Origin of the sequence: Natronosalvus caseinilyticus (assembly GCF_017357105.1) — an archaeon.
GTDB lineage: Archaea > Halobacteriota > Halobacteria > Halobacteriales > Natrialbaceae > Natronosalvus > Natronosalvus caseinilyticus.
In genome coordinates this window covers 2,038,236-2,093,725 of record NZ_CP071596.1, presented here as the reverse complement: position 1 = coordinate 2,093,725, position 55,490 = coordinate 2,038,236, and the positions used below count along the sequence as shown (strand labels likewise).

General features: G+C 61.8%; 58 protein-coding genes, 1 tRNA gene and 1 pseudogene (1 of these 60 only partly in view). 35 read left to right on the top strand and 25 right to left on the bottom strand.

Translation table 11 applies throughout. From position 1 onward, the window contains the following. From J1N60_RS10200 to yqeC, 11 genes are all read left to right on the top strand, one after another. A protein-coding gene (locus J1N60_RS10200) for an AMP-binding protein (RefSeq protein ID WP_312907135.1) crosses the window boundary here: on the top strand, positions 1 to 1,517 show its 3' portion. The gene continues 187 nt to the left of window position 1, outside the view; 1,517 of the gene's 1,704 nt are visible here — the last part of the coding sequence; its start codon lies off the left edge, out of view; the stop codon is at positions 1,515 to 1,517. Positions 1,518 to 1,593: 76 nt separating this feature from the next. Beyond that, positions 1,594 to 2,316 carry a helix-turn-helix domain-containing protein gene (locus tag J1N60_RS10195; RefSeq protein WP_312907133.1) on the top strand — a complete coding sequence of 241 codons (723 nt, stop codon included), beginning with the start codon at positions 1,594 to 1,596 and terminating at the stop codon, positions 2,314 to 2,316. A 72-nt stretch (positions 2,317 to 2,388) separates the two neighbouring features. After that, positions 2,389 to 3,558 carry a thiolase domain-containing protein gene (locus J1N60_RS10190; RefSeq protein WP_312907132.1) on the top strand — a complete coding sequence of 390 codons (1,170 nt, stop codon included), beginning with the start codon at positions 2,389 to 2,391 and terminating at the stop codon, positions 3,556 to 3,558. Next, on the top strand, positions 3,555 to 3,932 hold the full coding sequence (locus tag J1N60_RS10185) for a Zn-ribbon domain-containing OB-fold protein (protein WP_312907130.1): 378 nt from the start codon (positions 3,555 to 3,557) through the stop codon (positions 3,930 to 3,932). Before J1N60_RS10190 ends, J1N60_RS10185 begins: the two co-directional genes overlap by 4 nt. 338 nt (positions 3,933 to 4,270) lie before the next feature. Continuing rightward, positions 4,271 to 5,722, top strand: a complete 1,452-nt coding sequence (locus tag J1N60_RS10180; protein WP_312907128.1) for an ABC transporter substrate-binding protein — start codon at positions 4,271 to 4,273, stop codon at positions 5,720 to 5,722. A gap of 5 nt (positions 5,723 to 5,727) precedes the next feature. Beyond that, entirely contained in the window at positions 5,728 to 6,654 is a 927-nt protein-coding gene (locus tag J1N60_RS10175) for an ABC transporter ATP-binding protein (RefSeq protein ID WP_312907126.1), read from the top strand. Continuing rightward, positions 6,651 to 7,349, top strand: coding sequence for an ABC transporter ATP-binding protein (locus J1N60_RS10170; RefSeq protein WP_312907124.1), 699 nt, complete (start codon positions 6,651 to 6,653; stop codon positions 7,347 to 7,349). Before J1N60_RS10175 ends, J1N60_RS10170 begins: the two co-directional genes overlap by 4 nt. Next, entirely contained in the window at positions 7,346 to 8,542 is a 1,197-nt protein-coding gene (locus J1N60_RS10165; RefSeq protein ID WP_312907123.1) for a branched-chain amino acid ABC transporter permease, read from the top strand. Before J1N60_RS10170 ends, J1N60_RS10165 begins: the two co-directional genes overlap by 4 nt. Positions 8,543 to 8,672: 130 nt before the next feature. Beyond that, positions 8,673 to 9,902, top strand: coding sequence for a branched-chain amino acid ABC transporter permease (locus J1N60_RS10160; RefSeq protein ID WP_425499350.1), 1,230 nt, complete (start codon positions 8,673 to 8,675; stop codon positions 9,900 to 9,902). Positions 9,903 to 10,008: 106 nt separating this feature from the next. Continuing rightward, a complete protein-coding gene (locus J1N60_RS10155) occupies positions 10,009 to 11,031 on the top strand; it encodes a 3-oxoacyl-ACP synthase (RefSeq protein ID WP_312907119.1) in 1,023 nt (340 codons plus the stop codon). A gap of 66 nt (positions 11,032 to 11,097) precedes the next feature. Then, positions 11,098 to 11,880, top strand: a complete 783-nt coding sequence (gene yqeC / locus J1N60_RS10150) for a selenium cofactor biosynthesis protein YqeC (RefSeq protein ID WP_312907117.1) — start codon at positions 11,098 to 11,100, stop codon at positions 11,878 to 11,880. A 34-nt stretch (positions 11,881 to 11,914) separates the two neighbouring features. Here yqeC and J1N60_RS10145 read toward each other — a convergent pair whose 3' ends face one another. Further along, positions 11,915 to 12,265 (bottom strand): CBS domain-containing protein, encoded by a 351-nt coding sequence (locus J1N60_RS10145; protein ID WP_312907115.1) that lies wholly within the window; start codon positions 12,263 to 12,265, stop codon positions 11,915 to 11,917. A 108-nt stretch (positions 12,266 to 12,373) separates the two neighbouring features. After that, a complete protein-coding gene (locus J1N60_RS10140; RefSeq protein WP_312907113.1) occupies positions 12,374 to 12,940 on the bottom strand; it encodes a hypothetical protein in 567 nt (188 codons plus the stop codon). A gap of 157 nt (positions 12,941 to 13,097) precedes the next feature. Between J1N60_RS10140 and fdhF the strand changes: the two genes are divergently transcribed. Beyond that, positions 13,098 to 15,176, top strand: coding sequence for a formate dehydrogenase subunit alpha (fdhF, locus tag J1N60_RS10135; RefSeq protein WP_312907112.1), 2,079 nt, complete (start codon positions 13,098 to 13,100; stop codon positions 15,174 to 15,176). Between the two features lie 36 nt (positions 15,177 to 15,212). Here the strand turns inward: fdhF and udk are convergent, their stop codons facing one another. Next, a complete protein-coding gene (gene udk, locus J1N60_RS10130) occupies positions 15,213 to 15,872 on the bottom strand; it encodes a uridine kinase (RefSeq protein ID WP_312907110.1) in 660 nt (219 codons plus the stop codon). Between the two features lie 131 nt (positions 15,873 to 16,003). On the opposite strand from udk, the gene J1N60_RS10125 reads away from it, so the two are divergent. Both J1N60_RS10125 and J1N60_RS10120 read left to right on the top strand, forming a co-directional pair. Then, on the top strand, positions 16,004 to 16,768 hold the full coding sequence (locus J1N60_RS10125) for an aldo/keto reductase (RefSeq protein ID WP_312907108.1): 765 nt from the start codon (positions 16,004 to 16,006) through the stop codon (positions 16,766 to 16,768). A gap of 148 nt (positions 16,769 to 16,916) precedes the next feature. After that, complete coding sequence (locus J1N60_RS10120) at positions 16,917 to 17,333, top strand: universal stress protein (RefSeq protein ID WP_312907106.1); 417 nt, start codon at positions 16,917 to 16,919, stop codon at positions 17,331 to 17,333. Positions 17,334 to 17,384: 51 nt separating this feature from the next. On the opposite strand, the gene J1N60_RS10115 is transcribed toward J1N60_RS10120, so the two are convergent. Beyond that, positions 17,385 to 17,810: a JAB/MPN domain protein-containing protein gene (locus tag J1N60_RS10115; protein ID WP_312907104.1), complete on the bottom strand. Its 426-nt coding sequence runs from the start codon at positions 17,808 to 17,810 to the stop codon at positions 17,385 to 17,387. Between the two features lie 82 nt (positions 17,811 to 17,892). Next, the gene (locus J1N60_RS10110; RefSeq protein WP_312907098.1) at positions 17,893 to 18,576 is read right to left on the bottom strand and encodes a hypothetical protein; all 684 of its coding nucleotides are present in this window, start codon (positions 18,574 to 18,576) and stop codon (positions 17,893 to 17,895) included. A 122-nt stretch (positions 18,577 to 18,698) separates the two neighbouring features. Here J1N60_RS10110 and J1N60_RS10105 point away from each other — a divergent pair, with 122 nt between their 5' ends. After that, on the top strand, positions 18,699 to 19,430 hold the full coding sequence (locus J1N60_RS10105; protein WP_312907097.1) for a VOC family protein: 732 nt from the start codon (positions 18,699 to 18,701) through the stop codon (positions 19,428 to 19,430). A gap of 13 nt (positions 19,431 to 19,443) precedes the next feature. Here J1N60_RS10105 and J1N60_RS10100 read toward each other — a convergent pair whose 3' ends face one another. Then, complete coding sequence (locus J1N60_RS10100) at positions 19,444 to 19,734, bottom strand: DUF5779 family protein (RefSeq protein ID WP_312907095.1); 291 nt, start codon at positions 19,732 to 19,734, stop codon at positions 19,444 to 19,446. A 159-nt stretch (positions 19,735 to 19,893) separates the two neighbouring features. Between J1N60_RS10100 and J1N60_RS10095 the strand changes: the two genes are divergently transcribed. From J1N60_RS10095 to J1N60_RS10065, 7 genes are all read left to right on the top strand, one after another. Further along, positions 19,894 to 19,964: transfer RNA gene (locus J1N60_RS10095), tRNA-Pro, on the top strand. A 78-nt stretch (positions 19,965 to 20,042) separates the two neighbouring features. Next, on the top strand, positions 20,043 to 20,270 hold the full coding sequence (locus tag J1N60_RS10090) for a DUF7563 family protein (RefSeq protein WP_312907093.1): 228 nt from the start codon (positions 20,043 to 20,045) through the stop codon (positions 20,268 to 20,270). Beyond that, complete coding sequence (locus J1N60_RS10085; protein ID WP_312907091.1) at positions 20,267 to 20,632, top strand: hypothetical protein; 366 nt, start codon at positions 20,267 to 20,269, stop codon at positions 20,630 to 20,632. The genes J1N60_RS10090 and J1N60_RS10085 overlap by 4 nt, the downstream gene beginning before the upstream one ends. Beyond that, positions 20,622 to 20,822: an RNA polymerase sigma factor sigma-70 region 4 domain-containing protein gene (locus tag J1N60_RS10080; RefSeq protein WP_312907090.1), complete on the top strand. Its 201-nt coding sequence runs from the start codon at positions 20,622 to 20,624 to the stop codon at positions 20,820 to 20,822. The genes J1N60_RS10085 and J1N60_RS10080 overlap by 11 nt, the downstream gene beginning before the upstream one ends. Positions 20,823 to 21,370: 548 nt before the next feature. Then, complete coding sequence (locus J1N60_RS10075; protein ID WP_312907088.1) at positions 21,371 to 22,999, top strand: DUF7845 domain-containing protein; 1,629 nt, start codon at positions 21,371 to 21,373, stop codon at positions 22,997 to 22,999. A gap of 341 nt (positions 23,000 to 23,340) precedes the next feature. Beyond that, the gene (locus tag J1N60_RS10070) at positions 23,341 to 24,018 is read left to right on the top strand and encodes a hypothetical protein (RefSeq protein WP_312907086.1); all 678 of its coding nucleotides are present in this window, start codon (positions 23,341 to 23,343) and stop codon (positions 24,016 to 24,018) included. 375 nt (positions 24,019 to 24,393) lie between these two features. Then, complete coding sequence (locus J1N60_RS10065; protein ID WP_312907084.1) at positions 24,394 to 25,140, top strand: hypothetical protein; 747 nt, start codon at positions 24,394 to 24,396, stop codon at positions 25,138 to 25,140. Between the two features lie 38 nt (positions 25,141 to 25,178). Here J1N60_RS10065 and J1N60_RS10060 read toward each other — a convergent pair whose 3' ends face one another. From J1N60_RS10060 to J1N60_RS10025, 8 genes are all read right to left on the bottom strand, one after another. Next, entirely contained in the window at positions 25,179 to 25,562 is a 384-nt protein-coding gene (locus J1N60_RS10060; RefSeq protein WP_312907082.1) for a PD-(D/E)XK family putative nuclease, read from the bottom strand. Positions 25,563 to 25,719: 157 nt separating this feature from the next. Continuing rightward, complete coding sequence (locus tag J1N60_RS10055; protein WP_312907080.1) at positions 25,720 to 26,901, bottom strand: hypothetical protein; 1,182 nt, start codon at positions 26,899 to 26,901, stop codon at positions 25,720 to 25,722. After that, positions 26,894 to 27,688, bottom strand: coding sequence for a hypothetical protein (locus J1N60_RS10050; RefSeq protein WP_312907078.1), 795 nt, complete (start codon positions 27,686 to 27,688; stop codon positions 26,894 to 26,896). Before J1N60_RS10050 ends, J1N60_RS10055 begins: the two co-directional genes overlap by 8 nt. Beyond that, the gene (locus J1N60_RS10045) at positions 27,685 to 28,242 is read right to left on the bottom strand and encodes a DUF8063 family protein (RefSeq protein ID WP_312907076.1); all 558 of its coding nucleotides are present in this window, start codon (positions 28,240 to 28,242) and stop codon (positions 27,685 to 27,687) included. The genes J1N60_RS10050 and J1N60_RS10045 overlap by 4 nt, the downstream gene beginning before the upstream one ends. A gap of 2 nt (positions 28,243 to 28,244) precedes the next feature. Further along, positions 28,245 to 31,145, bottom strand: coding sequence for an Env/VP5 family phage fusion protein (locus tag J1N60_RS10040; protein WP_312907074.1), 2,901 nt, complete (start codon positions 31,143 to 31,145; stop codon positions 28,245 to 28,247). Next, complete coding sequence (locus tag J1N60_RS10035) at positions 31,145 to 31,678, bottom strand: hypothetical protein (RefSeq protein WP_312907072.1); 534 nt, start codon at positions 31,676 to 31,678, stop codon at positions 31,145 to 31,147. Before J1N60_RS10035 ends, J1N60_RS10040 begins: the two co-directional genes overlap by 1 nt. Next, a complete protein-coding gene (locus J1N60_RS10030) occupies positions 31,679 to 31,804 on the bottom strand; it encodes a hypothetical protein (RefSeq protein ID WP_312907070.1) in 126 nt (41 codons plus the stop codon). 16 nt (positions 31,805 to 31,820) lie between these two features. Then, a complete protein-coding gene (locus tag J1N60_RS10025; protein WP_312907068.1) occupies positions 31,821 to 32,255 on the bottom strand; it encodes a DUF8023 family protein in 435 nt (144 codons plus the stop codon). A 113-nt stretch (positions 32,256 to 32,368) separates the two neighbouring features. On the opposite strand from J1N60_RS10025, the gene J1N60_RS10020 reads away from it, so the two are divergent. Then, entirely contained in the window at positions 32,369 to 32,578 is a 210-nt protein-coding gene (locus J1N60_RS10020; RefSeq protein WP_312907066.1) for a DUF8053 family protein, read from the top strand. 82 nt (positions 32,579 to 32,660) lie between these two features. Here J1N60_RS10020 and J1N60_RS10015 read toward each other — a convergent pair whose 3' ends face one another. The 3 genes from J1N60_RS10015 to J1N60_RS10005 all read right to left on the bottom strand — a co-directional run bounded on the left by J1N60_RS10015 (position 32,661) and on the right by J1N60_RS10005 (position 35,221). Further along, positions 32,661 to 33,527 (bottom strand): hypothetical protein, encoded by an 867-nt coding sequence (locus J1N60_RS10015; protein WP_312907064.1) that lies wholly within the window; start codon positions 33,525 to 33,527, stop codon positions 32,661 to 32,663. Positions 33,528 to 33,635: 108 nt separating this feature from the next. Further along, positions 33,636 to 34,223: a tyrosine-type recombinase/integrase gene (locus J1N60_RS10010; RefSeq protein WP_312907062.1), complete on the bottom strand. Its 588-nt coding sequence runs from the start codon at positions 34,221 to 34,223 to the stop codon at positions 33,636 to 33,638. A gap of 524 nt (positions 34,224 to 34,747) precedes the next feature. After that, positions 34,748 to 35,221 (bottom strand): type IV pilin domain-containing protein, encoded by a 474-nt coding sequence (locus tag J1N60_RS10005; RefSeq protein ID WP_312907060.1) that lies wholly within the window; start codon positions 35,219 to 35,221, stop codon positions 34,748 to 34,750. A gap of 346 nt (positions 35,222 to 35,567) precedes the next feature. On the opposite strand from J1N60_RS10005, the gene J1N60_RS10000 reads away from it, so the two are divergent. Further along, a complete protein-coding gene (locus tag J1N60_RS10000) occupies positions 35,568 to 36,350 on the top strand; it encodes a hypothetical protein (protein ID WP_312907058.1) in 783 nt (260 codons plus the stop codon). A gap of 20 nt (positions 36,351 to 36,370) precedes the next feature. Here J1N60_RS10000 and J1N60_RS09995 read toward each other — a convergent pair whose 3' ends face one another. Both J1N60_RS09995 and J1N60_RS09990 read right to left on the bottom strand, forming a co-directional pair. Continuing rightward, positions 36,371 to 36,745, bottom strand: a complete 375-nt coding sequence (locus J1N60_RS09995; RefSeq protein ID WP_312907056.1) for a hypothetical protein — start codon at positions 36,743 to 36,745, stop codon at positions 36,371 to 36,373. Positions 36,746 to 36,895: 150 nt separating this feature from the next. After that, a complete protein-coding gene (locus J1N60_RS09990; protein WP_312912575.1) occupies positions 36,896 to 37,144 on the bottom strand; it encodes a winged-helix domain-containing protein in 249 nt (82 codons plus the stop codon). A 610-nt stretch (positions 37,145 to 37,754) separates the two neighbouring features. Here J1N60_RS09990 and J1N60_RS09985 point away from each other — a divergent pair. The 6 genes and pseudogenes from J1N60_RS09985 to J1N60_RS09960 all read left to right on the top strand — a co-directional run bounded on the left by J1N60_RS09985 (position 37,755) and on the right by J1N60_RS09960 (position 41,216). After that, the gene (locus tag J1N60_RS09985) at positions 37,755 to 37,958 is read left to right on the top strand and encodes a hypothetical protein (RefSeq protein WP_253434278.1); all 204 of its coding nucleotides are present in this window, start codon (positions 37,755 to 37,757) and stop codon (positions 37,956 to 37,958) included. Then, positions 37,951 to 38,202: a DUF7389 domain-containing protein gene (locus J1N60_RS09980; RefSeq protein WP_312907054.1), complete on the top strand. Its 252-nt coding sequence runs from the start codon at positions 37,951 to 37,953 to the stop codon at positions 38,200 to 38,202. The genes J1N60_RS09985 and J1N60_RS09980 overlap by 8 nt, the downstream gene beginning before the upstream one ends. Beyond that, positions 38,199 to 38,438, top strand: a complete 240-nt coding sequence (locus tag J1N60_RS09975; RefSeq protein WP_312907052.1) for a hypothetical protein — start codon at positions 38,199 to 38,201, stop codon at positions 38,436 to 38,438. The genes J1N60_RS09980 and J1N60_RS09975 overlap by 4 nt, the downstream gene beginning before the upstream one ends. Then, complete coding sequence (locus J1N60_RS09970) at positions 38,435 to 39,517, top strand: tyrosine-type recombinase/integrase (RefSeq protein WP_312907051.1); 1,083 nt, start codon at positions 38,435 to 38,437, stop codon at positions 39,515 to 39,517. Before J1N60_RS09975 ends, J1N60_RS09970 begins: the two co-directional genes overlap by 4 nt. Before the next feature lie 622 nt (positions 39,518 to 40,139). After that, positions 40,140 to 40,205 (top strand): annotated as a pseudogene (locus J1N60_RS20640) (hypothetical protein); the annotation flags it as partial. A gap of 228 nt (positions 40,206 to 40,433) precedes the next feature. Next, positions 40,434 to 41,216: a CAP domain-containing protein gene (locus tag J1N60_RS09960; RefSeq protein ID WP_312912574.1), complete on the top strand. Its 783-nt coding sequence runs from the start codon at positions 40,434 to 40,436 to the stop codon at positions 41,214 to 41,216. Positions 41,217 to 41,435: 219 nt separating this feature from the next. On the opposite strand, the gene J1N60_RS09955 is transcribed toward J1N60_RS09960, so the two are convergent. Continuing rightward, positions 41,436 to 42,584 carry a S8 family peptidase gene (locus J1N60_RS09955; RefSeq protein WP_312907049.1) on the bottom strand — a complete coding sequence of 383 codons (1,149 nt, stop codon included), beginning with the start codon at positions 42,582 to 42,584 and terminating at the stop codon, positions 41,436 to 41,438. 686 nt (positions 42,585 to 43,270) lie between these two features. Beyond that, positions 43,271 to 45,013, bottom strand: a complete 1,743-nt coding sequence (gene ilvD, locus J1N60_RS09950; RefSeq protein WP_312907048.1) for a dihydroxy-acid dehydratase — start codon at positions 45,011 to 45,013, stop codon at positions 43,271 to 43,273. A gap of 204 nt (positions 45,014 to 45,217) precedes the next feature. On the opposite strand from ilvD, the gene J1N60_RS09945 reads away from it, so the two are divergent. Next, positions 45,218 to 45,496, top strand: a complete 279-nt coding sequence (locus tag J1N60_RS09945; protein ID WP_312907047.1) for a HalOD1 output domain-containing protein — start codon at positions 45,218 to 45,220, stop codon at positions 45,494 to 45,496. A 108-nt stretch (positions 45,497 to 45,604) separates the two neighbouring features. On the opposite strand, the gene rqcH is transcribed toward J1N60_RS09945, so the two are convergent. The 3 genes from rqcH to J1N60_RS09930 form a co-directional block, all read right to left on the bottom strand. After that, complete coding sequence (gene rqcH, locus J1N60_RS09940) at positions 45,605 to 47,812, bottom strand: ribosome rescue protein RqcH (RefSeq protein WP_312907045.1); 2,208 nt, start codon at positions 47,810 to 47,812, stop codon at positions 45,605 to 45,607. A gap of 100 nt (positions 47,813 to 47,912) precedes the next feature. Next, entirely contained in the window at positions 47,913 to 48,521 is a 609-nt protein-coding gene (locus J1N60_RS09935; RefSeq protein ID WP_312912573.1) for a DUF5806 family protein, read from the bottom strand. 381 nt (positions 48,522 to 48,902) lie between these two features. After that, positions 48,903 to 50,870: a beta-propeller domain-containing protein gene (locus J1N60_RS09930; RefSeq protein ID WP_312907043.1), complete on the bottom strand. Its 1,968-nt coding sequence runs from the start codon at positions 50,868 to 50,870 to the stop codon at positions 48,903 to 48,905. A gap of 178 nt (positions 50,871 to 51,048) precedes the next feature. Between J1N60_RS09930 and J1N60_RS09925 the strand changes: the two genes are divergently transcribed. The 4 genes from J1N60_RS09925 to J1N60_RS09910 all read left to right on the top strand — a co-directional run bounded on the left by J1N60_RS09925 (position 51,049) and on the right by J1N60_RS09910 (position 54,083). Further along, positions 51,049 to 52,185 carry a thiolase family protein gene (locus J1N60_RS09925; protein ID WP_312907041.1) on the top strand — a complete coding sequence of 379 codons (1,137 nt, stop codon included), beginning with the start codon at positions 51,049 to 51,051 and terminating at the stop codon, positions 52,183 to 52,185. 296 nt (positions 52,186 to 52,481) lie between these two features. Continuing rightward, positions 52,482 to 52,817: a DUF7344 domain-containing protein gene (locus tag J1N60_RS09920; RefSeq protein WP_312907039.1), complete on the top strand. Its 336-nt coding sequence runs from the start codon at positions 52,482 to 52,484 to the stop codon at positions 52,815 to 52,817. 82 nt (positions 52,818 to 52,899) lie between these two features. Further along, entirely contained in the window at positions 52,900 to 53,691 is a 792-nt protein-coding gene (locus J1N60_RS09915) for a TrmB family transcriptional regulator (protein WP_312907037.1), read from the top strand. A gap of 65 nt (positions 53,692 to 53,756) precedes the next feature. Continuing rightward, positions 53,757 to 54,083 carry a HalOD1 output domain-containing protein gene (locus J1N60_RS09910; protein ID WP_312907035.1) on the top strand — a complete coding sequence of 109 codons (327 nt, stop codon included), beginning with the start codon at positions 53,757 to 53,759 and terminating at the stop codon, positions 54,081 to 54,083. A gap of 75 nt (positions 54,084 to 54,158) precedes the next feature. Here the strand turns inward: J1N60_RS09910 and J1N60_RS09905 are convergent, their stop codons facing one another. Continuing rightward, the gene (locus J1N60_RS09905) at positions 54,159 to 54,980 is read right to left on the bottom strand and encodes a TrmB family transcriptional regulator (protein ID WP_312907033.1); all 822 of its coding nucleotides are present in this window, start codon (positions 54,978 to 54,980) and stop codon (positions 54,159 to 54,161) included. Between the last annotated feature and the right edge of the window lie 510 nt (positions 54,981 to 55,490).

The following is a 55,490-nucleotide window of genomic DNA, read 5'->3' as shown; positions in this document are numbered from 1 at the left end:
GGGTCGCCCTCGTCTCGCGAAACCGCCTCGAGGTCTTCGACCTGTTCTTCGGGACCGGCAAGACTGGCGGCGTGCTCGCACCGCTGTCGTACCGACTTGCACCGCCAGAACTGGCCGAACTGCTGGAACTCGTCGACCCGAACCTGCTCGTCATCGAATCGCCGTTCGTCGAGCGCCTCGAGCACGCGATGGCTCGCTCGAGCGTCGATCCATCGGTCCTCGAGTTCGAGACCGACGAACCCGCAGGCGGGTGGGACGTCTATCGAGACCGGCTTCCGGCGGACGACGGCCCCGTCGAGAGCCGCGAACGAGCCCTCTCGGATCCGCACCTGCTGCTCCACACCGGCGGCTCGACGGGAACGCCGAAGGAGACGACGGTCACCCACGGCTCGCTGTACTGGAACTCGACGAACACGATCACCGCGTGGGGACTCCGGCCCGACGACGTGACGCCGATGGTGTTCCCCAACTTCCACACAGGCGGCTGGAACGTCATCACCCTGCCGTTGATCCACATGGGCGGTACCCTGGTCATCGACCGCGAGGTCGATCCCCGGCGCGTCCTCGAGCAGGTCGAAACCCACGAGGCGACGATTCTCGTGGCCGTCCCCGCGGTGTTGCGGTCCATGGCGACCCACGACGACTGGGAGCGGACTGACCTCTCGAGTCTCCGGTTCGTCAAGAGCGGCGGCGGCCCCTGCCGGGATTCGATCGTCAGGGCCTGGCGAGACCGCGGCGTCGACATGTCTCAGGGGTACGGCCTCACCGAGATCGGTCCGAACAACTTCGCGATGCCCGACGAGTACGACCCTGGAAAGGTCGCGAGCGTAGGGAAACCGGTTCTCCACGCCGACGCCCGGATCGTCGACGAAAACGGACGCGAGGTCGAGACCGGAGAGATCGGCGAACTCGAGTTGCGCGGCCCCCACGGCTCTGCGGGCTACTGGCGCAATTCCGAGGCCTCGAGGGAAACGTTCGGGGACGAGGACGACACGAGTAAGTGGGTGTCGACCGGCGACCTCGCCCGCGTGGACGACGACGGCTTCTATCACATCGAGGGGCGCAAGAAGAACATGTTCGTCAGCGGCGGCGAGAACGTCTACCCGCCCGAGGTCGAGGACGTGATTACGGACCACGACGCGGTGGCTGAAGCGATCGTCGTCGGCGTCCCCGACGACCAGTGGGGAACGGTCGGGAAGGCCGTCGTCGAACTGACCGACGAGGCCCGAACGAACACGGCGACCCCCGAGGACTCCCTGGCACTGGAGGACCTCGAGGTGTTCCTCTCGGGGAAACTCGCGCGGTTCAAGATTCCCAAGTACCTCGCGTTCGTCGACGAGATGCCGATGAGCGGCCCGTCGAAGATCGATCGGACGGCGCTCGAGGATCGGTTCGGGGGTGAGGAGGGCGACGGGGGCCGAAGTAAAGGCGACGCGGACGACGAAAGCGAGAGGAGTCCAAACGATGGCGACGGGAAGCGAAACGGGACCGATGACGGAGCGGAGGTCGAACCGTGATTCGCGCTTTGTTCACCCGCTCTCCGTCCCGAAATCGACGGGTAAGGTTATGCCGCTCAACTAACAATACATGTCAATGATCGACCTCACCCTGGACATGGAGCAGTACGACTGCCCGTTCATCGACACGACCGACGATCACGACGTGTCGTTCACCGCCGTTCAGTGGGAGTTCGACGGCCAGCGACGCGAACTCGAGACGCGGATGATGGTCGAGGGTGAGGACCGGTCGGCGCTCGAGTCCGGCCTCTCGACGCTGCAGGCTCACGACAACATGTACGAGTGCACACTCTTCAAGAAACACGAGGGGACGGCGCTCCTGCGAACCGTCATCGACGAGACGAACGCGATGCGGGTCATCCGGGACAACGGCGGCTACATCACCGGTCCGTTCCACATCGAGGACGGTAGCGAGCGCTGGGAGGTCGGCTTCGACGAGAACCGGACGGCCGACGACGCCCTCGCCGACCTCGAGCGCAACAACGAGTTCGACGTCCTCGCCGAAGACGCCCTCGACCTGCCCGACCTCTTCGACGTGCTCGACAACGCCGACGCAGCGAGTAACCTGATCGAGGGCTGTCGGTCGCTCTCGGACGTCGAACGCCAGACGCTCACGGTCGCGGCGGAGAAGGGCTACTTCGACCAGCCCCGGGGAGCGACCCTGCAGATGCTCGCCAACGAGTTCGACGTCTCCGACACGGCCGTCTCGAAGAACGTCCGCCGCGCGGAGCGAAAGATCCTCCGACGGGTCGTCGACGCCCTTGAGGACCTCGATAACAGTGTTTCAGACCTCGAGTAACGGCACTCGCGGATCCAGCGATTAGACGGGAATTTCACATCGTTTTTGAGCACGGACCACTTTCGTTCGAGTATGCACCAGGCACGTATCGTCGGCGTTGGCATGACCAACTTCGGCGTTCACGACCAGCCGTTACCGGAACTCTTCTCGAGCGCGGCGTTCGACGCGATGGACGACGCGGGCGTCGATGCCCCCGCCATCGAGTCGTTCTACCTCGGCAACGCCATGGGCGGGCAGACCGAGCAGGATACCCACCTCGCGCCGACGCTGGCGAGTCACATCGGCCTGGCGGGCATCCCCTGCCAGCGCTACGAGGACGCCTGTGCGACCTCCTCGAACGCGTTCAAGCACGCCGTTCGCGCGGTCGAGGCCGGCCAGCACGACGTCGTCCTCGTCGGCGGGGTCGAACGCTGTACGCCGACGACGGGCCTCGATACGCCCGAGATGACCTCCGTCTTCGCTTCGGCCTCTCACCGCCAGTACGAACAGCCGACCGGGCTCTCCTTCCCCGGCGTCTTCGGCCTGCTGACGACCCGTCACATGCACGAGTACGGCACCACCGAGGAGGACCTCGCCGCCGTCGCGGTCAAGAACCACCGCCACGGAACCTACAACCCGCGCGCGCAATTCGGCTCCGAGACGACGGTCGAGGAGGTCCTCGAGAGTCCGATCGTCGCCTCGCCGTTCCACCTGTTCGACTGCTGTCCGTTCTCCGACGGCGCGGCGGCCGTCGTCGTCGCCAGCGAGGAGGCCGCGGCCGACCTCTCGGGCGAGTCCGTCTCCGTCTCCGGCGTCGGTCACGCCACGGACACGATTCCGCTCGCGGACAAGGCCGACTTCACGGCGACGCAGTCGGCTCGAGACGCCGCGAGCCAGGCCTACGAACAGGCCGGCGTCGGCCCCGACGACATCGACGTGGTCGAACTCCACGACTGCTTTACCGGCGCTGAGGTGCTGGCCATCGAAGCGCTCGGCTTCTTCGAGGACGGCGAGGGCGGCCCGGCCGCCGCGAACGGGGAAACCGCGCTCGACGGTCACATCCCAGTCAACCCGAGCGGCGGCCTCAAAGCGAAGGGGCACCCCATCGGCGCCACCGGGGTCGCACAACTGGTCGAACTCACCGAACATCTCCGCGGAGAGGCCGGCGAGCGCCAGGTCGAGGGCGCCCGTCGCGGGCTCGCACACAACCTGGGTGGCGACGCCGGAACCACCATCGTCTCCATTCTGGAGGTGGACGCATGAGCGACACACTCCCCGACCCCCTGACCCACGCCGAGTGGACCGCGGCGCTCCGCGACCGTCGGCTCCTGGGCCAGCGCTGTGGCGCCTGTGGCAACGAGACGGCGGCGCCGAAGGCCGCCTGCAACGAGTGTGGCTCCCGCGAGATCGAGACGGTCGAACTGCCGACGGAGGGGACCGTGTACACCGTTACGACCATCGCCGTCGCCCCGGCGGCTTTCGAGGGCGGCTATCGCGTCGCGGTGATCGATCTCGGCACGGAAGGGAACGCTCGCGTGACCGCCCGTCTCGAGGCCGACTGTGACGCCGAAATCAGCGACACCGTCGCGTTCTCGGACGTACTCGAGGTCGACGAGCCGGTGCCGGTTTTCGGCTGAACTGACTCCGAGGGCCTGCCTCGAGTTCCGAACGCGCTCGAGTCGCCAGGGATTGGGACCGAGGCCTGGAGACCGAATTGGCGAGACGCGCCGCCGCTCGAGGCGACCAACCGTTCGGCACTTTCGACTTTGCGGACCACTCCGAGGCCGTCAACCTCGAAACGCTGTATGACGTGGCGATGCTGGCCACGGGTAAACAGTCGATACCACTATATCTTTTATATTGTTTTAGTACACATTCTATAGCGAATACACACGTTCGAGACGACCCTCGACGCCTCGAGGTTCGTATACCAACCGTCCCTGCTTAGGAGGGGGAATCCATCTAGTGAGCTAGTATGGCACGAGGTACCAACCGGCGGGACGTGCTCCGGCGAACGGGTGCGCTCGCCGCGCTCGGATCGGCCGGACTGGCAGGGTGTATCGCGGACGAGAACGGAAACGGCAACGGCGGGAACGGTGGCAACGGCGGTAATGGTGGAAACGGCGGGAACGGTGGCAACGGTAACGGAAACGGCGACGGCGACGGCAGCCAGCAGGTCTCCGACGAGACGATCCGCATCGGCGCCCTCCAGCCCGTCTCCGGCGACCTCGAGTACTACGGCCAGATCAGCCTCATGGGCTTTTACTCGGGCATCGCCTACAAGTACGACGTCGACCCCGTCACCGAGATGACGACGGGAACTCACACCCTCGACCCCGACGACGGGCCAACCTTCGAGTTCATCGTCGAGGACACCGGGTTCGTCCCGGACACGGCCCAGGAGGCCGCCGAAAGCCTCGTGCTGGACGAGGAGGTCGACCTCCTCTTTGGCGCCTCGAGTTCCGACTCTGCGCGCCGCATCTCGGCGAACATCCTCGACGAGGCCGGGATTCCGTACATCGCGGGACCGTCCGCTGACGCCGACATCACCGCCTCGAGCGAGCACTGCCACGAGTTGCTCTTCCGGGCGAGCGAACACACGGGGATGGACGCCCGCGCGGGCGGTCGATACGTCGCCCAGCAGGGGGACGTCTCGACGGTCGCCATCTTCGCCGCGGAGGGTGCCTTCGGCGAAGGCGTCGCGAACAACTACACCGAAGTGCTCGAGAACGAGGGCGTCGAGGTACTCGAACCGCGGTTCGTCGAACCGGGCTACAGCGAGTTCGAGGGGCTGTTCGACGAGGCCCTCGACCAGGGCGCTGACGGCGTCGTCGGCGGGTTCACTTTCATCACGCTGCCGGAGTTTCTCCCAACGGCGATGGCGTACGACGAGATCCAGGCCTTCGGCGGGTTCGCGGAACTCGTGACGACCCAGATCACGGGTCAAACCGTCGAGGCGACCCTCGGCGAGGACTTCACGGCCGAGGACATCCAGGAGTCCGGACTCGGCCCCTTCACGACCCGCTACCACTGGAACCAGTACGACAACGAGATCAACGACGCCTTCATCGATATGCACACCGAGGCCTACGGCCTGATGCCCGACCTCTTCAGCGCGGGGACGTTCGTCGGTGGCTCGGCGCTCGTCCAGGCCATCGACGAGACCGGCTCGGTCGACGGCGGCGACATCGCCGACGCGATGCGCGGCATGACGGTGACTGACACGCCGAAGGGCGAGGGCGCGTACACCTTCCAGGAGCACAACAACCAGGCGGCCTCGGCGATGACCGTCGCCTGGCCCGTCCCCACGACCGACGACGTCGCCGAGTACTGGGACGCCGCCGTGATGCCGGGCGAACCGGTCGAGACCATCCCGGCCGACGAGGTCATGATCCCGGCTGACGAGGCTAGCTGTTCGCTGAACTGATCGTCATGGTGCTCCGGACGACCAATTTGACGAAGGAGTTCGGCGGCATCACCGCCGTCGACGGCGTCGACTTCAGCCTCAAGGCCGGCGAACTCTGCTCGGTGATCGGGCCGAACGGGGCCGGAAAGACGACGTTTTTCAACCTGTTGACGGGCGTCCTCGAGCCGACGCAGGGGACGGTCGAGTTCACGCCGAGCGGTAGCGACGGCGCTCGTCGCGCCGCCGACGCTGAATCGACTGCAACCGACACCGGGTCGACGGCAACAACCAGTGACGAGTCCAGACAGTGGGTCGACATCACCGACGCCCCGCCCCACGAGACGGCGCTACTCGGCCTGCACCGGTCCTACCAAATCACGAACGTCTTTCCGACCGTCTCGGTCCTCGAGAACGTCCGCGTGGCCGTCCAGGCCCACCGCGGCAACGACTCCTGGCAGTTCTGGCGCAACGTCGGCGCGTTCGACGACCACTACGCCGAGGCCGAGGCCGTCCTCGAGCGAGTTGGCCTCGCTGCGGAAGCCGACCGGACCGCCCAGAACCTGAGCCACGGCGAGAAGCGCAACCTCGAGATCGCCATTGCACTGGCCGGCGATCCGGACGTCCTGTTGCTCGACGAACCGACCGCGGGCGTCTCGAGCGAGGACGTCGACCAGGTGACGGCGATCATCGAGGACGTCGCCGTCGATCACGCGGTCATGCTTATCGAACACAACATGGATGTCGTCATGGGGATCAGCGACCGCATCGCGGTGCTAAATCGCGGCGAATTGATCGCCGACGGCGAACCCAAGACGGTTCGCGAGAGTGAGGCCGTTCAGCGCGCGTATCTGGGTGGTTACGAGGGCGACGATGACGGCAGCGAGGGGGGCAGCGACGGCGGAGCGTCCCAAACTGACGACGGCAGCGATTCGCCTGCGGGGGTGGTGTCGTGAGCCTGCTCGAACTCGAGGGCGTCCACACGTACTACGGCGAGAGCCACATCCTCCAGGGCGTAGACCTCCACGTCGAGGAAGGAGAAGTCGTGGCCCTAATCGGGCGCAACGGCGTCGGCAAGACGACGACCCTGCGGACGATCCTCCAGTTGACGCCGCCGCAAGAGGGAACGGTTCGCTACGCGGGCGAGGACGTCACCGACCTCCCGACGCACGAGGTCGCCTCTCGCGGCATCGGCTGGGTGCCCGAGGAGCGACGGATGTTCGGCTACCTCAGCGTAGAGGAGAACCTGCGGGTCGCGGTCGGCCCAGAGGGCGATTTCGAAGCACTCCGCGCGGAGATGTTCGACCTGTTCCCGGACCTCGAGCGCTTCCGCGAGAAGGAAGCCCGGAACCTGAGCGGCGGCCAACAGCAGATGCTGGCTATCGCCAGGGGCATCGTCGGTGGGAACGACCTCCTCCTGGTCGACGAGCCGAGCGAGGGACTGGCCCCGCTGATCGTCGAGCAGGTCGTCGAGGCCCTGCGCGACGTCTCCGCGGACACTACGATGGTGCTGGTCGAGCAGAACTTCCCGCTGGCGATGGACCTCGCCGACCGGTTCTACCTGCTCGATCACGGTACGGTCGTCGAGTCGGGGTCGACCGAGAACGCCACCGCCGACGACGAACAGATACGGAGGTATCTCTCGGCATGATCGATTCGTTCGGCACGATCAGTTCGTTCTCGTCTCTCCCTCTCGCGAACGCACTGTTCGTCTCGCTCCTGGCGATGCTCGAGGCCGGAACCGGCCCCGTCATTGTCGGACTGTTCGAGGCCACAGCTGGAATCGGCGTCGTCGGACTGCTCGAGTCCTCGTTCGGGTTCGAGTGGGTCGGAGCGTTCGCCGCTGTCGCATCTGTCGCCCCGCTCGAGGGGCTCGACACCGTCGCCCGCATCCTCATCGAGGGCCTCGGTAAGGCGTCCATCTACTTCATCATCGCCATCGGCCTCACCCTCGTCTTCGGGCTGATGGGCGTGCTCAACTTCGCTCACGGCGCGTTCGCGATGGTCGGCTCCTACGTCGGCGGCGTTCTGATGGTCCTGCTCGTCGCCTCGAGCGCCGGCGCGGCCGCCCGAATCGTCTTCTTCGTCGTCGTCGTGGCTATCGTCTTCGCGTTGTTGACAGCCGTCGGCGCCACCCTCGAGGTTGGCCTCGTTCGCCCGATTTACGACCGCACGCCGATGTACCAGATCCTGCTGACCTTCGGCGTCGGACTCATCCTCGAAGAGGTCGCCAGAATCGTCGCCACCGCTCGCGGTATCCAGCCCGAGCCGAAGTGGTCCGGAGCGCAGGCGACGATTCCGTCGGCCCTCGACGCGCCGTCGGAGATCCTGCTGACGCTCTTTGGCGCCCGTATCCGCGGATTCTACCTGTTCGCCATCGTCGCCGGCGCGATCCTGGCCGTCGTCGTCTGGGCGTTCCTGACCAGGACGCTGTACGGTCTCTACATCCGGGCCGGCAGCGAGGACTCGGAGATGGTCGAGGCCCTCGGGATCGACGTCCGTCGGGCGTTCACCATCGTCTTCGGCCTCGGGACCGGCCTGGCAGCCGTCGGCGGCGTCTTCCTCATGTGGGACCCGACCGCCGGCCCGAGCGTACTGCTCAACCTCGAGGTCCTGCTGTACGCGTTCGTGGTCGTCGTCATCGGCGGACTTGGCTCGTTCAAGGGGACGGTCGTCGCCGCCCTTGTCGTCGGGCTGGCGGACTCACTGACGACGTGGCTGTTCACCTCCGGGACCGTACCCTTCCCGGGCCTCTCCGAAGTCACGTTGTTCACGTTACTCGTGATCGCTCTCGTAATCCGCCCGCAGGGACTGTACGGCGTCGAGGAGGTGGGCGGCCATTAGCTCCTCGTCCGACCTCGAGACCGAGGCCACCGAAGAACGCGACGAGGGGTTAAACCGAGAGCGCGATACGCCGCCTCGAGGTGACAGTCGCGCCGGTAGCGACTGGCCCCGCCAGTACCTCCGCGATCACCTGGTCCACGTCGCGGTTATCGCGTTCTTCGCGGTGTACCCCATCGTCTACGGTCCGCTAACCGCGTTTCCGGCGCTGGACGTCGGCGTCGGTATCGTCGACCCAGGCGCGTTCTTCGACGCGTTCCTCCCGGCGGCGACGTTCCTGATCGCGATGCTCTTCCTCGGGCTGTTCGCGATGAGCTTCGACTTCGTCAGCGGTTACACGGGCTACCTCTCGTTCGGTCACGCCGCGTTCTACGGCATCGGAGCGTACTTCATCGTCCTCGTGGCCAACGGGAAAGTGCCGGGGCTCCCCGACAGCACGCCGTTCATGGTGACGATGCTGCTGGGGGCGCTGCTCGCCGTCGTTTTCGCGCTGGCGATCGGCGCGGTCTCGTTCCGGCTGTCGGGGGTGTACTTCGCCATGCTCACCCTCGGGTTCGCCCAGGTGCTCTACCAGCTCGTGCGCAACTGGGACTACGTCGGCTCGAACCCCCAGCAGGGACCGAACCTCGCCGGACCGACTCCCGAGGTGGGCGTCCCCTACGTCGACTCCCTCTCGGTCGCACTCGGCCGGCTCGCCGGCGATAGCTTCGAGAACGTCCTCGGAACCGGCATCGATGTCTCGGCGACGATGACTTCCTACTACGCCATCGGGATCATCGTCGTCCTCTCGTACTTCGCGATGCAGCGGATCATCCACTCCCCGTTCGGTCGCGTGATGATCGCCATCCGGGAGAACGAGGAACGCGCCCGCGCCGTCGGCTACAACGTCTTCTGGTACAAGATGGCTGCCTTCGCCATGAGCGCCTTCTTCGCCGCTATCGCCGGCGCGCTGTTCGCGGCCTACCGGAGCAGCGCCTCCCCCGACACGACGTTCTACTTCCTCGTCACGGCCGACGCGCTCATCGTGACGATCATCGGCGGCATCGGGACGCTCGCCGGGCCGCTCTTCGGCGCGTTCACCTTCGAGTGGCTCGAGGACGTGCTCTCCTCCCAACAGGGCGGACTCGCACCGTACCTCCGGGGTGGGCTCCCCGAGAGCGTCCTGAACGCGGACGTCGCCGGCGTGACGTTCCTCGACGTGATCAACACGGTGATCGACGGACGCGCGCCGCTGTACCTGGGAATCGTCTTCGTGCTGTTCGTGCTGTTCGTCCCCAACGGCCTGCTCGGGTCGATCCGCGACCGACTCGGCGGGACCGTCGCAAGCCGACTGCCGGCCCACCTCGAACGCTACCGACGATGACTTCACGTTTCACCACTCTACGACCACGACCACAGTATCGCGACTGCCCGATCGGCCACCGGCACCGAACTCGAGTCGACCCTTCCCCCACGCGAGGTGACCTGCGATGACGACCGTCGGCCTGACCGGCTACGGCCGCTATCTCCCCGACGAGGTCGTCACCGGTGAGGAGATCGCCGCCGAAAGCGGGATCCCCGAGTCGGTCGTCGTCGAGAAGATGGGCATCCGCGAGAAGCGCGTCTGTCCACCCGACGACGACCACGTCACCGACATGTGCGTGGCCGCCGCCGAGGACGCCCTCGAGATGGCCGACTGCGATCCCGAGGACGTCGACCTCGTGGTCTACCACGGGAGCGAGTTCAAGGATCACGTCGTCTGGTCGGCCGCGGCCAACGTGGCCGAACGGCTTGGCGCGGAGAACGCCTTCGCCACCGAGAGCTACACCCTCTGTGCCGGGGCGCCGATCGCGATCCGACAGGTGCGAGCTCAGCTGCAGGTCGACCACCTCGAGACCGCCCTGCTCGTCGCCGGCAGTCGCGAGGAGGACCTGGTCGACTACGAGAACGAGCAGTCCTCGTTCATGTTCAACTTCGGCTCCGGGGCCAGCGCGATGGTCCTGGAGGCCAATCCCGGCTCCCGGGCACGGGCGCTGGTCCACGAGAGCGCGGCCCTCACAGACGGTTCGTTCTCGAAGGACGTTATAATGCCCGCTGGCGGCTCGATCGACCCCGCCAGCGAGGAGAGCGCCGCCGCGGGGCGACACACCCTCGACGTGCCCGACCCCGACGGGATGAAAGAACGGCTCGCGCCCGTCTCGCTCCCGAACTACCTCGAGGTAGCGGACACCGCCCTCGAGCGCTCCGGGTTCGCTCGCGACGATCTGGAATTCGTCGCCGTCACCCACATGAAGCGGTCGTTTCACGATCTGCTGTTCGAGGAACTGGGGCTCGATCCGGCGACCGACGGCGTCTACCTCGACGCCTACGGCCACGTCCAGAGCGTCGACCAGATCCTCGCCCTCGAGGACGGCCGACGGGACGGATTACTCGAGGAAGGCGACCTGGTCTGCTTCCTCGCCGCCGGCACGGGCTACACCTGGGCGGCGACGGCGTTGACCTGGATCGGGTGACCGGGACACGGCTCGGGTGATCGGCATTCGCCTAGGTTTTTGCCCGCTTCTACCCATCCTCGAGTCATGACCGACTCGCTCGTCCAGGCGCTCGAGGCCGATACAGGCGTGACGGCCGTCGTCGGCGCCGGCGGAAAGAAGTCGACGCTCTATGCGCTCGCCGACCGCCTCGAGCGCGCCGTGGTGACGGCGACCGTTCGGATTCCGATCTTCGACGAGCACGTGGCTGACGTGGTGCTCACTCCCGATCCGGTAGCGGTACTCGGGGCAAGACTCGAGAACGACGACGGTTTCGAGAGCGACCCGCCCGCCTGGCCCCTCGGACTGGTCCCCGAGCGAGACAGGAGCGACCGCTATCGAGGATACGAACCGGATCAGATCGACGCGATGGCCGACAGTGACGTCGTCGACCACGTGCTCGTCAAAGCCGACGGCGCCCGAACGCGGCTGTTGAAGGCCCCGAACGAACGCGAACCCCAGATCCCGTCCGCCGCAGACACCGTTCTCGCCATCGCCAGCTGTCACGCCGTCGGGCAGCCCCTCGACGCCGAGACCGTCCACCGGCCCGAGCGTGTGGCCGAACTCACTGGCCGTAGCGCTGGCGAGGCGATCACGCCGACGGACGTCGCGATCGTCCTCACCCATCCCGACAGCGGGTTGAAACGGGTTCCCGAGGACGCGTCCTTCGTTCCGGTCGTAAACATGGTCGACGACGACGGCGACCTCGAGACCGCTCGAGCCATCGGGGAGGCAATTCTCGAGAATGACGGGGCGAGCGAGGGCCGGGTCTCCAGGGTCGTTCTCACGAGTATGATCCGCGAGGAGCCGCTGGTAACCGTCCTCGAGTGAGTTCTGGCTCCGGTTTAGGGAATCCAGCCCAGTTTCAACGCGGAGACTCGGAGAGGTGAGCGGTCACGTCGGTCGAGGAGACCATCCCGACGTAGTCGCCGTCGACGACCGGGAGGTGCTTGATCCCGTACGTCGTCATCATCGCGGCGACTTCCTCCATGTAGAGATCCGGGGTAGCCGTCTCGACGTCGGACGTCATCACGTCGGTCACCTGCAATTCCGAAACGTTCCGCCCCTGCGCGACTGCCTCGAGCACGTCCGTGCTGCTAATGATCGCTCGCGGCGTGGTCAGAACGACGAGGGCGCTGATATCCTCGTCGCGCATCCGTTGGGCGGCGTCCATCACTGTCGCGTCCTTCGAAATCGTTTCCAGCGGACTAGACATGACGTCTCCGACTGTCGTTCTATCGTTCGGCATACCTGTACGACGGGCACGAAACGTATGGTGTTTTCCCTCGAGGCCTCGAGGGCCAGCTCGGAAGCGGTGCACTCGTTACGCCAGTCCGTCGCTTCCGAGTCGCCACAGCGCCCGGTACAGCAACACCAGCCCGAGATCGTGTTCGTGAGCGAGCGCTCGGCAGGACTCGAGGTAGCATTGGTAGTCCTCGGCGTCGATCGGATCGGGAGGCGGAACCTCGAGCGAGCCGCGTTCGGCCACTGCGTTCCACAACTGCTGGTCGACGACGAGGTAGCGTCCGGGATCGACGTAGTGCAGAAATGCCGAGGCGATGGGCACGTCGACGCCCTCGAGCGCAGTCAACGCCTCGAGCGCCGCTATCGTGTCGGCTCCTCTCGTGGCATCGACGGCCGTCTCGACCGCCGCCTCGAGGTCGTCCCATTCGTTCTCTCGAAACGCCGACTCCGCCGGGTGTGGCTCGCTCGAGAGCGTTCGTCGGGCGTACCAGCGAACGATCCACTCGACGTCCTTCCAGAGGAACGAACCGTCCGCGAACGCCGTGGGTAGCGTCTCGAGGCGCTCGTCTTCGACGGTCGCGAACGGCTCGTACCTTTCGTAGGCGACGGCCGCTCGCTCGAGTTCCCCAGTTGCAGGTCCGTCCATCGAGTCGACCGACGACCCGAACCGACAAAAACCGTTGCCGGAGCGAGCGAACGGTATTGGCGATTTTCGGCGATTCATCCCGTCGATCCATCCCGCCCGGTGACTGTCCGCTCGAGACTCCCAAAGACTGATACGTGCAATGGTAGCAATCAACAATATGGGTTCCGAGAACGAGGGTATCGAGACGATCTGTCCATACTGCGGCGTCGGCTGTGGACTCACCTTACAGGAAGGTGAGGAACCCGGTGAGGTGTCCCTGAAGCCGTGGTTCGACGCACCCGTGAACGAGGGCGCGCTGTGCATCAAGGGCGGGGCCTCGCCACAGGTGGTCAATCACGAGGATCGGTTGAAGACGCCGCTGATTCGTGAAGACGGCGAGTTTCGCGAAGCGACCTGGGAGGAGGCCCTGGACCTGGTCGTCTCGGAACTCGAGCGAATCCGCGACGAACACGACCCCGATGCGGTGGGCTTCTTCGGCTCCTCGAAGGTGATGAACGAGGAGAACTACCTGCTCCAGAAGCTCGCCCGGCGCTACGGGACGAACAACGTCGACAACTGCACTCGGATGTGTCACGCCTCGACCGTCTACACGCTCCGCCAGAGTCTGGGCGCCGGCGCGATGACCAACAGTATGGCCGATCTCGAGACCCACGGCGACGTCTACTGGGTTCAGGGGGCGAATCCCGCCGAACAACACGTTATCGCTCACAGCAACTACTTCCGGCGGGCCGTCCGCGAGGGGGCGACGCTGATCCAGGTCGACCCCCACGCGAACAAGACGAGCCGAGACGCCGACATCCACCTCCAGCTCGAGCCCGGAACCGACATCCCGCTGCTGAACGTCGTCCTGAAGACGATTCTCGAGGAGGGGCTGTACGACGAGGACTTCGTCGAGGAACGAACGCGAGGGTTCGATCACCTCGAGGCGACCCTCGCGGACTTCGACGCGGCGGCGGCCGCCGACACCTGCGGCGTTCCGCTCGAGGACATCCAGGAGGCCGCCAGAATCTACGCCGAGGCCGATAGCGCCGCTATCTTCACCGGCATGGGCATGAGCCAGCACGCCTGCGGCGTCGACAACGTGCAAAACGAGGTCAACCTCGCTTTGGTGACCGGCAACGTCGGGCGGCCCGGCACGGGCGTCAACCCGCTTCGCGGCCAGAACAACGTCCAGGGCACCTGCGACGTGGGCGCGATGCCGAACGTCCTGCCAGGGTACCAGAACGTCGACGACGACGAAGCCCGGGAGGCGATCGAATCGGTCTGGGGCTTCGAGATTCCGCCCGAACCGGGGCTGACGAACGTCGAAGTCTCGAACGCCATCGGCGACTCGGTCCACGGGCTGTACGTCATGGGCGAGAACCCGGTGATGAGCGAACCCGACGCCCTCGAGGTCGAAAAACGCATCGCCGACCTCGAGTTCCTCGTCGTCCAGGACATCTTCATGACCGACACGGCGGAGTTCGCGGACGTGATACTGCCCGCCACGTCGTGGGCCGAACGCGGCGGTACGGTCACCAACACCGACCGACGCGTCCAGCGAATGCGCAAAGTGACCGACGTCCCCGGAAACACCCGCCACGACCTGGACATCCTCTGTGACGTCGGCACCCGGCTCTTCGGCTCGGGGTTCGACTTCGACGGCCCCGAAGCCGTCTTCGAGGAACTACGGGCGGTGTGTCCGATCTACCACGGCATGACCTACGACCGCATCGGCCGCGAGGGCATCCAGTGGCCCTGTTACGAACCGGGCGACGAGGGCGACCAGTACCTCTACGCCGATTCGTTCGATACCGAGGACGGCCTCGGCGTCGTCCGCGGCGTTCGCCACCAGGCACCGGACGAGGTTCCGGACGACGAGTTCCCGCTGGTACTCACGACCGCGCGCCTCGAGGAACACTACAACACAGGGACGATGAGTACCCGCTCCCCGACGCTCCGCCGGAAGACCCCCGAGAACTTCGTCGACGTTCACCCCACCGACGCCGCGAAACGGGGAATCGAGGATGGGGAGTACGTCGTGCTCCGGTCCCGTCGCGGCGAGATCGTCCTCGAGGCGAACGTCACCGAGGACATCAAGGAAGGCGTCGTGTGGACCACCCCGCACTTTTCGGACGCCCGAGCGAACACGCTGACGAACGACGTGCTGGACCCGCTGGCGAAGATTCCGGAGTACAAGGCAGCCGCAGCGGAGGTCGAGCCGGTCGGCGAGGGCGGAGCGCCGGCCGACGACTGATCGAAATCGAGTCGCCAGAGAAAGCAAACGGCGACCTCAGTCGTGATCCAACGTCTCGAGTGGTTCTCGCGGCTCGAACTCTTCTGAGAGTTCCGACTCGATCTTCTCGGTGAGCAGGTCGATCGCCATCCGGTTGACTCCCTCGGGGATGATGACGTCCGCGTGCTTCTTCGTCGGCGCGACGAATCGCTCGTGCATCGGCTTGACCGTCTCGAGGTACTGGTCGATGACCCCCTCCAGGTCACGGCCGCGTTCGATCACGTCCCGCTGGATCCGCCGAAGGATGCGGACGTCGGCGTCAGTCATGACGTAGACGCAGAGGTCGAGCATCTCGAGGATCACGTCGTCGTACAGCGCGAGGATCCCCTCGACGACGATGACGTCCGTGGGCTCGACGGTGACCGTCTCGTCCATTCGGTTGTGACGCTCGAAATCGTACTGGGGCATCTCGACCGGTTGCCCCATCGAGAGCGTATCGAGGTGCTCACGCAAGAGTTCCCACTCGAAGGCCGAGGGGTGGTCGTAGTTGACCTCGGTCCGTTCCTCGAACTCGAGATGCGAGAGGTCCTCGTAGTAGTTGTCGACGGGGATTCGAGTGACGGCTTCGCCGACCGCCTCGGCGACGTCGCGGGCGACGGACGTCTTTCCGGCGCCCGTTCCTCCGGCGATCCCGATGACGAAGGAGGGGATACTCATTACTCGAGGATCGAAACGCACGGTTAAGAAGACGGTGGTCTCAAGCGGCTCGGGACGGGGCGTGACACGGGCAGCGCGAGCCACGACTGGCCAACCGGGACACCGAAATACCGCCAGCCGATAGTCGACGCATGGACCTGCCACCGATCGGTCTCGGCACGATGGGCATCGAGGACCCGGACGTGATCGCGACCGCCCTCGAGGTCGGCTACCGTCACCTCGACACCGCCCAGATCTACGGCAACGAGGCCGTCGTCGGCGAAGGGATCGACCGGAGCGACGTCCCGCGAGACGAGCTCACCGTCGCCACCAAGGTCTGGGCCGACAGCCTCGCCCCCGACGACGTGATCGACAGCACTGACGCAAGCCGGGAGCGCCTCGGGGTGGAGACGATCGATCTCCTGTACGTCCACCGACCGATCGAGACCTACGACCCCGAGGCGACGCTCCCCGCGTTCGACAGCCTCCGAGAGCGCGGCTGGATCGAACACGTTGGCCTGAGCAACTTCACACCTGAGGAACTCGAGACCGCGCGTTCGATCCTCGAGGCGCCGATCGCCGCCCACCAGGTCGAGTTCCACCCGCTCTTTCGGTCTCCGGGCCTGCTCGAGCACGCTCGTCGCTACGAGTACCCCGTCATCGCCTACTCGCCGCTCTCGGGCGGCCGTGCGGGCGACCTCGAACCCGTCGCAGATGTCGCGAAGAAACACGAAACCACGCCGGAGGCGGTGTCGCTCGCGTGGGTCCTCGCTCACGACGGCGTCCACGCGATTCCGAAAGCCAGCAGCCGTGACCACCTCGAAGCCAACCTCGAAGTAGCCAGCATCGAGCTCGACACGGAAGACGTCGACGCGATCGACGCGGTCGAGCAGCGGGAAGAGCTATTTCCGGAGTAATCGGCAATCGACCCCTCGTTTTTCGAGACTCGAGTTCGGCGGCGACCCGGTCGACAGCCCTCGCCGGCGATACGTGCTGTCGACACTCTCCATGTTGCACGTTGACACGAATCACTCGGAATTTCCGTCTCCACCGCGTAGCCGAAGCATGCGATATCTCGCAGCGACCGACGGCCGGACCGCCAACGAAACACTGCTAGAGTACCTCGAGCCGCGACTGACACACGAGGACACCGTCCACGTCGTCCACTCGTTGAAGGGCCAGGAGGCGGACACTGGCGTAGGCGAAGACGAGAGCGACGTCGTCCTCGAGAGCCGGGAAACGCTGTCGGCGATGGCGGATCGACTGTCAGGTCGCGCCACCGTCGAGACGCACCAGCTCGTTCGCGGTAACGACCCGCACGAGGACCTCCTGCAGTTCGCCGTGGAGCACGACGTCGACGAGCTCCTCGTCGGAATCCGACAGCGATCGACCGGCGAGCGAGTGCTCTTCGGGAGCACCGCCCAGAAGGTGCTACTGAACGCCGATCGACCCGTGGTCGCCATCCCCCTCCCGGACGAGTGACGACAACGCGCTTGACGCGAGAGCGATCGACCTGTCGACTCGACCCCTCCGCTACTCGAGCGACTCCACCGGCGGCTCCGCGTCGACGATCTCGAGCGGCAGTCGCTTGCCAGCCCGGTCGAAGGCGGCGAACGACTCGGGCGTCGGCTCCCACGGCGGAACGGCCACGAAGACGACCTCCGCGAGATCGTCTCGTCGCGTGACCAGCAGTTCGCCGGTCGGGTGGGAGACGAATCGGCCCTGGGTCTCGCTGGCCGGCGTCGACAGGGTGACGCCGAAGACGGCGTTGACCGCGTTGCCGGGATCGGGCAGGAAGAAGTCGGTGAACACCGGCGCCTCCGCGGGGAGCAGACCGGCATCGGCACCCTCGAGTGTCGACGACTCCGAGACGGAGAGGCCCGTCGTCAGTCGCGACGGCTCGGCGTCGGCTGCCAGCTCTAGCAAGACGTCGACCAGCCCGCGGGTGATGTAGACCACTGTTACGACCAGAGTTCGGCCCGGAGACTACATAGACCTGTTCCCGACTTGGGTTGGCTCGCGGCCGTCGTTTGGATCAGGGTCAAAACGGCAGGAACTGCCGAACCGCCCCGGCGTACACTCTGGGCGTCCGCCGCCGCGACGTATCGAGAGTCTCCGACAGAATCCGAGCCGCGTCGTCGTGGATGCCCTCGCCGTGGCCGACCAGAATCCGGTCGGGTCGGTAGCCGCTGAGCGTCCCACGCGGGGGCGACAGACGACGCATCGGATGGACGCCGAGCGGTTCGTCGCCCGCCCGGAAGTACGCCACCGTCCCGAGCGATTCGGGGACGATCAGGGTTCCACGGGCTGGATCGTACAGCCCGACCTCCTGCCAGAAGCGCCCGTCCTTCAGCACGAACGACTCGAGGCCTGTGTCCGCGAGTTCATCGCCGAACCTGACGACCGGCGCGCCGACCTCCTCGCTCACGCCGTCGAACCACTCGGGCAGGTAGACCGCGGCCTCGTGGCGTTTGGCGATCGCTCCCGCGTCGCGCTTGTGTCGGTCGAGCATGACGACGACGCCGGCCACCTCGCCGAGCGACTCGAGCAGTTCGTCGACCCCATCGGCGTCGACGGGGTCGAACACCCAGACCTCGCCGTCGATTTCGAGGGCGTGGCTGGCCCGTTCCATCGCCTCCTCCGGATGGGCAATCCAGCCGGCGCCGCCGTCGAATCGGTCGATCTCCTGGAGGGCAGTCTCACTCTCGTCGACACGAAAGCTCATGCGTAGCCCTTCGAACGCGACGACTATAAACGTCATACAGGCTCGCCAATACGTCGTCGTCGGATCGATCCGATACCCGTGACAGCGATGGGACTTTGAAGCCCTCCAACGTACTCGGATACATGCTGACCAGGCTGGCCTGGCTGGGGCTGGAGGTCGAATTTCTCGAGCCTGCACGTCGATTCTACGAGGAGGCCCTCGAACTGTCGGTTGCGGATCGGTCCGCCGCTCGGCGCGTGGACGAGGTGAGGGGCGCCAACGGCGACGGCAGCGGACGGACGATCGCGTTCGACGCCGGCGGCACGGACCTGATCCTCAGGCGCCCGACGGGACTCCCGCGCGGCGGGCTCCACACCCATTACGCCTGCTCGATCCCGGCCGCCGAGTACGACGACTGGTGGGACGTACTCGAGGACGAACACGACCTCCAGGAGCACACCTTCGGGGACGCTCGATCGCTCTACCTCTACGATCCCGACGGCAACTGCGTGGAACTGGGCCAGGGCGACGTTCCAGGACCGGGCATCGACGGCGTCTTCGAAGTCGTCCTCGAGGTCGCGTCGCTCGAGAACGCCGAGGACCGCTACGGGCGACTGGGGTTCGAGACCGTCGACCGCGGCTCGGATCGCCGACGCGTTCGGATGAACGGCCCCGTCGCGCTCGAACTCTGGGAACCGCAGCTAGGACTGGCCGACGCCAGAGGTGGCGTCCACGTCGACCTGGGATTCGAGACGGACGACCTTGACGCCGTCGAAGCCGCGCTCGAGGAGTGGGTTTGCTCGCTCGAGCGATTCGACTCGCGACTCGTTGGGCGCGACCCCGACGGCCACCACCTGACCGTGTTCGAGGACTGAAAAGCGAAACTCGTTAGAGGCGACTCGTGTCCACGTCGACGCCCGGGGGCGCGACGATCAAGAAGCCCCGGAAGTGGACTAACGTGCCGCCCGCTTCCTTGATGTCTCGAGCGAAGCCCGCCGCCAGTTCGTTGACGTCGCCGTTGACGTTCAGTACCAGGACGTTGCCCGCGTTGACGGCCTCGAGCCACTTTTCGGGGTCTTTCGAGCCGTCGAGGACGTCCAGCAGGATGCTCCCCTCGAGCTCGAGTTCGTCGTCGATGTGTTCCTCGACGGTTCGCAGGTCGAGGTCGAAATCGCTCATGTGCGGAGGTTGAACCGGGACGAGAAAAACGTTCCCCCCGTCGGTAACGTTCCTGGTGGGTGTCAGGTGGGACGACGGGTTGGCGAGGGCGAGCGAAGGAGTCACACCCTGCCCCCGAAGCGATACCCTTAAACGACACACGCGCATCGTTCGAGATGCGGGACCGTGGGGTAGTGGTATCCTCTGCGGATGGGGTCCGTAGGACCCGAGTTCGACTCTCGGCGGTCCCACTCGAAATTTACTGTCTTTCCGTCTGCAACTATATCGGGTAGTTCAGACTGTCGAAAACGACGTTTCGAGGTGCCCGCATGTCTGCTGAATTATTCACACACTCAGCGGACAGCACGTGCAACCACTGCGGCGCCCACGTTAGCGAGCAGTTCCGGCGCGTCTACGGTGACGACCAGGACCGAGCCCATCGCTGCGGCGAGTGCGATTCGTTCCGTCGCCTGAGCCGCGGGACTGGTGCTGGCGTCGACGTCTCGATACCAGATCCCGAGATCGCGCCCGGTCGTCACGGAGGTGAGTCCGCGTGAGCACTCGAAAGGGCCTCGAACGTTTCGGCGTCGTCGCACCGACAATCGTCCGCGAACCCGCTCGAGACGCGCAGAAGATACCGATTTGTGCGGAGTGCGGCCACCCGGTTGCGAATTCGAAGGGCTCGCAGAGCATCGAGCGACCGACACTCGTCGACGACGACCTGGACGGCGTCGATCGACTGATCACGTTCGGGTGGTCGTGCGAACGCCACGCCTACGACGTCGTGATGCCGGCCCACGCCCATGGCCCATCGGCGCCCGGCATGATCGACGGCTGGATCGGCCTCGAGGTCGAGTTCGTCGACGGTCACGTTCGCCACGTTCCGACGCCGGAGCGGGAGGTGACCGATGTCGAGTGAGCAAGCCCGCCTGGTCGACTTCGGCCCGGATCTCTCGCCGTTAACGGAGGCCGAACGCGAGGCCTACGTCGCCTGTCGCGAAAACGGGGTCGGCGTTCGCGAGTTCGCTCGACGAACCGACCGGCGTCCGGGGACGATCGGGAACCTGCTCGCTCGAGCAGAGGATCGCCTCGAGGAGGGATTGGCGTGAGCGAAACCGATCACTGCTCGAGCAGCATTGGCCGTAGCCCCTGGTCAAAATGCGGTTACTTAGTAACGAGTTCCAGCTCGGACGATCCACACGAACATCCGGACCGCCTACCGATCGGTCGAATCGTCTCATCGGGGCAGATTTCCGCACTGTATACGAGTCCACACTGGGGACATTGTGCAACCACTCTCTCGGTATCAACTGGTTCAGTCACTACGGCTTATCGGAGGAATTGGTCTACAAATAAGCCTCTGACAAACTCATCAAAATGGGCCCTCTTTACGGGATTTGATCGATCGGAGGGCAAGCGATGAAGCCCGATCGCGACGCGCTTCGGTGCGTCGTCCCTGACTGTGGGCGGGAAGCGGCCGCCGCTACGCCAGATGGGCCGATGTGTTCCGAGCACGCAGCTGAACTCGCGGAGGGTCTTCGATGAGCCGACTCGTCGAGAACAACGAGTGCGAGCGCTGTGAAGAATCCATCACCGGCCTCCGTCGACTCTGTCCCGAGTGTACTCGAGAGGTGCGCCGCGCTCGAGGAGGGCCGCTGTGAGCTCACAGCCGGCCACCACGCCCCACGAGAGCCACGGCCGGTGGAAGTGGGACGACTGGGGCCGCGGACCCTACGACGCGCTCTCGAGCGTCATGCTCGGTCCACCCTTCGAGGGACACCTGAAACTGGACGTCGACGTCGACGGCGAACCCTGGCACCTGGAGGTCACCTACTCGAAGTCAGGCTTCAAACCGCGGCCTCGAGACAATATCAACGCCTCGAGGCTCTACGAGTGGGATATCAAAGGCCGTGGACCCGGTGAAGCGAAAGCGTCGTTCAATATCTCGCCCCGGTTCCCGAACATGCGCCACTGGGAAACCGGTGATCCGGTCGGCCTCCCCTGGGAGAACCAGTTCGGCGAGGTCGACGGCGTCGACGTCGAGTACGAACCCTCGAACGTCGAACCCGAGCGAGCCCTCGAGTTGCTACCGGAGTTCTACGCGGCGATCTTCGAGGAAGCCGGCGAGTCGGTGTATCCCGAGTACTTCCGGAAGCCGCCACATCCCGAGTACAGTCGCGAGTGGGCGCACGAACGCTACGTTCGGATGCGCCGCGAATGGGCCGAAAAACTGGCCTCGGCAGGCGTCTTGCAGAAGATAACCCATCACCTAACCGATATGGAGGGCGTGATCGCCGAGTTGAAGATCAACAACAAAGAGGTCGTCAATCATCAGAATCGGCTGGTTCTCGACCCCGCAGCGGTGAGCGAACTACTCCCCGGCCACACCTACGGACGGAAGTTTGAGATCTACCAGCTGAAAGATCCGGACGCGGTATCGAAGGACCACCCGTCCTACCACCCGAAGGTCGAGGTCTTGGTGAACAAGAAGATGAATGACCGCGAGGCATGGGCGTGGGCCGATCGGCGAGAGGTCGTCGAGGAGATCGACGAGACGTTGATGAACTTCATCAACTGGGACAACATCCCGCTCGCCCCCGACGCGAGCGCTGTGTACGTCGAAGACGATCACTTCGAGGCCGTCGCTCGAGACGATCCGGTCGAACTCTACCCGGACCCGACACCGCGCCTCGAGGCGAAGAGCGAGCACCTGTTACTGACGACGCTTCGTGATCTCGGGAAGACGCCGCGAGACGTCGCCGAGAAGGTCTCGACCGATGGCGGCGTGACCGTCGACGACCTGGCCGACGAGCTGGGGAAACATCCGTCGACGATCTACCGGGCGATCGAGGAACTCGGTGAACTGCTCGACCTCGAGAACGGCCAGGTCTCTTACCGAGCCCGGAAGTATCGCGAGGAGATTCGGGCGCTCGTCGAGAGCGCCGAATACGGCATCGAGAGCTACGCCGACCGCATCCAGCACATCATGGGCCTCGCGGATCACGTCGCCGAGTGCTCGCCGTTCCAGAAGTGGCTGGCCGAGCACGGCGCCGAACTCGAGTTCGACCAGGAAGGCGAACCGAAGAGACTCCGGATCGACACGATCCTGTCGACGCTGAAAGCCTCGAGCTTCGAGAGCGCCCAAGAGGTTGCCCGCGAGGCGATCGAGAAGTGGCGTCACTCAGGGAACGATCCGGCCCTCTTCTCGAGGGTGCCAATGCTGTGGCGGACACCTGGAGGGGACACGGAATCACGACCGGTTGGACGACTCGCGCCCGACTGGTAGAACGGCCCTCGTGAGTGGCTACACTCTTCCGCACCTTCTTTTCAGCAATTAATATTGTACTCAAGCCGCGAGTGTGCAATCTCGGTTGTTTTCCGGTCCTCGAGGGAACGGGCTCCACCGCGATCGGGCCGGGGCCTCGGCGGGGTCGATTCGCGCTGCGCGCGAACGCCCCCTTGAGGCGTGTCCCCAAGGGGACAAAGCCAAAAAATTACAACGCCTCCCCTTTGCCTCCGTACACAAATCTCCAGTTGAAGCACCCGAAACAAAGGTGTGTTTCGGTTAAAGTGGCTACAATAACAGACTTCGATAAATATAGATAAACCGACTTAATTGATGTCAATATGGTTGATCCATTATTCGGTCCTCATCATCTTGATGAGCCAAAAAGCGAATACGTTGCATGGATAGATTTGATGGGAACTGGTGCGATAATGGAATGGTCCGCGCCTACGGCGTCTACAAACATTGGTAAACTCCAAATCATCATGGCAGAGTGTTCCGAGTTACATGATGTCGAATTATACCCGATGATGGACGGATGCTACGCTCTGTCTAATAGTGAAGATGAGATTTTACAGTATGTGTCTAAAGTGTTCTACAGAACTTCTACGATAATGATAAAGAGACATGTTGGAGAATTAGATGCTCCTACGTATTTCTCTCCAGTAATCCGTGGAGGGATTGCAAAAGGGGATGTGTTCCATGGATATGATATTGATGGTACAGATTTAGACGAACATCCAATCCAAGATTCGATTATAATTGGTCAGGCGGTTGCGCGCGCTCATTCATGTGAAGGAGATGCAGCACCATTCAGTAGCGTAGTTCACCCAAGTGCGTGGGATAAGGACAAATTTGGTGCGCTCAAATGGTGCCCAAGTGAAAATCATGCAGAGCGTTTAGTGGAAGCTCTTGACACATACTATGATTTCTATTCCAAAAAGGAGGATATTGATTATAGTGATAAGAAGATAAGGGAGCATAGGAACATGGCTGCAGGTCAGCTCCTAAGAGAATAATAAGCCCCTAAGGGGGCAGGGTAATCTTGCGGCGCGCAGAACGCGCGCCGCGCTCGAGATGTAGTCGATCGGCCGGAAACGGACTGCTCATACCCACGATAGCACCGTTGACGATGGTGGGACCTCGCTTATCAGGATTGTCGACTCTGTTTAGGATGGGGCCACTTCGACCACTACGATTAGCTTCTATGCGGATAATCATCAATCAGCGCGAGGGAGTCTGTCGTTGCCAACGTCGGGCTTGCAGCTGACCAACCAACCACATCATTGTGAGTCCTCGCGCTACTCCTATTTGCATGAGATGTCGGGTTCTACGTTTCGTAGCTACTATGATCACGGAAAACTTTTAAGAAAAGAACATATCATAGAATATGAATGGGCACAGTTCGAAAACGGGCGAGGTACTTAATCCGCTTCTTGATAAAATATAGTATACTGCTTCTCCTTGTCGGAACATTTTCTTTAGTATTTGTATTTATTACGAAAGTTGTATTTGGTGTTGATTTCGAAACCACCTCTTTCTTTGAGTTTAGGCCCCTGTACTTCGCTCTTGGTACCGCCATTACGATCTTGTCTATCAAAACGACTTATTGGGTAAGTTCTGGCTATGAAGAAATGGCGAGTTTTCTTTTCGATATAATGTACCTGATCTACAATAAACCACAAGACAATGAGCAAGTATTCAATGATAGAGAAAGTTTTTGGAAATATCGTGGATTGAAGAGCGAATATATAGATCTTTCTACGCAATATATCCCAACTGTTCTAGCGATTGTCGGTATTAGTTTCGGTTACACAATTATGCTTTTTGGATATAATTCCGAGATTACAATTCAAACACGAATGTTCATCCTGATAACTGGGACAATTTTTGTAGGTTGTGGGACAATGAGTTCACATATAAGTCCGATCTCTTCAATTGACCAAAAAGCCCGTATCCGAGCACACAGCCTTTGGCTAAGTCAGACCGGGTTTGCACTTCTTTTTGTTGGAGCATTGTTACATACGGGATATATTTTTGGAATTGGTATTTCTGAGTTTCTCACACTGATAATTTCCATCATATTTGTGGCTGTAGCATGGAGGTATGCTAGTCGGATGGACAAGAGATTATTCGACTAACTGTTTCAAACACCCCGAGCACCATATTGCAAACAAATTTAGAAAATCAATCTAATACTAATCTTTGCTTGATCAGTATTTCGATGATTGCCACCACCATGCCATCGGAGCAAAGGTAGGTTCGAGGCCTTACACATCCTGTCTTTGACGATCGTCAATCCCGAGCGGCCATGCGGCCGATACACGACAAAACAGTACCAGCCGTTTGCTCGCCGTAGTCGATCGTGATACGCCTTATAGACCTTGAAATTCCCTGGCTGCCCGTCGCTGTGCTCGAGCATCGTGCTCTTGATCTCGACGGGCGTTCCGTTCTGAAACTTCGCGTCGTGCCAGCTCGAGCGCTCGAGGTCGAACCGTCGCTTCCGGGCCATGCGCTTCTCGCAGATTGTGCCGAAGTGGTTCGCTCGCTTCGAGCGATTCACGTCGACCACGCGCTACGCGCGCCGATATATATCAACTCCTCCGCCCGGTTCGACGACCGCCCATCGGTCGCTTCGCTCCCCGCGGGAGCGAGCGATGGGCTTGGGCCTCGAATAAAGGGGAGTCGGTATCCGTATCCAGCCATCCACCGGGTCGCGGTCATGCGATAACCTCGTTCACTTTGGAAATGGCGTCGACGTGCTCGCCATCGTCGCGGTATTCCCGCCAGCGCGAACCCACCCAACCGTGGCTGTAGGGCACGAATTTGGCGGTTTCGCGGTTCGTCATTCCCTCCTCCTTGCAGCGGATGACTGTCCACAGCGCGGTGAGGCGAGCGGCCTCGTCGGCGTTCATTTCGTCGGTTTCGTCACCGAAGCGCGACCAGCTCCAGTCGCTCGCTTCCTTCGTGTTGTACCGGAAGTCCGTCGGCGGGATACCTTCGATCTCGCCCTGGACATCCGCGAGTTTCGCGTTACTAATCGAGTCGGCGATGATCGCTTTCTTCTGGCTGACCTTCTTGACGATCGTGCCGACGCGCCACAGCATCGGGTGGATCGATCGCTCGCCGTGAGCGATGTAGATGAGCGCGCCGCCGTACTTGCGGATCTTGTACACCAGCGGCGCCATTTTCATTCGAGTCTCGTAGCCCTGTTTGCCCTGACCGCTCGCCGAGCTCGAGAACTCGTCGCCGATGAACAGTTTCGGGCGCTGGCTGTGCTCGAGCGGGTCGCCGTCCTGCTCGACCCACTCCATGAGGGTGCCGTAGTCGGGAATCCAGCCGTCCTGGACGTCGCCGTCGTCGTCGACCCAGCGGTTCTTCTCCTCGAGGGACTGGATGTTGGTTCCGAGCAGCGAGTCCGATCGGTTCAGATCTCGCCAGCGCTGTGCGAGCAGGCAGGCGAAATCGGTCTTTCCGGCGCCCATCTCGCCCAAGACCACGATGACCGGCGCCGGGCCGTCGATCAGGTTGTCGACTTTGCCGATCGCCTTCATTCCCGAGACGTCCGCTCGCTGTGAGGTGTCGCCGACCATATGCTTGATCGTCGGCATATCGCCGTTCTCGAGCGCCTGGCGGAAGGTTTCAGTTCCTTCGACCATGCGGATGTCGCGGTGTTTTCGGAGGTCTTTACACTGGCCAGGCATCTTGTCGGGCCGATCGGCCTCGAGCGGATCGTAGTGAACCGACCGAATCGACAGCGCTCTCGAGACGTGCTCGTCGCGAACGATACCGCCGTGGTCGTGGATCTCGCGGTTTTCCCGGTCGCTGTATCCCTCCTGGTGTTCGCGCGCCTGTGCGGTCGTGTAGAGCGCCTGCTGGTCGGCGCCGTTGTTCTCACTCATGGTTTCGTCCTCCGTCGGTGGCGGCCTCCACGGGCTCGAGCGTGATTCCCTGCGGATTCTCCGCCGGGTCGTAGTCGATCGCGTAGTCGTCGACATCGCGGATCTCGTCGCTGTCCCACTTGTCGGCCTCCTCGCGGGCGGCCTCGAAGCGCTCCTTCACGCTGGTCTGCTGGCCCATTAGCCCACGCTCGTCGGCCTCGGCCTGGAAGTTGATCGAGTCGCGTTCGATCTCGACGCCCATCTTCGAAATTCGGCCTCGGAGTTTGTTGAGCGCTATCGAGTCCTCGATGAGGTCGCCGTGAATGTCCTCGAGCATCGCTTTCAGCGTAACGAGCTTCGAGTCGGCCATATTCGACTGGTAACAGCCGGTAACGATGAGGTCCTCCGTGTCCTCGAGCCACTCGAACTCGCGAACCTCGAAGGCTTCGTTTTCGTTGACTTGGTACGGAGACGGCCCTTCGACGGTCTTGTTCGCCCACACCTCGGGTTCGACGTAGTACTTCTCGCGGACGTCCTCAACGCCGTTGATGTGGTGAACGGGAATCATGTGTCGGTTTCGGAGCTTTCGCGCACCCGTGATGAATACTGCGAGCAGCGGCGGCCCCAGGAGCAACAGCGCCGCGAACCAGCCGAAGACGATTGGCGGGATACCGGGGACACTCGGGCGAATCCAGATGAGCGCGGCGCCGAGCGACACCATAATCCCGAGAACTATCAGCTGGCTCTCGGCGAGCAGGTACGTTACCCGGTCGGACCAGCTCGAGAACGTACCGCTCGTCTCGGTCATGCCTGCACCACCCCGCTTTCTTCGGAACGGACGACGTACGCGGCGCCAACACCTGCGAGCGCTGTCGTCATGATGACGCCCGAAAACAGACCACTCTCACCGCCGAAGTGGCGGAACGGGTTCTGCTCGACCATGCCTGTCGACACGATCGCGCCGGTTCCCTGCGCGAGTGACTGGCGGGTGGCAACGGCGACTGCGGCGCCGTCCCGATCGGCGACCGCGAAGGTGATCGTGTTCGTTCCTTCCTCGAGGCGCACCTCGTCGTAGTTGAACGACGACGTTCCCTCCTCGAAGGTGCCCGCTTCGGTGAGCGAGATACGGCGCCGTTCGTCGGCCTCGATGGTGAGCGTGAACCGGCCGCTCGAGTAACTCCAGTCGACAATTCGTGTCTCGGCGTCGATCGCCCGTTCGTAGTCCTCGCCTGCCTCGATACCGTCCTCGGTGGCTGTTTCGTTCGTGGCGTTCTCCTGGGACTGTGCGAGCGCGCCCATACTGCCCATGCCCATCGCGAGCGATACCGCTACGATCGTGGCGAAAATGAAAATGCGTCTCATGGTTAGTTACCCAATCCAGGGATGAGGTCGGTCACGATTCCGACGACCGCTAGGACTACCGCCGCGATGAGCCCGAATCCCAGAATGGTGCTGCCGCCGCCATCGAAACTTCCGAACAGTCCGCCGAACAGTGGCTCGTCGTCTTCCGTGCTCGAGTTCGCCTCCTCGTTCTCACTCTCGAGTTGTGCGATCAACTCCTCGAGTTCGGCCATTGCCTCGGCGAACTCCGCCGACGTTACCGCGTCGTAGTCCTGGTCAGTGTAGTCTGGTTCCGTGGTCCGTACGTCAGAATCGTCATCGTTGCCGACCGTGGCATCGACTCCGTAGTGCTCGATAATCGCCAGCACGTCGCGCGTGTAGCGAATATCATCGACACTATCGAACTCATCCATCTCCTCGACGATCGTCTCGATAGAGTCGGGCGTTCCTTCCAGTGCTTCAATGTCGGCAATCGTCTGCTCGTCAACGTGCGTGATTTCGGCGCCTTCGGCGTCCCACATCTTGACGATCTCGAGCACGCCATTCCAGAGGTCGACTTGACCTTGACCGCTCGAGTCGTCCGTGGACTCGTCGAATATGAGCGAGCGAGCCGCCATTCCAGAGGCCGCCGGAGGGTCCATGATAGAAACACCCTCGTAAGCAGTGGTACTCCCTGAATAAACCCACATTGCAGAGCCATCAGACGCATCGACTGCATGGAGTTCACCAGCCCGGTCAGCGGAATAGACAAATCTTCCACCAGGAGGCACCGCCAACGAGTTGAGTCCATCCGTGTGACCCCCTTCGTATGCGTACTTTTCAGACCCATCTGACGGGTTGAAAAATCGCACATCCCCGGCGGTGTCGTTATCACCGGCGACGACTGTCCCATTAGGAAGTGTCGCGACTGGGGCAGAGTGCCCCGTCGTGGTAGTCCAACCGAGGGAGCCGTCAGCAGTGTCTATCTCTCGCAGGTCGCCAGACTCCGAGAAATACAGATGCTCTCCGTCAGGAGAGATCGCTATGCCTTGAATCTGTCCAGTTACCGGGGTGCTCCACACGCCAGAGCCGTCCGAGGCGTCAATCGCGTGGACACCATCGCCATTCGTCGATGCGGCGTAAGCGGTCTGAGAGTCGTGAGAAAAGACCCCCGCAGTAACCCCATCACCATGCGAATATGTCCACTGCTCAGTACCGTCAGAAGCGGCGATTCCATACGTCAGGTTGTCCCACCCGCCACCGATGATGGTGGTACCATCCGGCGACACATCAACGAAATCGACAGATTCCGTGTTTCCGTCGAAATGCCATAGCTCCGAACCATCTGAGGTGTCGATCGCGTAGACGCCAAAGGACCCACAAACGAACAGTGTTCGTCCGTCGGGAGAGATCGCCGAATCGGAGAAATCGGCGGAATACGCCCCGATCGAAGCCAGCAGGTCCCCCGTAAAGGGATCGACTGAAGAAATGGTACCGCCAGCACCAACACCGTAAGTTGGGGGGCCGACAGTGTAGGTTTCGCCCGATTGGAAGCCACCCACAGGAACATCGCTTCCGAATACGATTCCGTTGTACTGCTCGGCGTCGGCGTAGCCGTCTGGGTAGACGTGGCGATCGTCGAGGTCCGGGTCGGGATCGACCCACGTTTCCGTAGCGCCGCTCCAGTTGACCGACATACCGCGCACGATCCGGAGGTCCGGGCGTTCGAACCCGAATTGCTGCATCCAGCTAATTTGGAAGCGTTCGTCGGTCGGGTCGTCAGTTCTCGAGAGGAACCGCGCCATTCCCTCCGGGCTACGCACTTGCTCGGGCGTGATGTTACCGGCGTCCAGTTCGCCGTAAATGTCTTCGACGAACGACTGGTCGTACCACGCCACTACGTCGTCCGAGAGCGTGCGAATTTCTTCGAGTATTTCGAAGAACTCCGGTCCATCGAACGCGAGCAGGGAGTCGGTCGAGTCGAGGTCGCCACCGTCATCAGTCACGCTCTGCGTGGTGAACCGGAGGTCCGTCAGCACCTCCGTTCCATCCTCAAGCACGAACGTCGTCGCACCAGGGTTCGACCGTCCAGACAGTTGGGCGGTCGAATCCCAGGCGTCGAGTTCGTCAGCACCGAGCGCCTTCGAGCCGATCAGCGTCTCGTCGCCAGCATCGAGGAAGTCGAAAACGGGCGTGATGAATCGCCCATCGTCACCGTCAAGGTTGTCGACGTTATCGAGCGCGTTTTCATCGACGACCGTTCCCTCATGCAGCACCGGTTTCGTCTGCTCTCGAGCATCCGAAATACGAACGATCACGTTCGAGCCGTCCGACACGCGCTCGCCGATCGTCTGAATGTTGTACGCAGGGTCCGTGTCCTGACCAGCGCCAGCGATATACGACAATTGCAGCAGCGCCTTATTAGAGACGTGCAAGTGGTTGAACTCAGGGACGCAGTAGTATTGTCGGATACGCGAGAGCGCGGTGTCGTAACCCTTGCTCGAGCCGTTTCCGAGTTCCCATTCAGACGCCATGCCGTGCCGCGCCTCGAGCGAGGCGATCGGGCGAGTGTCTTGCAGGTAGTTCCCGAAGTTGACCGAGTGGTTGTTCATCCAGGCCGCCTCGTTCGTGACGAGTTGGTGCAGCTGCACCCGGTCGGACGTTGGGTCTTCGTTCATCGAGTTACGATACCAGGTGCCACCGACGAGGCCGACGAACACCGGCATCGCGAACACTGCCATCGTCCAATGGGTCTTGTCGATAACACCGCCGATCGCTTCCTTGAGGCCATCGACGAGGCCGTTGTCAGCAGCGACCGATCCGCTTGATGCCGCCCCGGCGACCGCCGCTGCGCCGATCGCCTGGAGCGCCCGGCGCCGGGTGAGCGTGATCCCGTGATGGTACGTCGGAGGATCTCCCGACGATGGGCTTTGGGCTGAAGACATCAGTCACCTCCTCGAGCGCGTGCCGCCACGCCAGCGAGAGCCAGTGCGAGGACGGCGACACCGACACCGAAGCCGGGTTGAGCGTCACCGTAGGCGATCACGCCTCCGATTAGCCCGCCCTCGATTTCGACGGTCTCGACCTTTTCGGCGTCACCTTCGACCACCACGCGCGTCGTCTCGTTGTACTCGAGGTTCGCGTGATCCTCGAAATAGACGTCCTCGACGATGCGCTCGGTCTCTTTGCCTTCGATGGTGACCGTGTGCAGCGCCGTGGCGTTCGTTCCCGAGTCGTTGAACTCGGTTTCGTTGTAGAACGTCGCCTCGACGCTCGCGACATCCGTCGACGAATCGTTGAAGTCGTCGGAGAACTCGACGGCGATCGTCACCGGATCGGACTCGTTGTCGACCTCGACGGTTTCGTTGAGTAGCTCGCTGGTGTCCGCGGCGCCGAGGCCGACCAGGAGGCCGGCGCCGAGCGCGAGCACGACGACCGCGAGCGAGAGCCACCGGCCAGCCGTGGGCGTGGGCCGCATTCAGACCACCCCCGCAGCCATCACCCCGGTAAGCGCGATCGAGAGCGCCGAGGCCGTGATGATGTAGCCGGTGATCGTCGACTCGTACCACTCCGCTTTCGTACCGTTGAATTTCGTGAATTGCATGAATTGAACCTCGAGGTTACTTGTACGCGATCAGATAGAACGCCGCGGCGTTCAGCAGGACGATGAACCAGCCGAGATACCACATCGAGTCGACGGCGTACGAAACAGCGGGTACGAGCGCCGACAGGATGTTGAGGATGAATGCCAGCAGCAGCGTTACCGTCTCGATGTCGGTGTAGTCCTCGAGCGTCGTCTGGCCGTTCGTGACCCAGGCGGTCAGGAGCGTCAGCATCGAGACGATGAACGCGTAGGTGATCTCGGTGCCGTGGGCGGCGTAGAGCGCCGCGTCCATCCCGACGTTGAACGGCGCGTTCAACGCGATCGAGACCACGCCGACCATCGAGACCGACGCGAGCACGAACAGCGGCGCGAGCACGCTGTCGATCAGGTCGATTCCGTCCTCCCGGCGAACCGCGCCGGGAACCATGTTCTGCGGTAGGCTAAGTGCCATACCCTCGAGCGAGCATCCCAAGGCCGCTTAGTAGTCCGTAAAATGTACTTTCAAGGTACAGTGAGTATCAGGCCGAAGGATAGTTTTATGATAGATAGGGTTGCCCGCCAGCCATGGGATTCAGAAAACTGGTGGAACGAGACGGAAGCGGGACTGTGACACTCGACAAAGCAGACCTCACGCTCGACGGCTACGTGAGCGAAGACGGGAGTATCGACGAAACGGAGATGCACGTCCAGCGGCTGGGCCGGGGCGCGTACTTAGTGCGCGCCGTCGACGATGGAGATGTTCCAGAATTAAAGGAACTACTCCCGTCGTGGTGATTTCGTAATTCAGAGAGATTTTCAGGTGTGCTTTTCCAAACGAACCATCTACTTAACTGTAGATCGTAGAACGAGTTTGTAGCTATTCTATTTCGACTGAGAACTCGCCATCAGCTTCGACAGCGAGCCAGCCCACCTCACCGAAATTGAACGAGGTCTCACCTTCAAAGTTGCCGACTTCATTGAAGATTAACTCACCAAATTGTCCTTCTTGAGGTAAGGCTCGGACGATGAAATTCCCTTCACCGCTATGCTCGCCAGTTGCTACGTGCGTACCCGTGAATTCAATTGGACCGTAAACACGGTTGACACTGTCACTAAGCGATTGAGGGAGGGAGTCTCCACTATTAGCGCGCGGCTGATCAATGTCAATTTCCCAATCTCCATCGGCGTTTACGTCAAGGAGATACTCACCTTCCTCGACAAGTTCTGCGGTCTGCCCCTCGTAATCTCCGATTTCATTCACAAAGCTCTCGCCAAACTCGCTGTCGTCCTCAAGACTCACCTGGAAGTTTGACTCTCCTTGATGAGTTGCGTCGATAACAGTCAGGCCGCCCTGGATCGAGATATCCTGCTCAACGGTCTGTCCACTTCCGGAAAATGATTGTGTCTCGGGTTGATCGGCGTCTGGTTCCGATTCCTCGTCTTCACTCTCATCGTCGCCGTCGCCATCGCTTTCGTCATCACCATTCTCTTCACCATTTCCATCGCTTGACCCGTCTTTATCGCTATCTGCACCATCATCTCCTGTTTCACCGTCTCCGTCGGTATCAGCCTCCTCATCCCCGTTCTCATTTCCATTTCCGTTTCCATCAACCTCATCTTCTGGGTCACCGGTCGCTGCTCCGAGAATCATTAACCCGCCGAGGGTATATCCGCTGCCGACAAGCACATTTCGTCGTGTCGTGTTCTCGCCATCAATTCCTGGTAGTTTATCAAAACGTCCCATGAACCAAAACATCTTGCGAAGATGGATATGTTTTGTGATACATACAGTCTCTCAGCATAACTAGTTGAGTACTGTCTGCATCCAAATTCGGTGATTGGAACACAGACACTATAGCCACTCGACTTTCTGGCGCTCTCGCTGCTGAGCCTCCGGCGAGTAGGTCCCGCGATAGTGCTCGAGGAACGTCTCGAGATCGTTCCACCCGCCCCAGTCGATCACCAGGAGCGGATCGACGTCGGCCGCGGCGAGCGCGGTCGCCCACGTCCGCCGGAGATCATGCATCCCGAGATACAACCAGCCGTCGTCGCCTGTCACCTGGTGGAGTTCGCGAGCGGTCCCGCTGAGCCAGCGGCGAAGCGAGCGCGTCGTCGAGATCTCGAGTAGCGGTTTCTCGCTCGAGTCGTCGCGAACGTCGGCCACGGTTCGGATGGTGGTCGCGAGATCACGGGGAACGGGCGTCTCACGGAACTTGTCGCCTTTCCCGTGCCAGACCCGGAGTACTGTTCCGGCGTCGGTGTCGACGACGTCCTCGGGCGAGACGTCGAGAATTTCGTGCGATCGGAGCCCACAGCGCGCGCCCAGAGAATAGGCGAGTCGCTGCTGGGTGTCGGTGGCGGCCTCGAGGAGCTGTGCAACTTCGGCCTGGCTGAGCCAGACTTTCATGTCGTCGCGGTTGCGATGTTGCTGGAGATTCATGTCCGGGTTACGAGTAAGGCGGACGGCAACCCGGTAGATAGTGAGTGTTTTGGTGCGATGGGCGGCCCGATCGGCCGGTTCACGTCCGAGATCTACTCCTTATCGGACGGCCACTCGAGTTGCATTGCAGCATCTACTGGCTCGAGCCCATGTTTGGAAGCGATCTTCTCAGCTATTGCCCATCCTTTTTCTGCCAATATTGGATCAGCGTCCCGGAACTCGACTTCGAAACGGGTTAGCGCTACGATTACCAAGCAATCTTCTTGTGGTGTCGTTTGCATCTACTCCCACTGGTTGCGTTATCCTATAAAAAGAACCGCCCGCTGAGTAACTGTTATCGGATTATATAGTGATAGAAGTGGATGATGTTTCGTTCCTGAATTCAATTTGCATCAGTAGATCTGAGTAAACGCTACCGTATTTTTGCGTTATCTAAATTTGTCAGAATCAGTCCAATGGATATTGAGAATTATCGGAGATAATCGAAAATAAAAAATGTTAAAGAGACGAAGAATTAGATTCTATTAGTCGTACTCGACTTCAATAGTTGCGATAATAGTCGTACCGCTCCGACTGTCATGTTCACCATTGTATGCGACGACATCATATTCAACAGTATCAGTGGTGCCGCCACCGGATGTCCCCTTGATAGTTGTAGACTGTCCAGTCTGATCGAATGGCAAACCGTTTCCATCGATCGAGTCAATCGGGGTTAATGCATCGGTGACCGTATCGCCACTACTGTCAATAATAGTAATACCATCCGCGTTTGCCAAGGAAGTAGCTTTTACGGTGACTTGTTTCGTCCCATCATCTTCAATATCTACAGTACCTTGTGCACTTTTCTCGAGACCAGTGCCCATATCAAGTACGAACGCCGCGATCACAGCCGCGAGAATGACCGTAATGGCGACCATGAGTATTACTCCGATGACGGGAGAGACGGCCCGTTCCGATTCGTTTCCGATCAGCTTGCTTCTGTATTTCTTCAGGTCCATGATTATCGTTGTTCTATTGCGCGCACCAGATGTGAACGGTCAGAAACTTTATTGACTGACCCGGTGTCGAGTCAGTCGGCGGATGGGGTTGGGGGTACTTACCTTCCCACACCGTCAGTTCTTCGCGTCGCACCTGTGCTGATAGTCTCACTTAACGGCTGTATAATAAACCCTATGGCTAGGTTTGAATAAACGACAATCACGAAATCTTAGACGGTTTCAGATGTGATAATCAGCGACTCGTGGAACGCTTACAGCACCCCCTTGAAACGTTCACGTCTGGTGTTTTCTCGCTGTGGTGCCGAAACCCGAATCCTATTACATAACACCATCCATCACTCGATCAATGACCGACAGCGTGTTCGTGACCGAGGAGGATCTGGCGAGAACCTTCGACGGTGGGGCCTACGAGGACGCCGCCGAGATCGTCGAGCAGTACCGAGAAGCGACGCGCTACGCCTCGAAACACGACGTCAAATCGGGCGCGACCGCCTCGGCGCTGGATCTTCCGCGTTCACGCTTGCGGACGTGGATCGACGAGGGAGGCGCACCCGACGCGGTGAATTGTATCGAAGCCGCCCGCCGACACGGTTGGCTCAATCTCGAGTACGGCGATCCGAAATTCGACGCACTGAACGCACTCGTTGCGAACGTCTTCTCGGGCGGTTCGATCGCCCGCGAGAACTACACCCCGACGTTCGCTCTGAACCGACACGGTGACGAGAGCCACGTGATCGACGCGCTCGAGCTCGCTGGCGTCGACTACGATCTCCTCGAGCGCACGGGTCGCGCGGACGAAGCTCGACCGACGACCGACGGTCGCGTTTTGGGTCGCGTGCTCGCCAGTCTTGGCGCCCCCGTGGGGTCGAAAGCCATCGGTGAACTCGAGTTACCCACGTACCTCGAAGAAGCTCCCGACGACGTCCGTCGGCTGTTCGTCGTCTGCTATCTCGAAAATCGCGCCCATGCCCATGGCTCCATCATCAAATTCAGGGAGGAACGCTCGAGAAGGTACCTCGAGGACCTGGCGGCCTTGATCGAAGAGGTCGCCGGAGGACCGGTCACCGTCTCGGAAAAGAACGTCAACATCTCGAAAGCGGCCGCTGAAAACCTCGGAAGCGTGACCTAGTGGTTAGAGATACGGATTCACTATCCGAGACGGCGCCGAGCGTACATCAGCACAATTCCGGCAAGGGAGCCTGCTATGGCAACCGTTCCGAGCACGAACAAAATGAGAAACGAGATTATTGGGATTGACGCCATCTCAAACCCCCAGAATACGATAAATTGGACTGTCCACAGGAATCCCATGAGTAGGGCCGTGATGAGTCCGAATGCACCTCCCCAGAGGTACGTATACGAGTCTCGTCTTTCGACAGTCGTCCACCAAACGATCGTGCCGATGGCGAAGGCCGGACTCGCTAATACGACCATCCAGTAATCGGTCGAGATCCCAATTACGTCCGACAATAGACTCAGCATGTCGGAGAGAACGAGAGCTGTTGCGGTACCACAGACGAACATGTACAGACCCGCACCGATCGACCACTTAATCGAAGAATCTGCATTCGGTGTAGCGAGACGATCTGTATTCATTTCTGAAATGAGATTCATAGCAAGGAGTAAAGAAAGTACTCCACGGTAAAATAGCGGTTTGACCAATCTCGTGGGCGGCTACTCGAGGTCGTCGGCCTCGAGATCGCCCGCGACCCACGCCCGCCCGCGGTCCGAAATTTCGTAGTATCCGCCGTCGTCCGCTCGCTCGAGCAGTCCATGGCCCTCCAGCTCGTTGAGTCGCTGGCGAACCGTCGAGTAGCCGATCTGGTGCCCGTGGCGGTTGAGGTTCTTGTACAACGGCTTCGCCGGAAGCTCGAGATCGTGTTCCGCGAAGAACTCGAGGATCAGGCCGTCTTTCAGACTCATCCACTCGGGGCGGGGTCGCATTCAGTCCGTCCAACCCACTCAGACGGTTTAACTGCAGTCGGTTCGTTGATAGGCAATCGTATTTGTGCCATGATAGTAGCGGAAATACGCTAAACTATAAGTCGATGGGGTGTTTCGAGGCGAGCATCGGACGCCAGACGGACCCACCGCTGCCCGGTCGGGTCCTCGCAAAACGCGGACCCGGTGTTTGGGGCACCGGCCCGCCTGGCCTCCGTATCCAGACTACGGAAGCATGTTAAGACGCACTTCGCGGGGAGATAAAGCCCCCGACAGACGACAGTCGTATCGATCACGGCGACAGTCATTTTCGCCGGTATTCGAGTTATCGGAAAGTTATCGGAAACAGGTTTTTCCATATCGTGTCGGATCTCAAAATCGCCTGAATCCCCCGACATGGGCCGGTAGAGCGATTTTCGAGACTCCACCAAACCGGCCAAAACCCGGTTTCGGAAATATTGGAAACGACCCCCCGATGCTTAAGACGTGTTGCCACTCAGAACATACTCGACCAGCGGACATCGACCGCACGCGCGTTTTGGTGGAACAAGCAGCGCGCGCGGTCTGTCCGCGGTCCCTGAAATCAGAGACCATGCACACCGACGAAGGCATACAAAGTAAACGTACCGCCAGGTACGTCGACGACGAAGCGCTGTACTGTGACGGCTGTGGAACCACCGCCGGGACCATTCGACTCGTCGACGTCGAAGACCCGGACGGACGGATCACCGTCTGCGAGAGTTGCGAGGACCTGCTCGAGGCGACGATCGTCCAGGAGGTGAGCATCGATGAGTGACGAAGACGCACTCGAGATCACCGTCGAGCTCACCCGCGGCACCAGCACCGACGATCGGGATAAAATTCGAGCGAAGGTTTCAGCCGGGAACGTCGACGAACTCGAGCACAAAGTCGAGCAGGTTCGGGAACGCCTCGAGCAATGGGCCGAGGACCTTCGCGAGGTACAACCCAGCCGAGAGACGGTTCGGGATCACGCCTCGCTCGACGAGGACCAGACGACCCTTGAGGAGGGGTCGGCGTGATCTACGAGCAACGCCACTGGGCTCGAGTCCAGCAGGTCGCCCGGAAAGCACTATGCGAACTTGCGACCGGGAACGCCGAGACGCCGACCGATGCCGTCGAGGCCGTGGGCGATGGGCTTGGGCCAGCACGCCGAGCCGACTCCGCTTGGTTAGTCGAGATGATCGACGATCGACTCGACGACCAGGAGCGAACGGAACTCCTCAAGGCTGTCCGATCGGAGGCCGGTTCAGCATGAGCGACCTCGAGCCGATCGAACCCGCGGAAGCGCTCGACATGTGGCTCGACCGCCTCGAATCGACGCGTTCCGACGAAACCATCACGAGCTATGGGTATCGATTGAAACCGTTCATCGAGTGGTGTGAGAGCGAGGAAATCGACAACCTCAACGTCCTCACGAGTCGCGACGTCTTTCGGTACGATTCGATGCGGCGCGGTGAGGGACTGGCTGTTACGACGTTGAATACGCAACTTGGTACGCTCAAGCGGTGGCTTCGCTTTTGCGCTCGGATCGATGCGGTGAAGGACGACCTTCCGGCGAAGGTCGAAGTTCCATCCGTCGAGCTGGCCGATCGAGTCAACTCTGAGTTGCTATCGGCCGAGCGAGCCAATGCCATTCGAGGGAATCTCGAGCGGTACGAGCGGGCGTCTAGACGGCAGGCGATGTTCGAACTTATGTGGCACACGGGGTGTCGACTCGGTGGGCTCCGAGCGCTCGACCTGGCCGATTGCTATTTCGAGTCCGACGACCTCGAGCGCCTTCGCCACCAGGACGACATCGATCAGGAGGCGCTCGAGAACGTCGAGCTTCCGTTCGTGTACTTCCGTCATCGACCGACGACACCACTAAAGAACAAGCGGGAGGGTGAGCGTCCGGTTGCGCTCACTCAAGAAGTGGCCGGCCGGGTTCGGGAATACATCGACGTCCGCCGCGTCGATCGCGTCGATCCGAACAACCGCCGACCACTATTCACAACCGAGAAGGGAGATCGAGCCCGCGTTTCGAAATCGAGCATCCGCCGAGAGATCTACATCATGACCCAGCCGTGTCGCTGGGACGGTTGTCCTCACGGTCGCGACGTTCGAACCTGCGAGGCACTCGATCATGGCCTCGAGGCCCGGTGTCCCTCGAGCCGGTCACCGCACCCGATCCGAACGGGAGCGATCACGCACATGCGTGATGAAGGCTGGCCGCCGGAAGTCGTCGCCGAGCGAGTGAACGCTACCCCTGAGGTGATCAGGGCGCACTACGACCATCCAGACCCAATTCGGCGAATGCAATCACGCCGAGAGTTCCTCAAGGAGGATTCAGAATGATTCACAAATCCGTTAGAGACGAGTATCGCAAAACCCGAGTCGCTGACCTCGGCGGTCCCATATTCTGACGCGAACAAATTCGTGAGCGTCAGGACTATGTATTGAGCCGAGATCGAACATGCAAGTCGCAGCCCACGAGCGACCAGCGGGAGCGAGTCGGAACGTCTTGCACCTGATCGACTCTCGGCGGTCCCACTCTTTCGTTCGCGTTGCTCACTCAATCGTGAGACCGCCGTACATCGCGAACTCCTCGAGTTTGCTCAATCTCGACGGACCCATATTCTGTCGCAAACAAATTCGTGAGCGTCAGGACTATGCATTGAGCCGAGTTCGAACATGCAAAGGTCTCTTACCGAGCCAGGATGTATCGCGAAGAGGTCCGTGCGCTCGTCGAAAGCGCCGAGTACGGCATCGAGAGCTACGCCGACCGTATCCAACACATCATGGGCGTAGCGGAGCGTAATGATAGACCGAAATTCTGTGGTTGAGTATTTACTACAACATTGATGGACTGGTTCCTCGCTAACTTGGACTAGCAAGGCTACTTAGGAGGGTTCGAATCACAAAGGAGAAGACGTCAGGAAATTTTATATAATTGTAGTGAGGTCTGTGACTCACTCAAATGGCGAATTGTTCAGTTTGTGGCGAGGGGGCCAATATGCCTTATACGTGCAACTACTGTGGGAAAACTCACTGCTCTAAACACCGACTCCCTGAGAACCACAGGTGCCCAAGCAGACATAATGCAAAAACGCTAGGTCCAGAATTCCGGAATTGGAATCAATCACAAGATGAATGGTTTCTCGATAAATTAAGGAAATCAGATACATCGGAACGAAAGCAATGTGACCGCTGTTCAGCGTATACTACTCCCGAAAACGACCTTTGCTTGACCTGCCGTCGGGAAGTGAAGAATATGAACCCGAGCCCGGGCACGAAGGTTGATGGGTCACTTTCAAAAGAGACTGCAGAACCGGACTTGAATCACAGTCAACAGTCCCTATTCTCAAGAATTATAGATGAAACGATGAATGTAGTTTTCTTTCCTGTCTTTTTGATCATAGGGGTGCTAATGTTGATTCTCGGATTACCGGTCAGGATTATCAAAGGCGTTAGCCGTTTCATTCGAATGTACTCAACGCCAATTCTGGCTTTACTACTTGTGGCAGGTGTCGCGGGAGGCTTCGTTTACCTGAACGACGAGACGGACCATTTAGAGGGGCTGACAAATGATCTCCGTGACGACCAATCGTTTGATGAAGCAGAAGTCGAACGTATCTTTCACGAGGAGATTAATCAGGTGCGAACAGAGCATGGTGCTGATTCATTGGCCTATGATGACGATCTCGCTATTATAGCTTCCAAGCACAGCAAGGACATGGATACTCGAGACTATTTCGATCACGTGGATCCAAATGGGCAGGACGTCATGGATCGGTATCGTGATTATGGATATCAATGTGGCGCTGGAGGCGAGAACATCGCGCAAACGTTCGTTCATGAACGAGTTAGAGCGTCCTACAAGGGAAGCACAGTTCGAATCACGGATGAGGAGGAACTAGCAAAACATCTTGTGAAAGAATGGATGAATTCACCAGGACACCGTGAGAATATTCTCCGGACAGAGTGGCACCAGCAGGGGCTTGGTCTACACATTAGCGATGACGGAGAAGTATATGCGACACAGAACTTTTGTTAATTGCTATTGTTCCGTAGCTGACTCGACACGCCAGGACGGGAGACGATTGCCGACCGGGTGATGTCTGAAGACGACGATTGACCGCGAAAAGAACCACGTCTGACTCCATTCCGTATCCGTTCACCCGTTTACGCCCTCGAGTTGACTATCACGACGTCCGCAACGGCTCACTGAAAACGAGTCGCGTACCGAGCGACGACGAAACGGGGACCGATCCGTTTAGCTCGAGAGACCGAGCGCCGCGGCGACGTCGAGCAGGCCGCTTCCCTGCTCGTTGTCCGCGAGGCCGATGTCCTCGGCCGTGTCTTTCAATTGCTGGCGGGCTTCGGTGTTCGTGTAGCCGTTAGCCATCAACTGGCCGCCCGCGCCGGCAACGTGCGGGCAGGCCATCGAGGTTCCGGAGAACGTGTCGTAGCCGCCGCCAGGGACCGTCGAGTTGACGTCCTCGCCGGGTGCGGCGATCTCGACCTCGGAGCCGGTCGAAGAGAAATTCGCCAGCGAGTCGTCCTCGCTGGTCGCGCTAACGGCGATGAACTCTGGATAGGCGGCCGGGTAGCCGACGCAGTCGGTACACGGGCCGGAATTGCCCGCAGCGGCGACGAGCAACACGCCGTTGTTGTACGCGTACTGGCCGGCGTCTCTGAGGGTCTGGGAGCCGGAACTCGCGCCGAGGCTGAGGCTGGCGACGTCCCAGCCTTTGTCGGCGACGTACTCGACACCGGCTGCGATGTCGGAGAACGATCCACTTCCGCGCTTGTCCAGTACCTTGACCGCGTGTAGCGTCGCCTCGGTGGAGACACCGACGACGCCTTCGTTGTTGTCGACGGCGTCGGCGGTCCCAGCACAGTGGGTGCCGTGGTCGTTGTCGTCGTCCCAGTCTTCGGCACACACGTTCGGACCGCCCTTGCAACTCACGAACGCCCTACCTTCGCCCAGGTTGGCCTGCAGGTCGGGGTGATCGGAGTCGATTCCGGTGTCGAGAATTGCGACGTCGGCCCCGGCGCCGGTCTCACCGTTGTCGTGTGCGACGTCCGCATCCACGCGATCGATCCCCCACGGTGTGGATTGGGCGAGCGCGTGCATCTCGCCGTTCTCCTCGACGTATCGTACGTTGGGGTTTCTCTGTAGCCCGGAGACGGCCCGTTTGGGTACCCGAATCGTCACCGCGTCGAACGCGAACTCGCGAACCGTGTCCGAGGCCGCCTCGAGCGCCGCGGTTCGACCGCGGCCGTTCGAGAAGCCGACGTTGACCTCGACGACGTCGTCTGGATCGGCCGCTGCCAGCCCGGAGACCCCGGCGGTCGCGAGCGTGCCGCCCACTGCTTTCAACACTGTTCGTCTGTCAACTGGGTGCGTGTCCCGTGACATCCGTTTTCACGTGACACTCACTCAAAGATGAACGTTTCGGTCGAGACAACCATATGTTAAGTGAATAGCAAATTAAGTAAGGCAATAGCGTTCACCATCGTATATAAAAATACATTCGAACTAATTTGTAGTCAATGATATTGTAATAACAACTAACCAACACAACTATCCGTGCTGGTTGTATCGACGGTTTACGCTATCGGCTCACCCACGGTGGTCGAGACAGAGGTCGGTATCGGCCACACACTGTATGCTCGAGGGTGGAAAACATCCGTCGCATATTCGAGTGGAGTAATATCGTCACGCGCCAGCCCGTCGACTGGTCGAGTGTACCGTCACGACGTGAAAGGGGCGTTCGCGATGGTTGTGGCGAGGCAATTCACCTGATCGCTCGGAAGTGTTCGGATCCACACCGACAGGAGTGCGTTCCGATCGGGCGGATACGACCGCTCTGGAGCTTTTTCGCTGCGTATACCGACTCGCAGCGTTCGCACACGGCCATGACGCGGTTGTGCTCGCGCAAGGCGATCACCCCGGTTCTGAAGACGACACCGGGGGATTTCAATACTCACAATGAATTTCTGAGATGATGACGGGGCGAGGGTCGGGGTTGGTAGAGCGCGTGTGCGAACAGATAGTTCGGCGAAACGGACGTCCGTCGGTGAGAGAACGCCGCCCGCACCCGCTCAGTCTCGAGTGAGCCGCGGATTCGTCACGGCGCCGTTCGACGCCGAGTCGAAGTCCCGACAGTACTTCGCCAGGACGCCCCCGTCGTAGACCGGATCGGGACGATCCCACGCCTCGCGTCGGACCTCGAGTTCCGCGTCGTCGAGGTCGACCTCGAGCGTCCGGTTGGGAATGTCGACCGTGATCTCGTCTCCGTCCTCGAGCAGGCCGATAGGGCCGCCGACGAAGGCTTCTGGGGCGATGTGGCCGATCATCGGGCCCCTGGTGCCTCCGGAGAACCGACCGTCGGTGATGAGCGCGACGTCGTCTTCGTGACCTGCGCCGACGACGGCCGCGGTGACGCCGAGCATCTCGCGCATGCCGGGGCCGCCGCGGGGGCCCTCGTTGCGGATGACGATCACGTCGCCGCTCTCGATGTGACCCTCCTGAACGTAGGCCATGGCGTCCTCCTCGTGCTCGAAGATCCGGGCCGGGCCCTCGTGGTGAAAGGCGTCGTCCCCGGTCACCTTCAACACGGCCCCGTCGGGGGCGAGGTTGCCCTCCAGGATCTTGATCGCACCCTCTTCTTCCTTCGGCTCGTCGACCGTGTAGAGGAAGTCCGCCTCGAGGTCGGCGTCGTTCGCTGGCAGGTCGCCGATTTCCTCGAGGTGAGCGAGTTCCTCGGCAATCGTCCGGCCGGTGACGGTCATGGCGTCGCCGTGGAGCAGGTCGGCCTCGAGCAGTCGGCGAAGGACGACCGGGACGCCCCCGAGTTCGTGGAGGTCGTTCATCACGCGCGTCCCCCCGGGCTGGAGGTCGGCGATCTTTGGCGTCCGCCGCGAGATCTCGTCGAAGTCGCCGATCTCGAGGTCGACGTCCGCCTCACGGGCGAGCGCGAGCAGGTGGAGGACGCCGTTGGTCGACCCCCCGATGGCGGTCTGGAGGGCGATGGCGTTCTCGAAGGATTCGCGCGTGACGATGTCCGAGGGGCGGCGATCCTCCTCGATACACTCGAGAGCGAGTTCGCCCGCACGTCTGGCGACCTCGTAGCGCGCTTCGTCCTCGGCGGGCGGCGAGGCGCTTCCCAGCGGAGCCAGCCCGAGCGCCTCCGAAATCGAGGCCATCGTGTTCGCCGTGAACATCCCACCGCAGGAACCGGCACCGGGGCAGGCGTGACGCTCGAGGTCGTCGAGTTCGTCCTCGTCCATCTCCCCGGTTCCGTACGCGCCGACGCCCTCGAACACCTGGACGATGGTCACGTCCCGGCCCTCGTGCTGGCCGGGCATGATCGAGCCCCCATAGAGGAAAACGGAGGGGAGATCGGTTCGGATCGCAGCCATCATCATCCCGGGGAGGTTCTTGTCGCAACCGGCGACGGTGACGAGACCGTCCATCCGCTCGCCGAAGCTGACGAGTTCGACGCTGTCGGCGATGAGTTCCCGCGAAATGAGCGAGGCTTTCATCCCCTCGGTTCCCATCGAAATGGCGTCGGAGATGGTGATCGTGCCGAACTCGATGGGCATCCCGCCGGCCTCGTCGATCCCGTCGAGCGCCGAGTCGGCCACGTCGTCGAGGTGGACGTTACAGGGCGTGATGTCCGCGGCGGGGTTCGCCACCCCGATCATCGGCGAACCGAAATCCTCGTCGTCGAATCCCATCGCCCGAAACATCGCCCGGTGGGGCGCCCGGTCGGCCCCCTCGGTCACGTCGCGGCTGGTCAGCCGCTCGTCCTTACCGTGGTCGAACGCGTCGTCGCTGCTCATGGTCGCCACTTGGCTCGAGCGTGCATAAGTCACCCCACTCGGTCAAGTGGTGCCGGATTTCGAAGACAGATCGCACGTGTTCGGCTTCGATCCGCTGAGGCACCCGCTCGATACAGCAGCGTCTGGCAGAAGCATGCCGAACGTCAGACACCTATCACCCAACGATCACCGGGATATTTATCGTCGGTTGTAGCCACCACAGATATGCAAGAAGACCACGATATCGGCTATCGGATCGTCGAAGCCATCGCCACGCGAGAGGGCATCGACCCGCTCGACGTCGACCCACCGCTCCACGACGCAATCGACGTCGGTGCACTCGAGGACATCTTTCGATCGACGAACGACTCCCTCTCGATCTCGTTCGAGTACGGCCGGTACACGGTACACCTCGACGGGCCCGAGTCGGTCCGACTCACCCCGCGACCCGACTGTGACTCATCCACCGCTTGTGGCAGCCAGTCACACCACAGCGAAGCGTAGTCGAATACGGACGACGGACGACGGACGACAGACGACCCGACCGTCGATGTTAGGTCGAAGTCGGGGTACCTCATCTGCGCCCCACTGAACGGGATCGCGCGTCGAACACTACTCCTCGAGCAGGCGGCTCCCGCCCGGCGGCAGGAAGTGCGCGATCTGATCGGGGCTCGCGATCTTTCTGACGAACGATTCGTCCGCGAAGCGCTCGCGGAGTTCGCGGTAGATGCGCTTCGCGGCGTCGGCCTGCGCGAACCGTCCGGGTTCGACCTCGATCGTCGTCACCGCTTGACCCTCAATCGCCGACGGCGGCCCGCCGACGACTCGCGTGTACGGCTCACACTGGATGCCGACCGCGACGCCCACCGGCGTGTCGTCCAGGTAGGTTCGGTCGCCGCGAATCGCGAACCCGCCCTTCTCGAGGTACTCACCGCTCTCGGGCGTCTTCGACACCTGGTCGGAGTCGACGACGTAGACGTCGCCTGCGTACCGGCCGTCCTTCCAGACTGAGGAGTACGACACTGCGAACTGGGCCGCCTCCTCGACGCTCGAGTCGGGAATCTCGATGTCGCCCGAGGACGCCTCGCTGGGATCGGTGGCCTTCAGGACCGTGACCGGCCCCCCGTGGGCCTGGGTGTGTAACACGCGGTCGCCACGCTCGAGGTACTTCTTGACGAGTTCCTCGTTCTGGTCGGCGTTCCGCCCGCCGATCACGAGGTAGTCGTCGCTGGTCCGGAACCACCGGAATCGCTCGTACCACTGCTCGTTCTGGCGAATCGGGACGGAGGGTTCGGCGAGCCAGTCGCGGTCGTCGTCGTCCTCCTCGTCGGTTTCTTCGTCGCCGTCGTCGGCTTCCCACTCGTCACGCCGACGCTCGATCTCCGCGAGTTCCTCGCGGGTGTCCTCGATCGCCGCCAGGGCACCCTCCTTCTTCTCGGCGATGCGCTTTGCCTCCGTGTAGAGGCGGTCGGCGTTCTTCTCGACGCCGTCCTCGACGAGGAGCGTGATCGGCTGGTCCTCGAGGCGAATCGTCACCGTCCCCTCCTTCCCATTGACGTCGACGAACGGCTGGGCGGCGTCCATCCCCTGTTCTTTGGCCTCGTCGAGTCGGCCGGCGATTTCGCCCCAGGGAACGCCATCGTCGCGGGCCGAGCGGACGGTCGACAGGAGGTCGTCGACCGTGCCGTAGTTGGCGTACAGCAACTCGGCCTTCTCGCGTTCGGCCTCGGCTTGCTCGTCGAAGCCCGCGATTGCGCCCTCCTGCTGGTCGATGATCCGCTGGTGCTTGGCGATCTGTTCCTCGAAGTCCGGACGCTGGTCGCGCGGGTCCGGCTCGTCGGCGTCGAGGTCCAGCCGGAAGAAGTACTCCTCGAGGGCGCCGTTGAACGTCTCGTGGGGCTCGCTGGCGAGGCTTTCGTGTTCCTCGAGCGGGAACGGGGTGACGTCGACGACGCGGGCGTCGTCGTTTGTGGCGGTCGCTCCATCGCCGCCTTCGTCGCCGCTGTTCCCGCCGCCGTTGTCGCCATCCTCGTCGTTACTCTCGGAGTTACCACTGCCGTCGCCACGCTCGAGATACACCCGCGGCTCGAGCGTGGCGTTTCGCAGGTCGAGCGCCAGTCGCTCGATTGCCTGGTAGATCCGTTCGTACTCGTCCTCGCCCGCATCGTGGATGTCGAGGGTCTTCTCGACGCCCGCGCGGGTACACAGTTCCTCGGCGTAGAGGCCGCCGAAGTTGAGCTGGGTCGCGAGCGTCCGGACGACGTCCGTATCGGAGTCGTCCATCTGCTGGGCGAAGGCCTCCCGCGAGACGGTAAGCGGATTGACGCGAGACTCCGGGAACTCGTATCGCGAGCCCGGAACGACCGTCCTGGACTTCAGCCGGACGGTCTCGAGGGAGTCGATCACCTCGTACTCGCGGTCAGTGACGGCGACGTTGCCCTGGCCGAACAGTTCGACGATGATCCGCGTCATCCCGTCCTCCCGGTCGAAGACGAACTCGAGGATGCGGTCGAACTCGTACTGCTCGACGCCGACGAAGTCCGCCCCCGAGAGCCGGTTGCGAAGCATCATCGCGAACTGTGGCGGGCGACCCGGCGCGTCCGGCACCCGCTCGGGCGAGACGGTGTGGACGCGTTTGCGGTCACCGACCTCGAGCATGAGTTCGACCCGACCGCGGTCGAAGTCACGCATCTTGAGGCGAACGAGGTCGTCGCCGTAGAGGTAGGCCTTGTCGACTTTGGCCCCCTCGTAGGATCCGAGTTCACCGACGAGCGCCGCGAGGTCGACGCTGGTGAGTTCCTGCTTTGGCTCGGTGCTCATACACCACAGTGTCGCCCACGGTGGGAAAGACGTGTCGCTCTACGAGTGAGAGCCGTGGACTCGAACGGATCGATAACTCGGTACCCGGGGGTGGGGTCACCTACGTTTCTTCCTCTCGAAGTTCCTTGCTCGCCTCGCGAACCTCGCGCATCACGCTCGAGATTCGCTCTTCGGCCTCGAGTTCGTCCTCGACGGAGAGGTCGACGCCCTCGACCTCGAGGAGGAACTTCGCGACCTCGGTGGCCTCGTACATGACGTCGTCAAGTTCCTCCGCGGTGAAGAAGTCACACATCGCGCCGTAGAGGAAGGTCGCGCCCGACTTTCGGACCTTCTCCTCGAAGGACGACCGCGCCTGGTTGACCGCCTGGGGCGTGTAGGTGTCGGTCATGAACGGCACGAGTTCGGGCAGGTTCTCGCCGATTTTGGTCATCTCGACGCCGGTTTCGGTCCGGAAGTCAGAACAGAGTCGGGCGATGGCCCACTCGCGGGCGGTGACGTACGTCCGGTCGCGCAGGAACTCGTTGACCCGGTCGTACTGGGCGCCGTCCATCTTCTGGAAACGGGCGTACTTCTGGACGTCGGCCGGGATTTCGTCGTCCTGGTCGACGGCGTCGGGGTCGGGGACGCCAGGCATCGGCGGTTCGGACGTCGCCGTCTCGTCGCGATCCTCGCTCGAGCGATCTGTCCCCTGTTCGGGTTCGTCGTCCAGACTTTCGGGTTCGTCGTCTCGTGCCTCGGCTTCGACATCTCGTCTCTCGCCTTCGACGTCACGGCCCTCAGATTCGTCGTCCCGTTCCTCAGGTTCACCTGCTGTGGTTCGCCCCAATCCGCCCTCGGAACCTCGAGACTCGTGTTCGCGTTCGCGTTCGTTCTCGGTGGCCGAGTCCGTTCCCTCCTCTGACCCAGGGGTCGTTCTCGAGGAGGTACCGGGGTCGGAGGCGTCGTCCACGCCGTCCGACTCGGCGTCGCTATCGCCGTCGCGATCCGTCATCCGGTCGCGGTCGTCGGCCCGCGATCCGGTGTCCTGCTCGCCGGTGTCGTCCATGCGACGTCATTCCCAGACGCTCGAAATAAGGGTTGTCCTCGCGCGCTACAGGTCGAGGCGCTTCACTTCCTCCCAGGTCGTCTGGTCGACGACGACCAGTTCGTCCTCGCCGAAGACGTACAGCGAGTCGTCGATGTACGTCGCCCGGAAAGCCGGACCGTCGGTATCGACGGTCATCACGTGCTCGAGGCCGTCCTCGTAGGCGTAGACGTGCCCGCCCTCGCTGCCCGGCAGGAAGAACACGCCGTGGCGCTCGTCGAGCAGGAAGGCGTTGTGGCTCTCGCTGACGGCCGACCAGCGATCCTCGAGGATTTCATCGTCCTCGATCACTGGATTCTCGGGGTCGCTCGCGTCGAAGATCACGGCCTTGACCTTCCCGTCTTCCTGCCCGATACCGAGGATACGCTCCTCGCCGAGCGGGTGGAGGTAGTCGGAGTAGCCCGGAAGCTTGAGTTCACCCTCGAGCACCGGGTTCTCGTGGTCGGAGACGTCGATGACGTGGAACGGGTCGATCTGGCGGAACGTGACGACGTAGGCCTTGTCGCCCTCGTAGCGTACGGAGTAGACCCGCTCGTCGACGCCCATGCCGGTGACCGAGCCGGTCACCTCGAGGTCTGAATCGAGCACGTAGAGGTCGTTCTCCCACTCGGCACCCGGGGCGTTGATCGTCGTCGCGATGCGCAGGTGGCCGTCGTGTTCGTCCATCGACCACTGGTTGAGCGGCGTGCCGGGGACGGCGCCGCCGGCGTCGACAGAGAGGTCGCCACCGAATCCGACCGTGACGATCCCCGTCCGGTCGAACGCTCGCTTGTTCTCCTCAACGTACTCCTCCCAGGCGTCGCGAAGTTCGCGCTCTTTGGTGCGGCGCTCGTCGTCGTCGAGTCCGGCCCGCCAGTCGGCGAGGATGGCCTCGATTTCCACCATCGTCGCGTGTTCAGAGAGGTCGTACCCCTGCAGTCGCTCGAGTCGTTCGAGCGACCGGTCGTCGAGGTACGCTTCACCGGTCGTCAGGAGGAACTCGAGGCGAACGTCCGCGTGCGAGGGCGAGTCCACGTACGTCAGGTAGACGCCGTTCTCGGAGACGTAGGTCGCGGTCGTGTGCGACGAGCCGAGGAAGCTCACCGAGTCAGTGACCTCGCCGCTCGCGGGGTCCAGGCGCAGCGTCGTGTACACCGTGTTGGCGCCGTTCTGATCGGTCGGGTAGTGGACGTCCGTACAGTCGACCGCGGGGCCGTCGTCGCCCAGCGGCTCGACCGGACAGGGTTCGGCCGGTGAGACGCGGTCGGCCATGACGAGGTAGATGTCGCCGTCGTAGAGGCGGGCCGCCTCGAGGTGGCCCTCGAGGTCCGTCGACCAGGCCTCGTCGGGGTCTTCGGGGCTCGAGACGTCGTAGCCGCGCAGGCGGTTGCGGTCGAACTGCACCAGCACGTCGTCGTTGGTCAGGAGCATCTCGCCCGAGCGCGGAATCTCGCTCAGCGCCGTCGGATCGTTCGGCGTCGAGGCGTCGATGACGTGCGTCGCGCTCCCACCGCGGAACCGCCGGTCGCCGTAGTAGACGGTCTGGCCGTCGGTCTTCAGGATGTCGGGTTCGTCCATCATCGCCTCCTGGACGTTCGTCTCGGCGTAGCGGCGCTCGTCGGCACCGGCGCTCGAGGAGTCGCCACTCCTGGCTGCGTCGTCAGTAGCATCGTTGCCGTTACCGTTCCCGGCGTCCCCATCTGCGGCGTCTTCCTCGACCTCGTCGGTCACGACGGCCGGCCGCCCCATTCCGAAACCGAAAGACCCGGAACCGTCGTTCGACGCCCGCAGGTAGTCGGCGAACGCCGCCTCGGAGTCGAACTGCTCGATAGTCGGCTGAGGAGTGTCGTTCGATAGCTGTCGATTCTCCAGTCCGTTGGTGTCGGCTGCCGCCGGGCTCGTCCCACCGAGTTCGCCGGCGAAGGCGAATCCCACGCTCGAGCCCACGAGCAGGGCGACGAGGGCGACTGCCAGCACCTGTCGATCGAATCCCATCGGCTAGTGATTCGGGCCCACACCTCAATATACTAAGGTAAGGTAAAATCGCTCTTTCACCGTGAGCAATGTGGAGCGCCTGTCTCGATCCGAATCGCCAATCACTTCTCCGTAAACTTCGCACGCGTCTCCTCGAGTTCTACGGCCATTTAAGTTCGTGAGGAACGTGCGAGTCGGTATGACACAGACGCCAGTGATCGTCCAGGCTGTCCGGACTCCGCAAGGAAAAGACGGCGGCGTGTTCGCCGACGTTCGCAGCGAGGATCTCTCCATTCCGCTGATCGACGAGATGCTCGCCGAGACCGGCCTCTCGGGCGAAGACGTCGACGACCTGATGTGGGGCTGTGCCCAGCAGCGCGACGAACAGGACAACAACATTGCCCGCGTCATCGCGCTCCTCTCGGAGCTCGGCGAGTCCGTGCCGGCGACGACGATCAACCGCTGGTGTGCCTCCTCGATGCAGGCCGTCATCTCCGCCTCCGACGCCATCCGCGCCGGCCAGCGCGAGTGCATCATCGCCGGCGGCGTCGAGAACATGTCGAAGGTGGCGATGGGCGACAGCTACACGACGCTCCACCCCCAGCTCGCGACCGAGTACAACGTCGGCGAACTCCAGATGGGAATGACCGCCGAGAAGGTCGCCGAGGTCTACGACGTCGACCGTGAGACCCAGGACGAGTACGCTCTCCAGAGCCACCAGCGCGCCCACGCCGCGACCGAGGAGGGCCGCTTCGAGGATCAGATCGTCCCCATCGAGACCGACGACGGCACCGTGACGACGGACGAGGGCATCCGTCCCGACACCGACCTCGAGACCCTGGCGGGACTCCCGACGGTCTTCAAGGGCGATGGAACCGTCACGCCCGGAAACGCCTCTCAGATCTCCGACGGAGCGGCGGGCGTGATGGTCACGAGCGAGGCCTTCGCCGAGGAACACGACCTCGAGATCATGGCAACGGTCGGTTCGAACAACGTCGCTGGCGTCGACCCGACCGTGATGGGTATCGGCCCGGTCCCCGCTACCCGGGGGCTGCTCGAGCGCACTGGCCGGGACATCGAGGACTACGACCTGGTGGAACTCAACGAGGCGTTTGCGAGCCAGACTGTCTATAGCCGTGACGAACTCGGCATCGACAACGAGCAGTTCAACGTTAACGGCGGCGCGATTGCACTCGGCCACCCGCTCGGTGCCTCGGGTGCCCGATTGCCCGTCGCGCTGATCCACGCGTTGCTCGAGCGAGGCGGGGGCCGTGGGCTGGCGACGCTCTGCGTTGGATTTGGTCAGGGAGCGGCGATCGAATTCGAGGTCGAGTAACGTGTCTCGAGGATTGAACCGGGTTTTTTGGTCCAGCGTTTGCGAGCGAGGCGCGAGCCGAGCGAAATAAAAGGGGTCGCATCAGGGAGCGACGATCGAACTCGGGGTCGACCACGGCGTTACCAATCGATGGGTTCGCTCGAGGTATGTCTCCCAGACTCGACGCATCTTTCCAGGAGTACCTGTGCAGAACACACCATTTCATTCGCGGTCGTCGACATCACACGTGTGAGGATCTGAGTGAACTACGGGGTTAATCCCCGTAGCGATCATTGTATAATTGAATCGAAAACACAATGAGTCACATCACCCACACCATTTCGACCGATACCGCGATACACATCGTCGCCAACCAACGACGCCGTTCGGTCCTCACGCAGTTGATCGAAAACGAGCGCAACGACGTGGGTCTGGACGTGCTCGCCAAACACCTGTCGCCGGAGAATCCGCCCCCAGATTCAGTTGAAACAGCGAACTCCGAACGACTTCTTCTGGACCTGTATCACAACCATCTCCCGAAACTCGAAGACGCCGGCCTCGTTGAGTACGACGACCGAACGGAAACGGTCCGCTATCATCCGAACGAGCGCGTCGAAAAACTGCACCAGTTCGTCACGGCTGAACTCGAGTAACCTCCTCTCAGCGTCACTCGAGGCCGACTCGAGCGCCCCACCGTGAGGTAGGCTTTTTGCGCTCTCCATGGACGGATCAACTATGGTAGCGTTCGACGAAGAGCAGGCCGAAGCCGAGGCACTCGACCGGTTACAGGAGCTGGGTTTGTCCCAGTACGAAGCCCAGACACTCCTCAATCTCTTGCGGCTGGGGACGGGTACCGCACAGGACATCACTCGAATCGACGGCGTTCCCCGAACGCGGGTGTACGAAGCGGCGGATCGGCTCCACGAACGGGGGTTCATCGACATCCAGCACACGACACCGCGAAAGTTCACCGTGATCTCGAAGGAGACCGTCGTCCGTACGCTCAACACCAGACGCGAAACCACGATTACCGAACTCTCGGAGTGTCTGGAGGAGATCGGCCCCGCCCAGCCACAGCGCGAGCAGTTCGGCGTCTGGACGGTCACCGGCCGAGAGGCGGTGTCCGCCCGCATCGACGAGTTCGTCGCCGAGGCAGACGAACAAATCGTCTACATGACCGTCGACGAGTTACTCACCGACGCCCATCTCGAGGCGCTGCAGGCCGCCGCCGACCGGGGGGTCGACATCTATCTGGCGGGCATCTCGGAGGAAGTCGAGGAGCGCGTTCGGGCGGAGGTGCCGTCGATCGACCTGTTCGAAACCCTCTGGGAGTGGCAGGACACGCCCGCGGGGAGCCTGTTGATCACCGACGAAGAGACGGCACTCGTTAGCGCGCTCGTGAACGGGGCCGACGACGCCGATGAGATCGAGGAGACGGCGATCTGGGGTGCTGGCGACCGCAACAGCCTCGTCGTCGTCCTGCGAGCCATCTTTACGTGGCGACTCGAGAGCACTCGGCCTGAGTGAGAGTATTTGAATATTCACCCATATTCTCACACCGATTTAATAGCCTGGAGCGTATGAGACGACTAATGGTCGGAAGTGATCGAGAAGAGGATGCGCAGTCGGCCGAGCCGACTCCCATCCGCCTTCGGAAAATGTACGACTGGTCGGTTACGGCGCCGAGCTTCGCCGTGATCGACGCCCTCGCAACCCTCGAGCGCGTCGACCCAGCCGAACTGGTGGCCGTGCTCGAGACGACGCTTTACGATCACGTCGATCCGGAAGCGCTCGATATTCTCGTCCGAGACCGAAAATCGGATTCGATCTCGATCACCATTTCGATCGACCGCTACCAGGTCCGATTCGACGGTGACGAACTGATCATCTTCGAATCGACCGGTCCCTCGTCGCTGTAAATTTGCACATCGCGTGATCAGGAATCGTTCCTGGGTTGCGAACGAAAATCACTGCCGACCACTGCACCCGTCTGTCTACCCGTTACCCGGATCGTTCGACGGAGCCAACCCTGCCGACACCAGTCGCCGCAACAGCACCACGATTCCGTTCTCGAGACCGCGCGCGAACACCGCCTGTTCTCTCGCCTTCTCGTCGTCGGCGTCTGGATAGTACGATCCGATCAGCAGCGTCTCGCGGTCGACGAGCAGGATTCGACTGATCGCAACCTCGTGAGCGACCGCTGGCCCAGTGAGCCAGTCCAGGCCGGTTTCGAACGTGCGGACGTTGGGGAGTCCCGTCCCGAGTTGCGCGGTGATCGACTCCGTTTGGCCGCCAAGCAGTATCGAGAGTTCTCGTTCTCGGGCCGCCTCGAGGTGCTCGAACAGCGTCTCCGACAGCAGTTCCTCGTCAACGACGAGCAATGCGATTTCGGATTCCGCTTCGTCGATGAGGTCGAGCGTTCGTGACTCGATCGCCTCGTTTCCCATCAGCGACCACACTTCCTGGAGCTGGGTGTCGTCCTCCTCGAGTTTTCGGCGTTCGATCGTCTGGAGATTCGATTCGAGTGTCTCGATACGGGTGTCGTACTTTCGGCGGAGCGTCCGCGTCGCCTCGGCGATCCCCACGGCTCGAAACCGCTGGGGGCTCGCATGCTGTACTTCGACCAGGCCCTCTGACTCGAGCACACCGATTGCATCGTACACCCGCGTCCGAGGCACCTCGGAGATCTCGTGGATCTCTTTCGCCGTGCCGGTGGACAGCTGTGTGAGCGCCAGAAAACAGCGCGCTTCGTACTCCTTGAGTCCGAGTTCCTGTAGCAGACTAATCGCTTCCGAGATGCGTTCTTCCTGTGTCATGGCCCAACCACGAGTCCGGTTTTCCGAACGTGTGTGGTTGGCGTCGGTGACGGAAAAGGATTCGTGTCGCGGGTTGCGCTCGATAGTGGACCATTTCGGTGACTCGAGCGGGGTACACTGTTCACTCAGATAATCACACAAACTACTTGAAGGCACACCCGCTATGGGCAACTGGCGTGTCCTGTTATGGCCCAACCACTGCGGGGCACGCCGATGTCGCTTTCTGCCGACCGATTCGCTGAGTAGCGCGTCGTTCACCCGTGGCGCTTCCGTGACGACCGAATACGACGGCTGGCGAGTGATTCGACGATACCGGATGTTTCGTCCGCCTGCTACGAACGAGACCAAAATCCCCATCGAAACCAGGAGTGATTCGCGTGCGGATTTCCCTTCACACGGTAACGAATTTACCCACTTGCTAGACCGACCGTCCCTCTCGAGGTACGTGTTGACACGCGTATTGTGAGGTGTACTCGCTCTCGAGTAAGGATGTATGTAGTTAAGTGTGGG

What these genes read in the sequence shown, in the direction of transcription:
- J1N60_RS10195 (WP_312907133.1), top strand. Translation starts at nt 1,594, where the DNA reads ATGATCGACCTCACCCTGGACATGGAGCAGTACGACTGCCCGTTCATC.
- J1N60_RS10190 (WP_312907132.1), top strand. Translation starts at nt 2,389, where the DNA reads ATGCACCAGGCACGTATCGTCGGCGTTGGCATGACCAACTTCGGCGTT.
- J1N60_RS10185 (WP_312907130.1), top strand. Translation starts at nt 3,555, where the DNA reads ATGAGCGACACACTCCCCGACCCCCTGACCCACGCCGAGTGGACCGCG.
- J1N60_RS10180 (WP_312907128.1), top strand. Translation starts at nt 4,271, where the DNA reads ATGGCACGAGGTACCAACCGGCGGGACGTGCTCCGGCGAACGGGTGCG.
- J1N60_RS10175 (WP_312907126.1), top strand. Translation starts at nt 5,728, where the DNA reads ATGGTGCTCCGGACGACCAATTTGACGAAGGAGTTCGGCGGCATCACC.
- J1N60_RS10165 (WP_312907123.1), top strand. Translation starts at nt 7,346, where the DNA reads ATGATCGATTCGTTCGGCACGATCAGTTCGTTCTCGTCTCTCCCTCTC.
- J1N60_RS10155 (WP_312907119.1), top strand. Translation starts at nt 10,009, where the DNA reads ATGACGACCGTCGGCCTGACCGGCTACGGCCGCTATCTCCCCGACGAG.
- yqeC (WP_312907117.1), top strand. Translation starts at nt 11,098, where the DNA reads ATGACCGACTCGCTCGTCCAGGCGCTCGAGGCCGATACAGGCGTGACG.
- J1N60_RS10145 (WP_312907115.1), bottom strand. Translation starts at nt 12,265, where the DNA reads ATGTCTAGTCCGCTGGAAACGATTTCGAAGGACGCGACAGTGATGGAC.
- J1N60_RS10140 (WP_312907113.1), bottom strand. Translation starts at nt 12,940, where the DNA reads ATGGACGGACCTGCAACTGGGGAACTCGAGCGAGCGGCCGTCGCCTAC.
- fdhF (WP_312907112.1), top strand. Translation starts at nt 13,098, where the DNA reads ATGGGTTCCGAGAACGAGGGTATCGAGACGATCTGTCCATACTGCGGC.
- udk (WP_312907110.1), bottom strand. Translation starts at nt 15,872, where the DNA reads ATGAGTATCCCCTCCTTCGTCATCGGGATCGCCGGAGGAACGGGCGCC.
- J1N60_RS10125 (WP_312907108.1), top strand. Translation starts at nt 16,004, where the DNA reads ATGGACCTGCCACCGATCGGTCTCGGCACGATGGGCATCGAGGACCCG.
- J1N60_RS10120 (WP_312907106.1), top strand. Translation starts at nt 16,917, where the DNA reads ATGCGATATCTCGCAGCGACCGACGGCCGGACCGCCAACGAAACACTG.
- J1N60_RS10110 (WP_312907098.1), bottom strand. Translation starts at nt 18,576, where the DNA reads ATGAGCTTTCGTGTCGACGAGAGTGAGACTGCCCTCCAGGAGATCGAC.
- J1N60_RS10105 (WP_312907097.1), top strand. Translation starts at nt 18,699, where the DNA reads ATGCTGACCAGGCTGGCCTGGCTGGGGCTGGAGGTCGAATTTCTCGAG.
- J1N60_RS10100 (WP_312907095.1), bottom strand. Translation starts at nt 19,734, where the DNA reads ATGAGCGATTTCGACCTCGACCTGCGAACCGTCGAGGAACACATCGAC.
- J1N60_RS10090 (WP_312907093.1), top strand. Translation starts at nt 20,043, where the DNA reads ATGTCTGCTGAATTATTCACACACTCAGCGGACAGCACGTGCAACCAC.
- J1N60_RS10080 (WP_312907090.1), top strand. Translation starts at nt 20,622, where the DNA reads ATGTCGAGTGAGCAAGCCCGCCTGGTCGACTTCGGCCCGGATCTCTCG.
- J1N60_RS10070 (WP_312907086.1), top strand. Translation starts at nt 23,341, where the DNA reads ATGGTTGATCCATTATTCGGTCCTCATCATCTTGATGAGCCAAAAAGC.
- J1N60_RS10065 (WP_312907084.1), top strand. Translation starts at nt 24,394, where the DNA reads ATGGGCACAGTTCGAAAACGGGCGAGGTACTTAATCCGCTTCTTGATA.
- J1N60_RS10055 (WP_312907080.1), bottom strand. Translation starts at nt 26,901, where the DNA reads ATGAGTGAGAACAACGGCGCCGACCAGCAGGCGCTCTACACGACCGCA.
- J1N60_RS10050 (WP_312907078.1), bottom strand. Translation starts at nt 27,688, where the DNA reads ATGACCGAGACGAGCGGTACGTTCTCGAGCTGGTCCGACCGGGTAACG.
- J1N60_RS10045 (WP_312907076.1), bottom strand. Translation starts at nt 28,242, where the DNA reads ATGAGACGCATTTTCATTTTCGCCACGATCGTAGCGGTATCGCTCGCG.
- J1N60_RS10040 (WP_312907074.1), bottom strand. Translation starts at nt 31,145, where the DNA reads ATGTCTTCAGCCCAAAGCCCATCGTCGGGAGATCCTCCGACGTACCAT.
- J1N60_RS10035 (WP_312907072.1), bottom strand. Translation starts at nt 31,678, where the DNA reads ATGCGGCCCACGCCCACGGCTGGCCGGTGGCTCTCGCTCGCGGTCGTC.
- J1N60_RS10030 (WP_312907070.1), bottom strand. Translation starts at nt 31,804, where the DNA reads ATGCAATTCACGAAATTCAACGGTACGAAAGCGGAGTGGTACGAGTCG.
- J1N60_RS10025 (WP_312907068.1), bottom strand. Translation starts at nt 32,255, where the DNA reads ATGGCACTTAGCCTACCGCAGAACATGGTTCCCGGCGCGGTTCGCCGG.
- J1N60_RS10020 (WP_312907066.1), top strand. Translation starts at nt 32,369, where the DNA reads ATGGGATTCAGAAAACTGGTGGAACGAGACGGAAGCGGGACTGTGACA.
- J1N60_RS10015 (WP_312907064.1), bottom strand. Translation starts at nt 33,527, where the DNA reads ATGGGACGTTTTGATAAACTACCAGGAATTGATGGCGAGAACACGACA.
- J1N60_RS10010 (WP_312907062.1), bottom strand. Translation starts at nt 34,223, where the DNA reads ATGAATCTCCAGCAACATCGCAACCGCGACGACATGAAAGTCTGGCTC.
- J1N60_RS10005 (WP_312907060.1), bottom strand. Translation starts at nt 35,221, where the DNA reads ATGGACCTGAAGAAATACAGAAGCAAGCTGATCGGAAACGAATCGGAA.
- J1N60_RS10000 (WP_312907058.1), top strand. Translation starts at nt 35,568, where the DNA reads ATGACCGACAGCGTGTTCGTGACCGAGGAGGATCTGGCGAGAACCTTC.
- J1N60_RS09995 (WP_312907056.1), bottom strand. Translation starts at nt 36,745, where the DNA reads ATGTTCGTCTGTGGTACCGCAACAGCTCTCGTTCTCTCCGACATGCTG.
- J1N60_RS09990 (WP_312912575.1), bottom strand. Translation starts at nt 37,144, where the DNA reads ATGAGTCTGAAAGACGGCCTGATCCTCGAGTTCTTCGCGGAACACGAT.
- J1N60_RS09985 (WP_253434278.1), top strand. Translation starts at nt 37,755, where the DNA reads ATGCACACCGACGAAGGCATACAAAGTAAACGTACCGCCAGGTACGTC.
- J1N60_RS09980 (WP_312907054.1), top strand. Translation starts at nt 37,951, where the DNA reads ATGAGTGACGAAGACGCACTCGAGATCACCGTCGAGCTCACCCGCGGC.
- J1N60_RS09970 (WP_312907051.1), top strand. Translation starts at nt 38,435, where the DNA reads ATGAGCGACCTCGAGCCGATCGAACCCGCGGAAGCGCTCGACATGTGG.
- J1N60_RS09960 (WP_312912574.1), top strand. Translation starts at nt 40,434, where the DNA reads ATGAACCCGAGCCCGGGCACGAAGGTTGATGGGTCACTTTCAAAAGAG.
- J1N60_RS09955 (WP_312907049.1), bottom strand. Translation starts at nt 42,584, where the DNA reads ATGTCACGGGACACGCACCCAGTTGACAGACGAACAGTGTTGAAAGCA.
- ilvD (WP_312907048.1), bottom strand. Translation starts at nt 45,013, where the DNA reads ATGAGCAGCGACGACGCGTTCGACCACGGTAAGGACGAGCGGCTGACC.
- J1N60_RS09945 (WP_312907047.1), top strand. Translation starts at nt 45,218, where the DNA reads ATGCAAGAAGACCACGATATCGGCTATCGGATCGTCGAAGCCATCGCC.
- rqcH (WP_312907045.1), bottom strand. Translation starts at nt 47,812, where the DNA reads ATGAGCACCGAGCCAAAGCAGGAACTCACCAGCGTCGACCTCGCGGCG.
- J1N60_RS09930 (WP_312907043.1), bottom strand. Translation starts at nt 50,870, where the DNA reads ATGGGATTCGATCGACAGGTGCTGGCAGTCGCCCTCGTCGCCCTGCTC.
- J1N60_RS09925 (WP_312907041.1), top strand. Translation starts at nt 51,049, where the DNA reads ATGACACAGACGCCAGTGATCGTCCAGGCTGTCCGGACTCCGCAAGGA.
- J1N60_RS09920 (WP_312907039.1), top strand. Translation starts at nt 52,482, where the DNA reads ATGAGTCACATCACCCACACCATTTCGACCGATACCGCGATACACATC.
- J1N60_RS09915 (WP_312907037.1), top strand. Translation starts at nt 52,900, where the DNA reads ATGGTAGCGTTCGACGAAGAGCAGGCCGAAGCCGAGGCACTCGACCGG.
- J1N60_RS09910 (WP_312907035.1), top strand. Translation starts at nt 53,757, where the DNA reads ATGGTCGGAAGTGATCGAGAAGAGGATGCGCAGTCGGCCGAGCCGACT.
- J1N60_RS09905 (WP_312907033.1), bottom strand. Translation starts at nt 54,980, where the DNA reads ATGACACAGGAAGAACGCATCTCGGAAGCGATTAGTCTGCTACAGGAA.